The organism is Nocardioides agri (genome assembly GCF_013778305.1).
GTDB classification, from domain to species: Bacteria; Actinomycetota; Actinomycetes; order Propionibacteriales; family Nocardioidaceae; genus Nocardioides; species Nocardioides agri.
Genome location: NZ_JACEIC010000002.1, coordinates 491,051 through 547,037 on the forward strand (window position 1 = coordinate 491,051; position 55,987 = coordinate 547,037).

A 55,987-nucleotide genomic window follows, 5' to 3' on the forward strand; every position below is an offset into this window, starting at 1 on the left:
CGACGCTGCCGGCGCCGGGCGGCCCGCACTGGGGCACGCTCGACAACCTCCGGCTCGGCAAGGACGGGTTCTACCACGAGACGCGGAAGGTGAAGCGGATCGCCTACGCGAACTACTTCGTCGCCCGCACCGGTCTCGACGGCGACCACCGGGTCTGCCTGGTCGACGTCAAGCGCGACCAGACCCTCCGGCTCGACCAGAGGTTCAAGGACGAGAAGTCGGGCAAGACCTGCGTCGACTTCGACCGCACGTCCTGGCCGCACGGCGACTGGGGTCCGGCGAAGCCGCACTCGATGCTGTTCGTCACGGCTGATGGCGACATCAAGTAGCCGCGACACCGGGCTGCGCACCGCGCTCCGCCTGGGGGCCGCCGTCACCATCGGCGGCCTCCTGGTGGGGACGGCGGCGTACGCCGCGGACCTCGGCGGGGACGAGGAGCACCGGACCGGCGACTCGCTCGCCCGCGAGTGGTCGGCGCGCAGCGGCGGCCAGCAGGTGCTCGGCGGGCACCGCACGCCCGGGGTCCCGAGCGTGCAGCGCCTCCGGCACGACGACGTGACGTTCACGGTGACGGTCGCGCCGGCGCGCCCCGGGCCGAACCTGGTCCGGGTCGACAGCACCCACGAGCACCGGGGCGGCCCGCCGGTCCTGGTCGGGACCGGCGAGGACGACCTCGTGCGGGCTCGGCCTCGGCCGGGCACCGACGGGCTCTGGGCGGTCGTCGACCTGCCGGGCGGCAGCGGCACGGTGCTGGTGACCCACGGGCCTGGGCACCGGCTGCCGTTCGCGGTCGAGACCGGCACGGCGCCGGCCGACACCGCGACGTGGACCGGGCCCGACGGGCCGGAGTGCCTGGCGTCCGCGACCGCAGCCGTGCTGGCCGGCGGGGACGCCCCCGCCGGGTGCCCCGCCGACGGCCTGGGTGCCGCCGATGCCGCGTCGCTGCGCGGGATCGTGGCCACGCTGGCCGCCCGCGGGGTCGACGAGATCGCCGTCGACGCCGACGGGTCGGTCCGCAGCGTCGCGGCGTACGACCTCGTGCGGGGGCTGGCGGCGGACTCGGGGGTGCGGCTGGTGCGACCCACCGACCCGCCCGGCGGCCGCAACGCCCTGCTGGTGCTGGGCGGCTGGCAGTCCGCGGCCACCGACCTGGCCCGGGTCTCGGCACGGCCGCTCCACCAGCAGCCGATCCGGTCGGACGGCACCTGGCTGGCGCCCTGGCTGCTGACCCCCGGCGTCGTCGACTCGACGGCGGGCGCGATGCTCGCTCTCGACTTCGACATCCGGGACGAGCGGGCGCAGCAGTTCAGCCAGGTGCTCGGGCGCTACCTCCCCGGCCAGCTGCCCACGGGTCCGGCGTACGCCGCCTGGCGCGCCGCGCTCAACGGCGAGCGCAGCCCGCTGACCCTCTACGCCGCCTCCCGGGCGGCCTACATGCCCGCCACCGGCGGCCATGACCACCACGAGACCACCGTCGCCTGGTTCCCAGGCGGCACGGTCACCCCCGTCGGCACGCCCACCGCGCGCTGACTCTCGGAAAGGCACCGTCATGTCCCTCACCGACCGCTCCACCCAAGCGACCCACCGCGAGCCGCCGGTCGCGGCCACCGAGCCGCCACCGCAAGCGCGGGTCGTCGTCCTCGGCCTCCTCGGCGCACTCGTCCTCGGCGGCGTCATCAACGCCCGGTCCGGGCAGGTGCCCACCATCCTGTTCGCCCTCGGCCTGGCCCTGGGGTTCGTGCTCTTCCACAGCCGCTTCGGCTTCACCTCCGCCTGGCGGCAGCTGGTCGCCGTCCGCCAGGGCAAGGCGCTGCGCGCCCACATGCTGATGCTGGCCGTGGCGTGCACGCTCTTCGCGCCGATCCTCGCCAACGGCGTCGGGTTCCACGACGTGCCGGCGACGCCCACGCTCGCCCCGATCGGCTGGGGCCTGTTCGTCGGGTCCTTCATGTTCGGCGTCGGCATGCAGCTCGGCGGCTCCTGCGCCTCCGGGACGCTGTTCGCGATCGGCAGCGGCCACACCGCGATCCTGCTGACGCTCGCCGGCTTCATCGGCGGCGCCACCCTCGGCGCCTACCAGTTCCCGTGGTGGATGGGGCTCCCGAGCCACGAGCCGGTCTCGCTGACCGACTGGTTCGGCGGGTACGCCGGCGCCTGGGTCGCCTCGCTCGTGATCATGGGCCTCGTCGTCGGCGCGACGTACCTGCTCGCCCGCAAGCGCTCGATCCCGCCGCTCGAGCCGGCACCGATCGCGCGCGGCGTCGCCCGGGCGATCCGCGGCTCGTGGCCGCTCTGGGTCGGCGCGATCCTGCTGGCGGTCCTCAACGCCGCGACGCTCTGGGTGTCGGGTGGCGCGTGGGGCGTGACGTTCGCGTTCGCGCTGTGGGGCTCGAAGATCCTCGACCTCGTCGGCGTCGACGTGCTGTCGTGGGGCTTCTGGCAGGACCCCGCCAACCTCGCCAAGTACGACGCCGGCATCCTCGCCGAGAAGACCTCGGTCATGGACTTCGGCATCATCCTCGGCGCCCTGGTCGCCTCGGCCGCCGCCGGGGCGTTCGTGCTGCACCGGCGGGTGCCGTTCCGGCTCGGCGTCGGCGCGGTCGTCGGCGGCCTGCTGATGGGCTACGGCGCCCGGATCGCGTTCGGCTGCAACATCGGTGCCTACTTCGGTGGCATCGCGTCTTTCAGCCTGCACGGCTGGCTGTGGGGCGTGATGGCGATCGTCGGCACCTACGTCGGGCTGCTCCTCCGGCCGCTGCTCGGGCTGAGGAACCCGAAGCCCAGCGACTCCGTCTGCTGACCCACCCCCGATCCGACGCTCCGCCCGGACGCACCCCCGGGCGGGGCGTCGCCCATTTAATTCGGTTGCTCGCGGCCCGCACGCTGCCCGAGAGTGTCTGCGTCGCCCCGGAGCCGCCGGGTGCCCGAACGAGAGGAGCGTGACATGTCCACGACGGTCCTTGGCCTGTCCGCAGACCACCTCCTCTCACCCGTTCGGAGCACCCGAGTTGAACAACCCCCTCTCTGACCTCGATCCTGACCTCGATCCCGCCTTCGTCTTCGACTTCCAGACCTACGACGACGTCGAGGACGGGCAGCGCTGGTCCACCTGGCTGAGCGTCGAGCCGCTCTGCCGCGGCCCGGAGCCACGACCCGACTGGGTCGTGACGTCCCAGGCCGCGGTCGACACCGAGCTCGGCATCCTCAAGACCGGCAAGGAAGCGGACGCCTTCCTGCTCGAGCGCGCCGTTCCCGGCAGCGACGCGCCGGGCGAGTCGGTCGTCATGGTCGCGAAGCGCTACCGCGGCGAGGACCACCGCGACTTCCACCGGTCCGCCTCCTACACGGCCGGCCGCAAGGTCCGCAACACCCGCGACAACCGGGCGGTGGCCAAGAAGTCCGCCCACGGCCGCGCCGTGGCCGCCGGCCAGTGGGCGCTGGCCGAGTGGGACGCGCTCGTGCGCTGCCACGGGCTCGGCCTCGCGGTCCCCTACCCCGTGCAGATCGACGGCACCGAGCTCCTCATGGAGTGGATCACCGTCGAGTCGGACGACGGCGTCGAGACCGCGCCGCGGCTGGCCCAGACCCGACCGGACCCGCCGCTGCTCGCGTCGTACCTCGCCCAGGTGCGGGAGTTCCTCGCCGAGCTCGCCCGCCACGGGATGGTGCACGGCGACCTCTCGCCGTACAACATCCTCGCCGCGGGCGAGCGCCTCGTGGTCATCGACCTGCCACAGATGGTCGACCTGGTCGGGAACCCCGCGGGGATGGACTTCCTGCTGCGCGACTGCACGAACGTGTGCACGTGGTTCCGGGCGCGGGGTCTCCAGGTCGACGAGCACGAGCTGTTCAGCGAGCTGATGGCTCATGCGTTCTAGGTGGCCGTCCTAGAGTCGTCCGCGTGAAGCGCTCCCGCGGCCGCGTCGTCCACGTCGAGTCCGTCGAGGATCTCGACGCACGGCTGGCCGCGGGGGCGACCTCGCTGCGCGGCTGGCGGCTGCGCGGCGTCGACCTCCGCGAGCGGCACGAGGCGCTCGCGTCGGTGTCGGTCGCGGGCGCCACGTTCCTGGCGTGCGACTTCGCACCCGGCGACGCCGAGCGGGTGGTCGCGGCGGGCGCGCTGGTCCTCCGGGTGCCCGACGACCTGCCGGTCGAGCCGCGCAGCTCGCTCTACTCCCCCGCCGAGCTCTACGACACGCCGGCGTACGCCGACTCGCTCGACGCGGCGGCGTACGCCTGGTCCCAGCGCCCCACCGACCCCGACGCGGCGCTCGGCCGCGCCCTGCACGACCACACGATCGACCTGGCCCTCCAGGAGTGGGTGGCCGGGCGGCGCCTGGTCGGCGTGATGGGCGGCCACCGGGTCGAGCGCGGGCACCCCGGGTACGCCGAGGCGGCCCGGCTCGGCGCGCTGCTGGGCGCGTCGCACGTGGTCGCGACCGGCGGCGGCCCCGGCGCCATGGAGGCGGCCAACCTCGGCGCCTACCTGTCCGGCCGCGCGACCGCCCTCGACGACGCGCTCGAGCGGCTGGCGGCGGTGCCGTCGTTCCGGCCGTCGGTCGACGCCTGGGCGCAGTGCGCCTTCGACGTCCTCGAGCGCCACCCCGCGGGCGCCGCCAACCTCGGCATCCCGACCTGGCACTACGGCCACGAGCCGCCGAACGTGTTCGCCACGGCCATCGCGAAGTACTTCCGCAACTCCACCCGTGAGGCGATCCTGCTCGAGGTCTGCGCCGCCGGCATCGTCTTCCTGCCCGGCAGCGCCGGCACCGTGCAGGAGGTCTTCCAGGACGGCTGCGAGAACTTCTACGCCGACGAGTCGTCGGTCGCCCCGATGGTGCTGGTGGGCGCGACCTACTGGACGGAGACGGTGCCGGTCTGGCCGCTGCTGCGCTCGCTCGCGCGCGGCCTCCCGATGGAGAGGCACGTGCACCTCGTCGACTCCGTGGAGGACGCGGCGAACCTCATTGTTTCGGGGACGTGAACGGGACGGGGAGCCTAGATTGACGCGGGTGCAGATCAATCGTCGCGACCTCCTCCGCTCCTCCGCCGCCGCAGGTGGCGCCGCCGCACTGAGCGCCGGCCTCGCCGACGCCGCCGTCGCCGGCCCGGCCGCGCGCGGCACCACCGTCTCCGCCGTGCTCGGGAAGGGGCCGGCGGGTGCGGGTGGCTGGCGGCCCGTCGTCAAGCAGGCCGGCGAGAAGCACCTCGTCCGCACCGGCCTCGGTGCCTCCGCGCGCAAGGGCCGCCAGAAGCGACGCAAGGCGCTCGCGGCGTTCGCCCAGCTGAGCGACGTCCACATCATCGACTCCCAGTCGCCGATCCGCCTGGAGTTCGGCGAGCCGCAGAGCAGCAGCGCCTACCGCCCCCAGGAGATGCTGTGCGGCCACGTCGCCGACGCGATGGTGCGCGCGATCAACACCACCAGGCGCGGCCCGGTCACCGGTCGCAAGCTCTCCTTCGCGATCCAGACCGGTGACAACTCCGACACCGCCCAGTACAACGAGCTCCGCTGGAACATCGACCTGCTCGACGGCGGCAAGAGCGTGCAGATCGACTCGGGCGACCGCTCCAAGTACGAGGGCGTCATGGACCAGGACCCCGCGTCGTACAACACGGCGTTCTGGCACCCGGACGGCGTGCCCGCCGGCCAAGCCCCCGACATCGCGTCCCAGAACGGCTTCCGGCCGATCCCCGGCCTGCTCGACGCCGCCCGCCAGCCCTTCCGCGCGACCGGCCTGAAGATGCCGTGGTACGCGACGATGGGCAACCACGACGGCCTGGTGCAGGGCAACTTCCCCATCAGCGCCGCCTTCAACGCGAAGGCCACCGGGACGACCAAGAGCCTGTCGCTCGGCGGCACGAGCTCGCGGACGGTCAGCCCCGACCCGGACCGCCGCCTGCTGGACCGCTCGGCGTGGGTCGACGAGCACTTCTCGACCACCGGCGCCCCGAAGGGCCACGGCTTCACCGCGGAGAACCGGGCGAAGAACACGGCGTACTACTTCTTCGACCAGGGTGACGTGCGGATGGTCGTGCTCGACACCGTCGCGCCGATCGGCCAGCACGGCGCCATGGACGACGCGCAGTTCGCCTGGCTCAAGAAGCTGCTCAAGCGCAGCACCGACAAGCTCGTGGTGCTCTTCAGCCACCACCCCCTCGAGTCCTTCAGCGACCACGCGCTCGCCGCGAAGCTGGAGAAGGAGCTGCTGCGCCACCCGACGGTCGTCGCGTGGGTCAACGGGCACACGCACACCAACCAGATCTGGGCGCACCCGCGGAAGAAGGGCGGCAAGGCCGTCGGCGGCTTCTGGGAGATCAACACCGCCTCGCACATCGACTGGCCGCAGCAGGCCCGGCTCATCGAGATCGCCGACAACAAGGACGGCACGCTGTCGATCTTCACGACGATGCTCGACCACGCCGGCCCGGCGACGCCCGGCAGCGACCTCACCGACCCCACCCAGCTCGCCGGCATCTCCCGGCTGCTGTCGGCGAACGACTGGCAGGAGCGCACGTTCGACCGTCGCGGCGACCGCAAGGCACGCAACGTCGAGCTGGTGCTGCCGGCGCCGAAGCTGAAGAAGTAGCTAGCCGCTCACTCGGAGGCGGCCAGCTGGCCGCACGCGCCGTCGATCTCGCGGCCTCGGGTGTCCCGCACCGTCGTGGGGATGCCCTTGGCCTCGAGACGGCGCACGAACTCGCGCTCGTCGGCCGGGTCGGAGGCCGTCCACTTCGACCCCGGCGTCGGGTTGAGCGGGATCAGGTTGACGTGCACCCAGCCCCAGTCGCCCCGCTCGCGGAGCACGTCGCCCAGCAGGTCGGCGCGCCAGGCGTGGTCGTTGATGCCGCGCATCATGGCGTACTCGATCGACACCCGGCGCTTGGTGACCTTGGCGTAGTTCCAGGCCGCGTCGACGGTCTCGGCGACCGAGAAGCGGGTGTTGATCGGCACCAGCTCGTTGCGCAGCTCGTCGTCGGGCGCGTGCAGGCTCAGCGCCAGCGTGACCGGGATGCCCTCCTCGGCCAGCTGGAGCATCCGCGGCACCAGGCCCACCGTGGAGACGGTGACGCCCCGGGCACTCATGCCGAGGCCGTCCGGCGTGGGGTCGGTGAGGCGGCGTACGGCGCCGATGACGGCCTTGTAGTTGGCCAGCGGCTCCCCCATGCCCATGAAGACCACGTTGGAGACCCGGCCGGGGCCGCCCGGCACCTCGCCGCGGGCCAGAGACCGGGCACCGGCGACGACCTGCTCGACGATCTCCGCGGTCGACATGTTGCGCTGCAGCCCGCCCTGGCCGGTCGCGCAGAAGGGGCACGCCATCCCGCAGCCGGCCTGGCTGGAGACGCACATCGTCGCGCGGTCGGGGTAGCGCATCAGCACCGACTCGACGAGAGCGCCGTCGAAGAGCTTCCACAGCGTCTTGCGGGTGGTGCCCCGGTCGGCCTCGAGGGTGCGCAGCGGCGTCATCAGCTCGGGCAGCAGCCCGGCGACGAGCTCGTCGCGCTGACCTGCCGGCAGGTCGGTCATCTCGGCCGGGTCGTCGACGAGCCGGCCGAAGTAGTGGGTCGAGAGCTGCTTGGCCCGGAACCCCGGGAGGCCCAGCTCCTCGAGCCGGGCCTTGCGCTCGGCCGGGTCGAGGTCGGCGAGGTGCTGCGGGGGCTTCTTGCGGCCGCGTGGCTCGTCGAAGACGAGTGGGAGGTTCGTGCGCTCTGACATCGCTGCGATTCTCCCACCCGCGCCGGCCCCGGCGCGATTCGTCAGGACTGGTAGGTGAGCATGAACCAGAGCACCAGGCCGCCGACCCCGAGCACCACGAGCGCGGTCATGACGACACCGATGAGCATGTAGAGCCCGAAACGCCGCGTCTTCGGCGCGATCACCAGGCCGATCGGCACGCCGAGCGTGACCAGCACGAACGGGAAGAGGTCCTCGGCGGTGTCGTCGGCGAACAGCCAGTTCAGCAGGCCGATGAAGAGGCCCGGGACCACGACGACGAAGGCGAGCCCGGTGAAGAAGCCGCTCAGGGCCGTGAACGTCGGGTGGTCGCGGTGCCACCAGTCGGGCTGCCGCCCGTCGTCGGGGACCTGCACGTCGTCCTGGACGTCGCCCTGGACGTCCGCCGACTCCGTCTGGTCGTGCTGCTCGGTGCTCATCACTCTCGATGCTAGATCAGGTAGGTCAGTAGACCAGGTAATAGAGCAGCAGCCATGTCGGCGCGATCGTGGCCAGCAACGAGTCCAGGCGGTCCATGAGGCCGCCGTGTCCGGGGATCACCTGGCTCATGTCCTTGATGCCGAGGTCGCGCTTGATGACCGACTCGCAGAGGTCACCGAGCGTGGCCATCACCACCGCGACGGCACCGAGCAGGAGGCCGACCCACCACGCGCCGTCGAGGAGGTAGACGACGAGGGCCCAGCCGGCGACGAGGCAGAAGACCGCGGAGCCGGCGAAGCCCTCCCAGGACTTCTTGGGCGAGATGACGGGGGCCATCGGGTGCTTGCCGAACAGCACCCCCGCGACGTACCCGCCGGTGTCGGAGGCGACGGTGATCGCGATGAACGTGATGATGCCCTGCACGCCGGGGTCGTCGAGACCACCGCCGTTGGGGCCCTCGCCCTCGGCGAGCAGCAGCGCCACGAACGAGCCGAGGAACGGCACGTAGATCAGGCTGAAGACCGCCGCGGTCGCGTTCTGCACGTAGCCGTCGACGCCTCGCCGAAGCAGCCAGAGCATGGTGATCAGCGCCGTGACGGCGGTGGCGGACACCAGCGCCGGCGTACCCCAGAAGTAGGCGACGACCACCATGACGACGCCGCCGAGCATGAGCGGCTGCTCGGGGATGTCGATGTCCTTGGCCTGGAGGCCGCGGTGGAGCTCCCAGATCGCGACCACCACGGCGATCGCCACGATCACCATGAACGCGGTCTTCCAGAACAGCAGGGACGCCAGGATCGCGCCGACGAGGACGACCGCCGAGGTGATGGCGGCTGGGAGGTCCCGGCCGGCGCGGCCGTGGTCCTTCTGGGGGGTCGGCGTGGTGGCAGTCATGAAGTGTCGAGCGGGGCGAGGTCGGCTCAGACCTCGATCAGCTCGGCCTCCTTGTGCTTGAGCATCTCGTCGATGGCGTCGGTGTGCTTCTTGGTCATCGAGTCGAGCCGCTTCTCGGCGCCGGTGACGTCGTCCTTGCCGACCTCGCCGTCCTTCTCGAGCTTCTCGAGGTGCTGCTTGGCCGTACGGCGCAGGTTGCGGACCGCGACGCGGCCGTCCTCGGCCTTGGCCTTGGCGACCTTGATGTACTCCTTGCGGCGCTCCTCGGTCAGCTCCGGGAACACGCACCGGATGACCTTGCCGTCGTCGGCCGGGTTGACGCCGAGGTCGGAGTCGCGGATCGCCTTCTCGATCGCCTGCATCGCGCCCTGGTCGTAGGGCTGGATGAGGATCACGCGCGCCTCGGGGGCGGTGAACGACGCGAGCTGCTGCAGCGGCGTCGGGGTGCCGTAGTACTCGGCGACGATCTTGCTGAACATGCTGGGGTGCGCCCGACCGGCACGGATCGCAGCGAACTCCTCGCGCGTCGCCTCGACCGACTTGTCCATCTTGCCGTCGGCCTCGTTGAGGATGTCGTTGATCACGGCTGCTCCTTCTGCGATCCAGCTGATTCGTTCGTGGGTCTGCTGGTCAGCCGGCGCTGACGAGCGTGCCAATCTTCTCACCCTGGACGGCGCGCAGGATGTTGCCCTCGGGCTCCATGCCGAACACGAGCATCGGGAGCTTGTTCTCCCCGCACAGGGCGAAGGCCGTCTGGTCCATGATGCGCAGCCCGCGCGACATCGCCTCGTCGTAGGTGAGCTCGTCGAACTTGGTCGCGGTCGGGTCGAGGTGGGGGTCTGCGGAGTAGACGCCGTCGACGCCGCTCTTGGCGACCAGCACGACGTCGCACTTGCTCTCGAGCGCCCGCTGGACGGCGACGGTGTCGGTGGAGAAGAACGGCATGCCCATGCCGGCTCCGAAGATCACGACGCGGCCCTTCTCCATGTGCCGGATCGCCCGCCGGGGGACGTAGGGCTCGGCGACCTGCCCCATCGTGATCGCGGTCTGGACGCGGGTCTCGACGCCCATCTTCTCGAGGAAGTCCTGGAGCGCGAGGCAGTTCATGACGATGCCGAGCATGCCCATGTAGTCGGCCCGGACCCGGTCCATGCCGCGCTGCTGGAGCTCGGCGCCGCGGAAGAAGTTGCCGCCACCGGTCACGACCGCGATCTGCACGCCCGCCTCCACGACGGCCGCGACCTCGCGCGCCACCGCCTGGACGACGTCGGGGTCGACCCCGACCTTGCCTCCCCCGAAGACCTCGCCGGAGAGCTTGAGCAGAACTCGCTTGTAACCGGTCACGGGCGGCTCCTTCGTACGTCGTGGAAAGGGTGGTGACGCGAGAAGGCCGGTGTGATGATCAGGTCTCCTGTCATCACACCGGCCTCCTCGTGGTTCGTCTGGACTGAACCTATCCGCTCAGGCGCCGACCTCGAAACGCGCGAAGCGCGTCACCGAGGTGTTGGCGGCGTCCAGGACCTGCTTGACCGACTTCTTGGCCTCGAAGACCGACTCCTGGTCGAGGAGGACGATCTCCTTGAAGAAGGCGTTGATGCGACCCTCGACGATCTTCGCGACGGCAGCCTCGGGCTTGCCCTCCTCGAGCGTCTTCTTGGTCAGCACGTCCTTCTCCGCGGCGACGACGTCGGCCGGGACCTGGTCGCTGGTGAGGTACTGCGCCTTCAGCGCGGCGGCCTGCTGGGCGGCCTGCTTGGCGGCGGCCTCGTCGCCCTGGTACTCGACGAGCACGCCGAGGGCCGGGGGCAGGTCCGAGGCCTTCTTGTGCAGGTAGACCGTCGTGGTGCCCTCGAAGTAGGCGACCTCGCCGAGCTCGATCTTCTCGCCGATGGTGCGGGCGAGCTCCTCGACGGTCTCACCGACCGTCTTGTCGCCGAGCGAGACGGCCTTGAGCGCCTCGGCGTCGCCGACCTTGTTGGCGTCGGCTGCCGCGGCGATCGCCTGCGCGGCGTTGATGAACGCCTCGTTCTTGGCGACGAAGTCGGTCTCCGCCTTGAGGCTGATCAGGGCGTTGCCGGAGGCAGCGACCAGACCGGCCGAGGCCTCGCGCTCCGCGGCCCGGGCGGCCGCCTTGGCGGCACCCTTGACGCGGAGCAGCTCGACAGCCTTGTCGAAGTCGCCGTCGGTCTCGTCGAGCGCCTTCTTGCAGTCCATCATGCCGGCCTGCGTCAGCTCACGGAGCTTCTTGACGTCGGCTGCGGTGTAAGCCATGTGTCTTCCTCTTCAGTACGTCGGAGTGGAGTCGGTCAGGCCTGGGCGTCGCTGGCCTCAGCGGCCTCGACCTCGACGGCCTCGGTCGCCTCGACGGGCTCGGTCGCCTCGACAGCCTCGACAGCCTCGGCGGCCTCCGACGCAGCACCGGTCGCCTCCGCGGCGGGGGTCTCGGCGTTCGCGTCGCCGGTCGCCTCGGCGGCGGCCTGCTCGGCGTCGCCACCCAGCAGCTCGCGCTCCCACTCGGCCAGCGGCTCCTCGGCACCCACGGCCTCGGTGCCCTCGGCGGCCTTCGAGCCGGAGCGGGCGATCAGGCCCTCGGCGACGGCGTCGGCGACCACGCGGGTCAGCAGGCCCACGGCGCGGATGGCGTCGTCGTTGCCCGGGATCGGGAAGTCGACCTGGTCGGGGTCGCAGTTGGAGTCCAGGATGCCGATGATCGGGATGCGCAGCTTGCGCGCCTCCTCGACGGCGAGGTGCTCCTTGTTGGTGTCGACGATCCACACCGCGGCGGGGGTCCGGCTCATCTCGCGGATGCCGCCGAGCGACTTGTTCAGCTTGTCGCGCTCGCGGCGCATCTGCAGCAGCTCCTTCTTGGTGCGGCTGCTGCCGGCCACGTCGTCGAAGTCGATCTCGTCGAGCTCCTTGAGACGGTTGATCCGCTGGTGCACGGTCTGGAAGTTGGTGAGCATGCCGCCCAGCCAGCGCTGGTTGACGTAGGGCATGCCGACGCGGGTCGCCTGCTCGGCGATCGCCTCCTGCGCCTGCTTCTTGGTGCCGACGAAGAGGATGGTGCCGCCCTTGGCGACGGTCTCCTTGACGAAGGCGTACGACCGGTCGATGTAGGACAGCGACTGCTGCAGGTCGATGATGTAGATGCCGTTGCGCTCGGTCATGATGAAGCGCTTCATCTTCGGGTTCCAGCGACGGGTCTGGTGCCCGAAGTGGACGCCGCTCTCGAGAAGCTGGCGCATGGTCACGACTGCCATGTGGATCTCCTTGTGTGGAGCCCGCACCCGTTGTGTCCGCCCTTGACGCAGGGCGGACCGGGACGTGCTCGCGTTGGTTTTCAGTTCCTGCCTCGGGCGGGTGCCCTCGGCCCTGACGTCTGCGCGCGACCCGACCAGCCGTGCGGCTGGACTGAGGGTCACGCCCGCGGGTGGTCGGGTCCTCGGAGTGCCAGGTCCCGTCGCGGTCTGCGGACGTGCGAAGTCAACCCATACGGGTTGCACGGACCAGGGTAGTCCCCCGCGACCGATGGACGCCAATCGTGCACAGGCGCCGCTCGGACACCGTTGTCCCCAGGCCCCGCCGCGCGGCGAGGCGGGCGTCCGCGGGTCCCGGCAGCCTGCACGCATGACCCTACGCCGCCACGTCCCGCTGCCCCTCGTCGCCGCTGTCGTCGCCGCTCTGGTCGCCGCAATGCCGTGGTCGACGCCGGCGGCCCGCGCCGAGGCCGACCCGGTCGGCGTCTGGCCCCTGGTCCCGGAGCCCCCGGTCGTGGCGGGCTTCGACCCGCCCGCCGACCCGTGGGGCGCCGGCCACCGCGGGGTGGACCTGGCCGGGGCGGTCGGGCAGCGGGTCCGAGCCGCCCTGCCCGGCCGGGTCTCGTGGGCGGGGGTGCTGGCCGGCCGGGGCGTCGTCGTGGTCGACCACGGCGCGACGCGCACCACCTACGAGCCGGTCGACGCCGCGGTCGCCGCCGGGGATGTCGTGGCCGCCGGGGACCCGATCGGGGTCCTCGCGCTCGCCGGGTCGCACTGCGTCCCCCGTGCCTGCCTCCACTGGGGCTGGATCGAGAGCGCGGACACCTACCTCGACCCGTTGCGGCTGGTCGGCGCCGGCACGGTCCGCCTGCTGCCGCTGTGGCGCGACTCGCCCCTCGGCGTCACGTCGTCCGCCCCGCTCGGCCGGGTCACGACGCCCTACGCCCGCGTCCTCGACATGATGGGCGCGTGGACACGGTCATCGTCAACATCGCCGGCTGGGTCGGCATGGCGCTCCTGCTCGGTGCCTACGCCCTGGTCACCGCCGGTCGGCTGCCGGGCACCGGACTGACCTTCCAGGTCATGAACCTGGTCGGTGGCGCGCTGCTGATGGTCAACTCCGCCTGGTACGGAGCGTGGCCCTCGGCCGTGCTCAACCTGGTGTGGGTGGTGATCGGCACGGTCGGTCTCGTCCGCTGGCGGCTGCGGTCCGTCAGGCCCGCGGGTGCGCCTGCTGGTACGCGCGGCGGAGCCGGTCCGTCGTGACGTGCGTGTAGAGCTGCGTCGTCGCCAGGGAGGCGTGGCCCAGCAGCTCCTGCACCGAGCGCAGGTCGGCCCCACCTTCGAGCAGGTGGGTGGCCGCGGTGTGCCGTAGGCCGTGCGGCCCGATGTCCGGGGCGCCGGGCACGTCGGCGATCCGCCGGTGCACCATCGTCCGGACGGCTCGCTGGTCGATCCGCCTCCCCCGGGCGCCGAGGAAGAGCGCGGCGCCCGAGCCCTCGACCGCCAGCAGCGGCCGGCCCTGGCGGACCCAGAAGTCCACGGCCCGCGCCGCCGGCCGACCGAAGGGCACGGTGCGCTCCTTGCGGCCCTTGCCGAACACCCGGACCACGTTGCGCTCCCGGTCGAGATCGTCGACGTCGAGGCCGACCAGCTCGCCGACGCGGATCCCGGTGGCGTAGAGCAGCTCGAGCATTGCCACGTCGCGCAGGCCGGTCGGGCTGCCGTCGTCGGCGCGCTCGGTCGCGGCGCGCACCAGCTCGGCGGCCTCGTCGGCGCGCAGCACCGGCGGCAGCGACTTGTGGGCCTTCGGCGAGCCGAGGCTGGCGCCGACGTCCGTCGGGATCCGGCCGGTGCGCGCGAGCCATGCGGTGAACACCCGCGCCGCGGTGGCCCGCCGGGCGATCGTGGTGCGGGAGCGGCCCATCGTCTGCTGCTTGGCGAGCCAGCTGCGCAGGGTGCGCAGGTCCAGGTCGGTCACGTCGGTGCCGCCGAGGCGGGCCGCGTGGTCGAGCAGGCCGGCGACGTCGGCGACGTAGGCACGGACGGTGTGCGGGGTCAGGTCGCGCTCGACGGTGAGGTGACGCTCGTAGTCACCGAGCACGGCCGCCATCGGTTCGGGCAGCCCGCCCTCCGCCTCCACGACCTCCTCGCTCACCCTGCCACTGTAGGAACGTCCCGGCGTCCCACCGGTCAGCCCACGCCGGAAGCCGGGAGCACGCAGAACTCGTTGCCGGACGGGTCCGCGTAGGAGCGCCACGGCAGGTCACCCCAGTCGGTCACCAAGGCGCGACCGCCTCGCTCGGCGATCCGGGCCGCGACCTCGTCGGCGTCCTCGTGCGCCTCGAGCCGGACGTCGAGGTGGAGCCGGTTCTTGGCGGCTCCCTTGGGAGCGGACTCCGGCACCAGCTCGAGCAGCGGTCCGCGCCCGGACTCGTGACGCAGCGACCTGGGTGCGAGCCCGTCCACGTCGGTCCACCCGGTCAGCCAGGACCAGAACCCGGCGTCGCGGTCGGGGTCGGCGGAGTCGAGCGGCAGCGCGGCGATCGGGCCCGTGTCGGCGTACGACGCGCGCTCCTCCATGACGCAGCACGGGTAGCCCTCGGGGTCGGCGAGCACCACCCACGGCACGTCACCCTGGCCGATGTCGAGGTGTCGGGCACCGAGACCCAGGAGACGCTCGACCTCGGCGGCCTGGCGCTCCCCACCTCGGAGGTCCACGTGCAGCCGGGGCGGCTCGCTCGGCGGCTCGGCGACGTGCTGGAAGCACAGGTCGAGGAAGGGGCCGCCACCGAACTCGACCCGGGTCTCGAAGATGCCGGGCTCGTCGGTGAGCGGCTCGCTGTCGAGCACTGCCTGCCAGAAGCGGCCCAGGCGCTGCGGGTCGGCTGCGTCGATGACGAGGTTCTCGAGGCGCATGCGCCCACCGTAGGCGGCTCACGGTCAGTCGTGGGCCAGCGACGCGAGCCGCCAGCCGTCCTCGGCGCACTCGACCATCGCGCGCACCTCCAGCTCGAGCAGCGTGACGTGCGCTCGGTCGGGGCTGAGGCCGACCAGGCGCGCGATCGAGGAGGACGTCGCGCCGCGGGCGACCGGGACCGCGTCGAGCACCAGGCGCTGGCGCTCGGTCAGGGCGTCGCGCGGGCGGTCCCGGCCGCGCGGCCTGGTGAGCAGGTGCTCGCCCGCGGCACCGAGCACCTCCAGGACCTCGGCGCCCGAGGTGACCAGGGTCGCCGCGCCGGTGCGGATCAGCTGGTGCACGCCGGAGGAGGCCGCGCTGGTCACCGGTCCTGGGACGCCCATCAGGTGCCGGTTGAGCCGCCCGGCCCAGTTGGCCGTGTTGAGCGCCCCGCTGCGCAGGGCTGCCTCGACCACGACGGTGCCGCCGGTCAGCGCGGCGATCAGCCGGTTGCGGGACAGGAACCGCACCCGCATCGGCGCGCCGCCCGGCACCGTCTCCGAGACCACCGCCCCGGTCGCCGCGATGTGCTCGATGAGGTCGCGGTGCGCGTCGGGGTAGATGCGGTCGGCGCCGCACGCCAGCACGGCCACGGTCGGCGACCCGGCCGCGATCGCGCCGCGGTGCGCGGCCTGGTCGATGCCGAAGGCAGCTCCCGACACGATGACCCGCCCGGCGCCGGCGACGTCGGCGGCGACCTCTCGGGCGAGGTCGGCGCCGTAGGTGGTGGCCGTGCGCGATCCCACCACCGCGGCCGAGCGGTCGAGGTCGCCCAGACGGAGGGGCCCGCGCACCCACAGCCCCAGGGGTGTGCCGCCGCGCTCCTGGACCGCGCCCGCGCCGGCGAGGTCGGCGAGTCCCGCGGGCCACTCCTCGTCGCCGGGCACGACGAAGCGCAACCCGGCTCTCGCGGCGAGCTCGATCTCGCGCACCCCGTCGATCGCAGCGATCCGCGGGCCGACCACGGGGTCCTCGAGCAGCCGGTCGCGGACCGTCACCGCGCCGAGGTCGGTCACCGCGTCGAGCAGCGACACCTTCCCGGGCTCGGCGATCGCGCCGAGGGCGACGCGGGCGAGGCGCTCGTCGTCGGGCGCCGTCATGACACACGCTCCAGCATCCGGAGCAGGAGCGGCTCGCCGACGCGCAGCCGCAGCGCGGTCTCGACCTCGTCGAGCCCGGGGCGGTCGAGGCGCCGCAGGTCCGCGACCGTCCACGAGAGCCGATGCACCCGGGTGGCGCCGCGGCGACTGAGCCCGCCGTCGTAGAGCAGCTCGTCGACCGCGGCCTGGCCGGCCTTCGTCAGCGGCCAGCGCTCCCGCAGCACCGGGCCCGGGGCGTGCCCGTTGAGCCGCCAGCTCTCGCCCGCGTAGCGCTCCGCCTGCCGGGTGCGGGCCGCCGCGACCCGCCGGCCCACCTCGGCGGAGGTCTCCGCCCGCTCCAGGTCGGCGACCGCGTCGCGCTTCCGAAGCGGGGGCAGGTGGCGCACGATGTCGACCCGGTCGGCCACCGGTCCGGTCACCTTGTTGCGGTAGTCACGGCGCTGGACCTCACGGCACGTGCACGTGTTGAGCCGCACGTCACCGCTGAAGTCGCCGCACGGGCACGGGTTGCAGGCGAGCACGACCATGCCGCGGGCGGGGAGGGTCACCGACTCGTCACGCCGGGCCACGGTGACGTCGCCGCTCTCCAGCGGCTGCCGCAGCGCCTCGATCACGTCGGAGCGGAACAGCGGGAACTCGTCGAGGAACAGCACGCCCGCGTGCGCCCGGCTCACCTCGCCCGGCTGGACGGCTCCCGACCCGCCGCCGATGATGCTCGCCTTGCTGGCGTCGTGGTGCGGCGCCGAGAACGGTGGCCGGGTCAGCATGCCTGCGGCCGGGTCGAGGGTGCCGGCCAGGGAGCAGATCGCGCTGAGCTCGAGCGACTCGTCCGGGGAGAGGTCGGGCAGGATGCCCGGGATGCGTTCGGCCAGGCTGGTCTTGCCGGAGCCCTTCGGGCCGGACAGCAGCAGGTGGTGGCCGCCCGCGGCGGCGACCTCGACGGCGTAGCGCGCGTCGTCGACGCCCAGCAGGTCGGCGAGGTCGAGCTCCTCGAGCCGCTCCTGCCCCCGCCAGGCGAGCAACCGGGCGCCCGAGAGCGGCGCCACGGGGTCGGCGTCCGGCACCTCCTCACCACGGAGGACCGCGACCACCTGGGCCAGGGAGCGCACCCCGATCACGCTCATGTCGGGGACCATCGCGGCCTCGTCGGCCTGCGGCTCGGGCACGAACACCGCACGGACGCCGCGCTCGGCCGCGGCGAGCACCATCGGTAGCACGCCGGTCACCGACCGCAGGTTGCCGTCGAGCGTGAGCTCGCCGATGAACGCCGTCGCCGTCAGCGACTCGATCGGCAGGGTGCCCGCAGCCGCCAGGACGGAGATCGCGATGGCGAGGTCGAAAGTGCGTCTATGACATTCTTAGTCTGTGAGAGCACTGATCTACGCTCGTATCAGCAAGGACCGCGTCGGCGCGGGGATCAAGGTGGCGACCCAAGAGGCCGATTGCCGCACACTCGCCGACCGGCTTGGCGCGACGGTCGTGGGCGTCTACGTCGACAACGACCTGTCTGCCTACTCGGGGAAGCAACGGCCCCAATACCTCGCGCTACTAGAACGGGTTGCCGCCGGGGACGCCGACGTCGTGATCGCGTGGCACACCGACCGCTTGCACCGGAACCCAACCGAGTTGGAGGCATACATCGACGCGTGCGAAAGGGGCGGGGTCGATACCCACACAGTGAGGGCCGGACGGATCGACCTGACGACGCCCTCCGGCAAGCTGTTTGCAAGGAACCTCGGGTCGTACGCCCGGTTCGAGATCGAACACGCAATCGACCGGCAACGACGCGCGAAGCGTCGTGCGGCGACCGAGGGGACGTGGAAGGGCGGTCGCCGTCCGTTCGGGTACAACGCCGACGGCGTAACAGTGCGGGACTCCGAGGCAGACGCGATCCGCGAGGCCGCCGACCGGGTGCTCGCGGGCGACTCCCTCGCGGCAATCGCGCGCGAGTGGAACCGGCGGGGTATCACGACCACGACGGGGAAAGAGTGGCGTCCCGACGGACCGAGGCGGATCCTCCTCCGGCCCCGCAACGCGGGCTTCATGGAGCACCAAGGCGAGATCATCGGCGAGGCCGAATGGCCGCCTGTGATCGAACCGGAAAAGTGGCGCGCCGTCACCCGCCTCCTGACAAACCCGGCGAGGCGGACGGCACCTTCGTCGTCGGGGGTCCGGTGGTTGGGTTCCGGGTTGTATCGCTGTTGGGCGTGCGACGGCCCGGTCCGAGTCGGTGCGTCGAAAGGAATCAGCACCTACCGGTGCCGCGAGCGGTCACACGTCGCACGCGCGCAAGAACCACTCGACGACTTCGTCACCAAGGCGATCGTGCGTTGGCTTCGGGAGTCCGATCGCGCCGACCTTCTTTGGACTCCGCCCGGAACCGACGTGGGCGCGTTGGAGACCGAGGCCGCGACCCTGACCGGGCGCAAGCAAGCATTGGCCTCCATGTTCGCGCGTGGCGAGATCGACGGTCCCCAACTCGCGACGGCGACGTCCGAGCTAGAGGCGCGCCTAGAACAGATACGCGACGCGGTGACCTCCGCCTACTCCGGGACCGCGCTCGAGGGCGTGGCGTCCGCCCCGGATCCGGGACAGGCGTGGTTGGACCTACCACTCGATCGTCAACGCGCCGTCCTTGACGCGGTGGTTGTCGTAACCCTGCTTGCGTCGCCCCGCGGCCGACCCGCCGGGTGGGTCGAGGGACTCCCCTACTTCCGACCGGACACTGTGAGGCTTGATTGGCGATCCGGGGACTAGCGCCTACGGATCGCCTCGCCACCATGACGCGATCAGTGACCCGCCGATTGCGAACCCGGCGGCGATGAGGACGAGCTGAACCCACGCGGGCATGATCAGGCCGTCTTGAACCGAAGGGCGAACGCTCGCGCCGCCGCATACCGCTCGACGTCGGCGCGCCTGAACCACCAACGCCGCCCATGCCGGATCCCCGGCAGACGATCGTGGTCGGCGAGGCGGGCGACGTACGTCGGCGTCCACCCGAGGAGGGCCGCCGTCGTCGGGCTATCTAGCCACACGTCGTCGGTCGGCGGCGGGCCGGTCGGTTCCGGGTCCCGCGCCGGACGCGCGGCCCGCCGTTCTGCCCGGCGAGCTTGTTCGGCCTGCCATGTCTTCGCGAACGCCTCGACGGACGCGCGGTCGAGGCTAGGCCGGGGACCGCGCCGGGGTCGGTGCGCGATCCTCCCGACGGCGACGGCGTGTTCGATCGTCGTCGCGTTGCACCCGACGATCTCGGCCGCGGCGGCCTGCGAGATCCACGTCGTCACGGGCTGATGGTTCCCCTACTAGGACGCGACCGAAACGCGTCGTCGTTCGAGGTCGGGGACGCGCTATTCGCAGACGATCCCGTCGTGGTCGCGATCTTCGTACCACCAATACTCCGGGTCGCGGCCACGGTAGTAAGGACCGTATCCGTGGTCGATCGCGTCGGTGCAGGTAGAGAACCGCGGGTCAAGGCCACCGCCGCCACCGCCGCCACCGCCACCGCCGCCGCCGCCGCCACCGCCGCCGGTGCCACCCCCGCCGCCGCCGGTACCGCCGCCGGACGACCCACCGACCATCTTCACCTTGGCACGGTGGGTCGTGAACTTCTTGTTCTCGCAGTACTGCGCGGTCAGCAACAGCGATTCCTTCTCGAACTGATCGACCGAGAGGCCCCACCGGACCTTCACGACGGTCCACTGAAGGATGTACTTGCACGGGTACTTGATCGGCATCCACTCGCCCGGGTCACGGTCGCCCTTGGACCGATTCGCCGCTTGGGTAACCGCAATCAACGCCCGGCCGTCCGCGAGATCGTTGGCGTAGGCCTCACGGTGCGCCGGGTTCCAATTGCGTGCGCCGGAGTCCCACGCCTCGGCCAACGGCACCATGTGGTCTATGTCCAAGGCCTTTGCCTTGGTCTTCGTGACGCCGTCGTACTGACTGACCCACCTGCCCGACTTCACCGTGCAGTTGCCGGTGACCTTCTTCTTGGACTCTTGGCGCAGTACCTCGGCGCGAGTGTCCTGACAGTCCCGATCCGGGTCGTCCCACAGCTTGAACTTCTCGCGGGCATAGCCGTTCCTGTGCTCGTTGCGAACGGGTAGTCCGTTGATCGCAGCACGGAGCTTCTTGGTGATCTTCTTGCCGTTGACCGCCTTGGGCACCGCCCCCGCCCGAGGTGCCGCCGACGTCACGGCGATTGTTCCGTGTTCCGGGGCGGCAACGACCGGCGCGATCGAACTTGGCACCGTGAGCGTCACCGCCGCGAAAGCAACGACGCTCGCCTGACGAACGGACATGAATGACACGATCTTGCCTCCGAGAATGCGTCCGACCGGGATCTGCCCAAGAGGATGCACGTGATTACGGTCAACGTCGACACTCGAGCGCTCGTTCTCCCAAATCTGAGGCACGTTTTCGAGTAGCTGCGCCGCGTCCCCGTCGACGATCCTCGTACAGCGGCAGTCCGTAGGATTCCGCTTTTCGGCGACGGAATGCTCGTACAGTTCGGCCCATGACTCCGACGAACGCTCTCCGGGGGGCCGTCGCAACACTCGCCCTTGCGGCGCCCCTCTTCTTGGTTGCGACACCCGCCGACGCAGCGGCGCCGTACTTTTCCTCCTGCGACAGGTTGACTCGCGCATGGCCCAACGGCGTCGCGAAGGGCCGGGTTGCCGCGAATATGGCCGTACGCGACGGCTACTCGCGGCCGGCAACGACCCCGCGTGCCGTGGCCGTCTATTGGGAGAACTACCGCCGCCTCGACCGCGACCGAGACGGGACGGCCTGCGAGAACTGAGGGGCCGCGCGGCCGCCGCCAGCATGGCGACCGAGTTCGGTCCGCGTCCGACTCCCGCGGTGCCGTAGCGTTCTGCCGTGCCCGAATCGACCAGCAGGGTTGAGCGATGGGAGAAACAGAGCGAGGTTCCGCTGCTGTTGCTCGCGACCGCCTTTCTCATCGCGTACGCGTGGCCGGTCCTCGATCCTCGCCTCGATCCTGACGTCGAGAGCGTCCTCACGGTCGCGTCGTGGACGATTTGGGGCGCGTTCGCAATCGACTTTGTGATCCGGCTGTACCTTGCCGACCGTCGCCGCCACTACGCGCTACACCATTGGTATGACGTGGTTTTGATCGCGGCCCCGATGCTGCGGCCGCTGAGGCTGCTGCGGCTACTCGCGTTCGCGCGGATCCTGAACCGGTCCGCGGTCGGCGGCCTCGCCGGTCGGGTCTCGGTCTACGTCGCCGGGGTCGCGGTCATGGCGCTTGGTCTCGGCGCGCTTGCGATCCTCGACGCCGAACGCGATGCACCCGGCGCGAACATCACTACGGCCGGGGACGCCCTGTGGTGGGCCGCCACGACCGTCACGACCGTCGGCTATGGCGACCGGTACCCGGTGACCACGACCGGCCGTTTCGTGGCGGCAGCGTTGATGGTGGTGGGCATCGCGGTCGTCAGCTCGCTTACTGCGGTGATCGCGACTTGGCTTATCGAGAACGTCCAACAAACCAAGCCGGAGGACGATCAACCGTAATCACCGTCACCGACACGGGCCGTCGGCGGTCAGAGGAGTTCCTCGAGTAGCCGCGCGACGTCCCCGTCTTGGAACCTGAGGCGCGGGTCCGACAGATATCGGAACCGGGCCGAGTCGGCCGCCTCCCGAATCTGGTCGGGCGGCGCCCCGATGCTGCGCAGGTCGTCGAGGGCCGCCTCGCGCGGCGTGTTGTTGGTCAGGTGGTACCGGGCGCGGCCGTCGAGCTGCGCGAGCTGAATGCCCGGCGTGATGTTGGATCGGGAGGCCATGTTCCGGACGCTATGCCCGACCGCCGACACCCGTGGGCCACACGGCTAGGTGTCACAACGCCGACGCGGGCGTCCCGTCTGGGTTGTCGAGGAACCTAAGCGCGATCCGTCGATTGCGCCTATCGACCTTCTTGACGCCCGTCCTTCGCGTGAAGCCAACGGCGTCGAGTTCCTTCTGGATTCGCTCACGTAGTCGATCTACCTGCAGTTCGAAGTGCATCACGGCGAAGTAGGCGGCGCCAGATTCCGTAGTGTCGCGCGGAGCTGACGCGAATCGCGCGTTCGCCTCGGCGACCTTGGCTTGTGCGTCGCGCAATTCGTCGCGAAGCTCGCCCACCCGATCGCGCCAGTGTTCGATTCGCCGGATTCGAGTTAATCGGATGCGCACCGCGTAGCCCGCCGTGGACGCGAAAACCGCGAACGTCAGGACCATCAGGACAACCGTGATCGTCGTGTTTTCGCCCTCCCGACGCCGACCGAGGAACAGTCCGGCAGCGGCGGCGGCGCCTGCGGCGACCAGGAGAACGGCACTGATCCATTGCCAGGTCTTCGCGACCATGATGAATGAGTTGCGTACCTTCGGCGCGTTGCGGCTGAACGGTGTCAGAAAGCGGGCGCGCGCAAGCGCACCGATCGACTCCAAATCGCAGAACAGCGAGAGAATCGACAACACGATCGTTGCGCCCGCCGCGGCGACCTCCGAGGGGTTTTGCGTGGCGTCCATGAGGATCGCGGCCACGAAGAGGCCCGCATACACAAACACGATCGCAGTGAGTAGGTACCGCCGGGGCGGTACCTCGATGTGTGCCGCAAGGCGGAAGGTCCGCCGGTTGATAGACCTTGCAAGCACCCCGCGCGCAGCGGCGTCGGTCGCCGCCAGACAGACGCGATGGTCACGTTCGATTGCGGATCGCAACCGCCCCGCCACGCTGAGGGAGGCCAACGCGGCAAACACACCAGCAAGCGCCGCCGCCGCTGTTGCAACCTGCCCAACAGACTTCGGATCAAGCCAATCCACTTTGCGACCCCTTCCTCGCGCTGCAAGTTATCGCCCCGCGATAGCGGCGTGCCGGGGAAAGCTCAGAAAGGTTGCCGCCGACCGGCGCGACGCGTTAACCGACCTGCCACGCGGCACCTGTGATCCTCGGCCGCCAAACGACGGAGACCTCGGGCACGGATGCGACCAGGCCGCGACCCCATGCGCCGGTGGGCGCATACATCCGGTCGTCGTCCCGGACGATCACGCGCGGCGATAGGCCGCGCATGGTGCCGGACCGGATGAGTCGTTCGGCGGCCCGTGCCCGCGGGTAGGTGTCGTTGAGGTCGCCGTAGATCAGTAGCCGATGGTGTTTGGTCTTAACGGCCGTCAGCCACCCGACGGGGTCGGCGGGGTCGTGGTCGAACAGGATCGGTGTCGTGCCGCGGGTGCCGGGGTCGAGGAAGTCCTCGAGGGTTTCGGGGACGAGTTCGAGGAGGCGACCGCCGCGGAGTTCGACGTGTCCGCCGAACGGGATCGTGCCTAGCAGCATCGGACTCACCTACTCCCGGTCCCGGTGTCGAGGGCGACCGGGTGGGCGCCGTGGTTGGCAAGGTCCGCGAACTGTCGACCACTGTCGGGCAGGGCCTTGAGGACCGTGGCCTCGGCGCCGTCGGGCCACACGACTCCGGTCGGTAGGTGCAACCACACCGAGTCGGGTTCGAGGGCCAGTTCGAGGGCAAGCCAGGTTCCGCGGGCCGACGGGCCGGGCGGGAGGCCGTCGACGTCGGGGACACGGACCGGTCGGGTGGCCTCCGGTGCGCGTCCGCCGGTGCCGGTCGCCCACGACCACACGGCGAGGGCGGCCCAATAGGTGCCGAGGGCGTCCTCGCCGTCGCGTCGGTGTTCCCACGCGGCGAGCTTGTCGGCGCGGCCGAACCATCCGGCCGTCGCGGCGTTCGCCCATTCGGCGGCGGCCTTGTCGACGACCTTCCGGACCGCGGTCGCGATCGCCGGGCGGTCGAGCTTCGCGGCCGCGGTGCGGGTGATCTCGGCGGCCGCCTGACAGGCGATCGTGGCCGCGACCCAACGACGCCGGTCGCCGTCGAGGAGCTTGTCGAGGCGGACCGCCTTCGGGGTCCGGTCCGCGACCCGGTCGGCGACGTCGGCGGCGAGATCGTCGGTGTAGCGGCGGCCGCCGGGGCGGGCGGCTTCAAGGTCGGCGACCGCGGCGTCGGCGGCCGCGATCGCGTCGTCGATCCGGGCCAACGGTGCGGCGAGGTCGCCCGCGTACGCGGCGACCGTAGCGGTGTCGGGCAGGGTCCGGGGCCGGGTCGGCACCGCGGGTCCGGGCAGGAACCCGGCCGGGTCCGGTAGTCCGTTGCGCTTCGGCATGAGGGGTCTCCTTCGTTGGGTGCGTCCGGCGTCAAAAGATCGCCGGGGGTTCGGTGGCGGCGAGGGCACGACGGGCCGCCCACGTCGCGGCCTTGACCGCGGACACGACGGCGCCGGGCCGTAGCCGCGGGCCGGTGGTCGAGTCGACGACGGTCAGGCCGGAGACCTGATCAGTGAGAACCGCGGATCCGTCGTGCCGGACCCGGTTCTCGTCGACAAGGCGGCGTAGCTCGGTGACGACGCCCAACGTCGAGTCCCCGACCGGTTCGACCGTCACCGCCGAGGCGAGGGCGGTCAGGGCCGCGTCGGCGGCGAGGGACTTCCCGACCAGCACGACCGGCGGCCCGGCGGACCGCACCCGGTCGACGGCGTCGGAGAGAGTAGGCGCCGACTCGGCCGACACGACCGCCCGGCCGTGGTCGTCGATCCACGCGAACGCGACCGAGATCCCGGCCGCGAACCAACCCTCGATCGCGGCGGCCACCGGGCGACCGGTCGGAGTGCCGTCGGCCGACAACGCAGACGACCACAGGTCCGCGGGGATCGCCGGGGCCTCGCGGCGCCCGGCCGCCGCGTCGACCGGCGGCCACAGGTTCAGGTATTGAGCTTTGAACCCTTCGAGGGGGTCGAGGTCGTCGGCCTGTGGGTCTGCCTCGCCGCGTTGCACCCGGCCCCACCGGTCGGCGATCAACCGGGCCTGTTGGTCCGTCCAATGCGGGGACGCGGCCCGCCAAGTCGCCGGGTCGCCGATCGCGGCACCGCCCGGGGCCGCCCACCAGAGAACCAACGTCGACCAGTCGTCGCCGTAGCCCGCGACCGCGGCCGCGAGGCGCCGGCGCATGAGACTCGTCGCTCGTCGGTGCGCGGTCGAGGTCAACACGATCTGAGGACAGGTCCGGTGGATCGTCGCCGGTTCGAGACCGTCGTCGACGACCTCGGCGTCCACCGACCATGCTTCGTCGACGACGCCGAGACCGACCTCCAAGCCGTAGACCGCCTTGTCGCTCTTGAGTAGCCACCTACTCCCATCCGGCAACTCGATCGACTCAAGGCCGGACGCCTTCCGCACGGTGAATCCGTTGCCGATTGCCCATGGCCACGAGAGGCGCAAAACCTCCATCACGCTCGACCGATCCAACGACACGTGCACGACGGTCTGCGGGATCTCGCCGAGGGCGTCGCCATGGGCGATTCGCCACGCCGCCAACGCCAGCAACAGCCGGGACTTACCGGCCCGACGCGGCGTCGAGCTGATCGCCGTCGCCCACACGAGGCGCCCGTCCGCGTCGTGTTCGAGGAGGCGGGTCAGGGCGAGGGCCTGCCACCAACGGAGGACGATTCCGAGTTCGGCGCGGACCCACGCCTCGGCGGCCTCGCCGTAGGACCCGGTCGCGTCAGGGTGCGGCGGCGACATGGCCCGCGGCGGCGACGCGTCGAACGGGATCGTCGCGAATCGGCGCAGCCACGGACCGTTCGTCAAGTCGTCCCACGGGATCGCGGGGACCTCGAGGTCCCGGGGACACAAAAGCGAAGGGTCGGGGCTTCCCGACGAGGTGGGTGGCCTCCAAGAACCGCCTGCGGGCCGGTGTGCCGGACCGACGACACGGGGCCGGACACCGGCGCCATTGGCCGTGTGTTCGGGCGGCAGACCGGCGTCCCGCCGTGCGTCGGCGCGGGCTTTCGCGATCACCGCCGCCTGTGAGGACCGGTCCGAACACGTTCGGTGTTCAACCCGCATGTTCGACAGATCCCATGTCCGTTCGGGTGCGACGACACGGTCGACGACATGCCCGACCACCCACCGGTCTCCGGTCGTGACGGGTCGTCCGCACCGACCGCACGGCGCCGGGAGGGTGGCGCGGAAGTAGTCGCGGATCTCGGCGACCCGTTCGCCGCCCCACCGAGTCGACCGGTTCACCGCGACCGCCTTCCACGCTTCGGCCGTCGACGCATGGCTTTGTAGCGCGGACACCAGTCGTCGTGACTGACCTTGACGACGTAGATCCCGTCGACCTCAGCGACTGTTTGGTAGGCGTTGCAGGAGTCGCACCCACCGGCGATCCGGTGGCCTGCGAGGCGTTCGGTGAGGGCGTCGAGTCCTTTCCGGTCGGGCTGGTCCGGAGCGTTCATCGCGGCCTCTTTGGTGCGCTTTTGGCGGGGAACCGCTTCGCCGTGTTTTCGCTGCTACCAACAGGCTGTGAAGGCTGCACCCGGTTCCCCCTATAGAGGGGGAACCGGGGAACCGGGTGCGCAGGGACCGTCACCGGTTCCCGGGAACCGGTGGGAACCACTTGGGAACCGCGCATGTCAGGACTCCCCACCCGGGTAGGGCCGGAGAAGCTCGCGCGGCGTCGAGTCGGACACGTACCCGTCGAGGGCGAGATACGCGAGGGCCGAGGTTACGGTTTCGCTTCGGCCGCCGATCGCGGCCCGGATCGTCCGTTGCGACTGTGGTCCCTTCTCGGCGAGAAGGTCGCAGATTCGGCGCATGAGTTCGGTCGGACGGAAGTCGTCGTCGCGTTCCCGGGGGGCCTCGACTTCGGCCTCGGCGAACTCGGCGGCGTGCGAGATCAACACGAAGTCGCCGAACCACGACAGACCACCGGTGCCCGGCAGACTCTTCGCCCGCAGGTAGCCGGGCCGGTCCTTGGCGATCCGGACACGGGTCCGGCCGGTGCGGCCGATCACGAACGGCGCCACGTTCTCAAGCAGGTAGGCGGCGCCGTCGACGGCGTTGAGCTTGTGCACGGCGCCGATCGCGTACCGGCCGCGTCCGTCGGACGCCTTGGTGACGTGGTCGACGCATACGACGGCCGGACCGGTCTCGGCGATCCACCGTGGGAGTCGGCGCCCGAACGCGGCTACCTCGGCGTTGTCGAGGGGGTTGTAGCCGTGCACAGACATGGCTTCGGTGACGCCCTCGATCACGACGAGTGTCGGACCGTACGCGTTCAGCGTGCCCTCTAGGTCCTCGCGGCTTTCGCCCTGCATGATCGCGACCTCGGGCCGGATGTAGTGGAACCGCGCTCGAATCAGATCCGGGACCACTTGCAGGGCGAGTAGCCGGTGAACGATCGGACCGGCGTCGTCCTCGAAGTCGATGTAGACGACGTGGTTTCCGTCACGGATCTCGTCTGCGACCGCGTGGACGACGAACCATGTCTTTCCGGCCTCTGACTCGCTCGCGACCGTGTGCACCTTGCCCGGGTAGAACAGTCCGACGCCGTCTGCGCGGCGCCCGATCGTCGGTTGCGGCGGCGCCCAACCGCCGTCGAGTACGTCGGCGAGGTCGACGGGTAGCCACGTGCACACCCGCGGCTTGGTCTCCGCCTCGGCGGTCACGTCGAGGCCCTCCGTGCTGCCTCAGCGCGGGCTTCGGCGCGACGTAGGCGCCGGATCTCGGGGTCCGCGGACCGGATAGGCGCGGCGGCAACGTAGAGGCGGTCAAGGCGTCCTCGAGCTTGCGTTAGCTCTGTCGCGCGAACGTCCTCGGCGATAAGGGCGCGGACCACGACGGCGACCTCGAGACCGACCGGCCGCGGTCCCGGGTCGTCGCCGACCCCGGGCCCGAGGTCGTCGAGTGCCGCGACGATCTCGGCCCGGATATCGGTGGCGAGACGCTGCGCTTGGGTGCGTACCTCGGCGACTCGGGCCGCGTAGACCCGTCGACGGCGGGTGTAGTCCTCCGACGACGTCATGACCGCGGTGCACGGAGAAGAACGCGCAGACGCCTGCGTTGGGTTTCCGTTAGCGGCGGAGCCGAAGCCACGGCGCGACAGATCGCGAGTTCGACCTGCAGCGTCGCGTACTCACGACGGGCTTCGCGGTTACCGTCGGGATCGCGACCGGTCGTATGTGCGATTCGTGCCCGCGCGATACGCAGGCGGCGTTCGAGGTCGGCGACCTCTGATTCGGAAGAACCATCGTTGACGGGCACGGGTGACTCCGGGCGTGACAGGAGTGCCGCACGCGGCGGCTACTCGACCATCACGGGGCCGGTCCGACCTGCGAGGGGAGCCAACCGGTCGCTTCGTCACGCGGGCGACCAACCCGTCGGTCACCGGTGGTACGGCGCCGCGTCGGGCGCCGTGGTCTCTCGTGGTTTCGGATACAGGAAGCCGAGGTTCTACCCGGCCCGCCTTCACTCCGTGCACTCTTCAGTTGCCCGACTCTTTGGGCGACGACTGTTGTGGTCTCCGTGGCCTCGGGGGGCGAACCTGTTCGTTGGTAGTTCGCGGTGGTCGCGGTCGTGGGCCGCCGGGCGCCTGCGTGATCGCCGGGCCACCTGTTACCCGTGACCTTACGTGTCACCCGACCGTCGGTCTACGGGCGCAGGAAGACAAATCCCGCCCGATCGGAGCGAGTCTAGATATGACTTTAGTGCGACATTGCTAGGTCGAAGTGGGTGCCGCGCTTGAGCAGGTCTGCGGGAGAGAGCAGGATCGTGATCCGTCGGGTCGCCGGCCAGTCGAGGTGGCTGTTGACGATCGCCATCCGGCAGCGGTCCCTGGCCTCGTTGATCATGGTGTCGGCCCGGCCGACCATCGTCACGCCGACCTGGCCGGGCGACACGTCGCTCTGCACGTCGATGAGGTGGCCGACCGCCCCGTGCAGGGAGACGGTGTGGGCCGTGGCGAACGGCATCAGGCCACCCCCCGCACGTGCTCGACCGACGAGGGGCCGCGCCGCGGCCGCAGCACCGCGACGAGGTCGACGCGGACGTCGGGCACCGCGAGGCCGTGCTCGGCCTGCCAGCAGGTCGCCAGACGGAGCAGCCGGTCGAGCTTGGCCGGCCCGACCGCCTCGTGCGGCGTGCCGTAGTCGACCGAGGTGCGGGTCTTGACCTCGCACGCGACGAGCACGTCGCCGTCGCGCAGCACCAGGTCGAGCTCGCCCGCGGCGCACCGCCAGTTGCGGTCGAGCACGACCATCCCCAGCGCCACGAGGTGCCGCTCCGCGAGGCGCTCGCCGTAGTCCCCCAGCGCCCGCCGCCGCGCCGCCGTCACCGATCCAGTCATGTCCGACCTCCTGCACGCCAGGGTGGCGGCGGGCGGGGACGGCAGGACCGCGGTCGCGCTCAGCCTGGGGAGAAGCCGGTCCGGGACGAGGCTGTGGACGGAAAGTGGCTCAGGTCTTCGGCAGGTCGATCTCGGAGGGGCTGAGCTCTTCCACGTTGACGTCCTTGAAGGTCAGCACCTTGACGTTCTTGGCGAAGCGGGCCGGGCGGTACATGTCCCACACCCAGGCGTCGCTCATCGAGACCTCGAAGAAGACGTCGCCGGCCTCGGTGCGCGCCTTCACGTCGACCTGGTTGCACAGGTAGAAGCGGCGGTCGGTCTCGACGACGTACTTGAAGATCCCGACGACGTCGCGGTACTCCCGGTAGAGCGTCAGCTCCATCTCGGTCTCGTACTTCTCGAGGTCCTCCGCGCTCACGAGGACGACTCTATCCCGGTCTCCAGGGCCTCCGGGGGCAGCACCACGAGAGCGTCGGTGAGCGGGTCGGAGCCGGGGAGCCCCGGCAGCCGCCAGGACACGCGGTGGTACGGCGAGGGCCCGTGCTCGACGAGGGCCGCGAGGTGCTCGGGGGCGGAGTAGCCCTTGTTGTCGGCCCAGCCGTACTCCGGGTGGTCCGCCGCCAGGTCGACCATGATCTGGTCGCGGGCGGTCTTGGCCAGGATGCTCGCCGCAGCGACCGCGGCGCACCGCAGGTCGGCCTTGATCATGGTGACGACGGGCGGCACCCGCTCGACCACCAGCGGCGGCCCGAAGAGCGCCGCCTGCTCCGGGACGGTGAGGTAGTCGTGGTTGCCGTCGAGGAGCACCGAGTCGGGCTCGACGGTCAGCTGGGCCATCGCCCGGTGGCCGGCGAGCCGCATCGCCGCGATGATCCCGAACTCGTCGATCTCGAGCGAGCTCGCGTGCCCGACGCCGTACGACGCGGCCCAGCGCTGGATCTTCGGCACCAGCCGGCGCCGGGCCTCGGGGGTGAGCAGCTTGCTGTCGCGCACGCCCTGGGGCGCGGTCCGCGTCGTCTCGGTGACCAGCACCATCGCGACGGTCACCGGACCGCTGAGCGCGCCGCGGCCGACCTCGTCGCTGCAGGCGAGCGTCGTCAGCCCCTCGCGGAGCAGCCGCCGCTCGGTCCGCAGCGACGGCGGCGGGAGCGGGGTCATCCGGTCACCTCGCTACTCGGCGTCCGGCACGTCCGCGAAGGTGTCGGGACGGTGCAGCACGTGGAAGCGGTCGCTCGGCCACAGCAGCACGAACACCTTGCCGACGACGTCGTCGACGTCGACGTAGGGGTTGCGGGTGCAGTCCGTCGCCTTGGGCGGGCACATGTGGTACGACGAGTCCGCGGAGTTGTTGCGGTTGTCGCCCATCACGAAGATCTGGCCCTTCGGGACCGGCCCGACCTCCCAGTCGCAGTTGCCGACCATCGGCCCGTAGCACTCGGCGCCGCCGAGGCGGGCGTAGTCCTTCTCGTCGAGGGGCTGGCCGTTGACCAGAAGCCGACCCTTCTCGTCGCAGCACTTGATGACGTCGCCCTCGACGCCGATCACGCGCTTCACCAGGTGGCCGCCGGTCGGGTAGAGACCGACCTTGGAGAGGGTCTTGGCGACGAACCCGCTCGGGCCGGCCGCCTCGGCGCCGTTGAGCCAGCCCCCGGGGTCCTTGAAGACCACGACGTCGCCCCGCTCGGGCGCGCCCCCGAGCCAGTACGACGGCTTCTCGACCAGGATCCGGTCGTTCTGGACCAGGCCCGGCTCCATCGACTCGGACGGGATGTAGAAGGCCTGCACGAACAGCGCCTTGATCACGATCGCCAGCACCAGCGCGATGCCGAGCAGCAGGATCGTCTCCTGCCACACCGGGAGGTGCTTGCGCTTCGCCGGGGCCGGAGTGACGGGGTCCTCCTGCGGGGGACGCCCGTCCGTGGTGGGTTCGTCGGTGGTGCTCATCGCCTCGCCATCGCGTTCGTCTGCGGCCACGCCCCAGGGTAGACGGTGCCTGCAGGGCTCACGACGCGCCGGGGTCGGCCGGAGCGTCCGGCACGTCGGCGAACGTGTCCGGCCGGTGCAGCACGTCGAAGCGGTCGGCCGGCCACAGCAGCACGAACACCTTGCCGACGACACCGTCGACGTCGACGTACGGGTCGTCGCTGCACTCCTTGTCGTCGAAGCAGGCGTGGAAGCTGGAGTCGGCGGAGTGGCTGCGGTTGTCGCCGAGCACGAAGACCTTGCCGGCCGGGACCGGGCCGATCTCCCAGTCGCAGTGCCGCTTGCCCGTGGGCATCGGCCCGTAGCAGTCGGCCCCGTCGAGCTGGGCGTAGGAGTCCTCGTCCAGCGGCTGGCCGTTGACCAGGATCCGGCCCTGCTCGTCGCAGCACGTGATGACGTCGCCCTCGACGCCGATGACCCGCTTCACCAGGTGACCGCCGGTCGGGTAGAGGCCGACCCGCTCCAGCAGCCGCTGGAACCGCGCGGGGTCGTCCACGTCGTCGGGCAGCCAGTCGCCGGGGTCCTCGAACACGATCACGTCACCGCGCTCAGGCGTGCCGCCGCCCCAGTACGACGGCTTCTCGACCAGGATCCGGTCGTTCTCGACCAGGCCGGGCTCCATCGACTCCGAGGGGATGTAGAAGGCCTGGATGAAGAACGCCTTGATCACGATCGCCAGCACCAGCGCGAGCGCGAGCAGCAGCAGCGTCTCCTGCCACAGCGGCCGGTGCTTCTTCTTGGCCGGGACGCGCGAAGACCGCGACTCCGGATCGACTGGGTCGACCGGGTCGCGGCCTTCGGTGCTCACTGGGCGAGCGTAGCGAGGAGCCCGAGGGCTCAGAACTCGCGGCGCTCCTTGATCTTGGCCTTCTTGCCGCGGAGGTTGCGCAGGTAGTAGAGCTTCGCGCGGCGGACGTCACCGCGGGTGACGACCTCGATCTGCTCGAAGATCGGGGAGTTCAGCGGAAAGGTGCGCTCGACACCGACACCGAAGGAGACCTTGCGGACGGTGAAGCTGCGGCCGACGCCGGAGCCCTGGACGCGGATGACGACGCCCTGGAAGATCTGGACGCGGGACCGGTTGCCCTCGACGACCTTGACGTGCACCTTGACGGTGTCGCCGGCCCGGAACTCCGGGAGGTCGGTGCGCTTGATCGCGTTGCCGAGCTCGGCAATGACGTTGCTCATTGTTCTCCTCACGAGTGCCACAGGTCAGCCGCGGTGATGGGGACTTCGGTGCAGTTGTGGTCCCAGCCAGGTGGCCGGCGGCGCCATGCTCCCCCTGTGGCAGGAGCTGGTGCGGATCCCCCTCGGACGCGTCCGCGGGGCGATCCCTGTTTGGCCGGCAGGACCGAGGGTCAAGTCTGCCACAGCGCGCTCAGGCGCGACCAATCCGGACCGGCTTGGTCATCCGGACCACCCCGGGGGCGATCTCGCCGCGGAGCCGGTAGCCGGCCTTCTTGTAGATCCGCTGGTTGCGCAGGCTGCCGGCACCGGTGAAGAGGGCGTACGTCGTGGCGCCGGTCGGCACGAGCGCCTCGATGCGCTCGAGCAGGGTGCGCCCCAGGCCGCGGCCGGCGAGGTCGGGGGCGACCATCAGCCGTCCCACCTCCCAGGACTCCCCGTCCAGCGACGCGCGGACGGCGCCGACCAGCCGACCGCCCGAGCGGGCGACCAGCACGGTGTCGCGCGCGATCCAGGCCCGCAGCTCGTCGAGCGACTCGTGCAGCGCGGGCACCCGCACGCCCGGGTTGTCGTGCTGCTCCTGCACCCAGCAGGCGCGCTGGAGCACGTAGAGCTCCCCGGCGTCGGCGGGCACGACCGGCCGGATCTCGACGTCGTCGAGGAGGACCGACGCCGGCACGAGGTCCGGTCGCCGCTCCGCCGTACGCCGGACCGCCTGGTCGCGCCGCCACGCCGCGATCGCGCCGTGGTCGCCCGAGAGCAGCACCTCCGGCACCGCGCGGTCCCGCCAGGCGGCAGGCTTGGTGTACACGGGGTACTCCAGCAGCCCGTCCTCGTGGGACTCCTCCTCCAGGGACGCGGCGTTGCCCATAAAGCCCGGCACCAGCCGAACGACGGCCTCGGTGATCGCCAGCGCGGCCACCTCGCCCCCGTTGAGCACGTAGTCGCCGAGCGAGATCTCGCGGACCTCGGCCCGGGTCGCCACCTCGTCGACGACGCGTTGGTCGATCCCCTCGTAGCGACCGCACGCGAAGACGAGCCGCTCCCGGGTCGCCAGGTCGCGGGCCACCGTCTGGGTGAAGGGCTGACCCGACGGCGTCGTGAACACCACGGTCGCCGGGCCGTCCGCGAGCAGCGCGTCGAACGCCTCGCCCCACGGCTCCGGCTTCATCACCATGCCGGCGCCGCCGCCGTAGGGAGTGTCGTCCACCGTGCGGTGCCGGTCGTGGGCCCACTGGCGCAGGTCGTGCACCCGGACGTCGATCAGCCCCTTCTCCCGCGCCTTGCCCGCGAGCGAGAGCTCGAGCGGGGCCAGGTAGTCGGGGAAGATCGTGACGACGTCGACCTGCATCAGTCGTCCTCGGGCAGCGGCGTCACCAGGCCGGGCCGGTCCGCGATCACGACCCGACCGCCGGCCACGTCGACCTCGGGCACGAGCTCCTTCACGAACGGCACCAGCGTGTCGCGCCCGTCCGGCGTCCGCACGGTCAGCAGGTCCTGCGCGCCACCGTGGACGAGGCCGGTGACCTCACCGAGCGCCGCACCCGAGACGTCGTACGCCGCGAGCCCGATCAGCTGGTGGTCGTAGTACTCGTCGGGGTCCTCGGGGCTCTCGTCGGCCGCGATCGTGGCGTGCAAGAGGATGCCCCGGGCCGCCTCGGCCGCCGTGCGGTCGGGCACCTCCTCGAAGCGCACCAGCAGCACCGACTGGTGCCACTTGGCGCTCGCGACCGTGAGCGAGCGGAGCGTGCTCGCCGACCCCTTCGGCGGCTCGACGGCGAACACCGACCCGGGCGCGAAGCGCCGGTCGGGCTCGTCGGTGCGCACGTCGATCGTGACGTCGCCCCGGATGCCGTGCGGCTTGCCGATCCGGCCCACCAGCACGTCGATGGTCTCCACAGGTACCTCTCCAGAAAGCAGAACGGGTGCCGCCCCCGGAGGGGCGACACCCATTCAAGCGGTCGAACGGCGTCTCAGCGACGCCGGTCCACGTCGACGAAGTCGATCCGGGCCCCACCGCGCCCCGCGAGCGCGGAGATGACGGTGCGGAACGCCGTGGCGGTGCGCCCGCCGCGGCCGATCACCTTGCCCAGGTCCTCGGGGTGCACCCGCACCTCGAGGAGCGACCCGCGACGCAGCTGCTTGTCCCGCACGCTCACGTCGTCGGGGTGGTCGACGACGCCGCGCACCAGGTGCTCGAGCGCTTCGGCGAGCATGGCGGTCAGGACTCGGTCTTCTCGGCGTCGGCCTCGGTGACCTCAGCCTCGGCAGCAGGAGCCTCGGTGGCCTCCTCGGCCGGGGCCTCCGCAGCCGGAGCCTCCTCGGCGACCGGCGCCTCGGCGGCCGGGGCCTCCTCGGCGGGCTTCTCCTCGGCCTTCTTCTTCGAGGGCGACTTCTTGGTCACGGCGTCGCCCTTGGGCTCGCTCGCGGCCTCCTTGAGCGCCTCGTTGAAGATCGCCAGCTTGTCCGGCTTGGGCTCGGCGGACTTGAGGGTGCCCTCGGTGCCGGTGTAGCCCTTGAACTTCTGCCAGTCGCCGGTGATGGTCAGGATCTTGACGACGGCGTCGGACGGCTGCGCGCCGACACCGAGCCAGTACGCCGCCCGGTCGGAGACGACGTCGATGTACGACGGGCTCTCCTTGGGGTGGTACTTGCCGATCTCCTCGATCACCTTGCCGTCGCGCTTCTTGCGCGAGTCGACGATGACGATGCGGTACTGCGGCACCCGGACCTTGCCCAGGCGCTTCAAACGGATCTTGACGGCCACGTTTGTGGTGTCTCCTCGGAAGTTGTGTGTGGTGAGGGGCCGAAGGCCGGGTGGGGAACACCAGGTTCGGACCATCGATGGGCACTGCGTCGTCCGGGTGAGAGGGTCCGGACGCGCAGGACTCAGCCAACAAGTCTGCCAGACGGCGCGCGGACGGCGGAAATCGGGCAGAGTCGGGCCATGAGCCAGCCGCCGCCGTCGTACCCGGTGCCGTCCGGCTATCCGCCCGGGCAGCCCCCGCGTCCCCAGAAGTATCGCCCCAGCTGGGTGTGGTTCCTGGCCGGGGGTGCGCTCATCGTGCTCGCCGGGCTGATCGGGGTCGCGCTGTTCGTCTGGGCGCTGTGGCCCTTCTTCAGCACCGACGCTCGCGTGCCGGCCGACGGCCGCCCGCACGTGGTGAGCGTCGACACCGACGGCGACCGGATGCTGTGGCGTGACGACGACGTGTTCGACCCGGGCTGCCGGGTCGTGGACACCGCGACCGGCGAGGAGATCCCGCTGCGGCCGGTCACGAGCCAGATGACCCGGGACCTCGGCGACGGCGAGTTCGTCGCGTCCTACCGCTTCTCCCCCGGCTCCGGCGAGCTCGAGGTGACCTGCGCTGCCGGCGTCGAGGCGGACCCCGACGACGCCACCGACCCCGACTGGCGGATGGGGTGGGGCGAGGAGGTCGTCATCGGCCCGGCGCCCAACGTGGGCGGCATGGTGGCCGCGATGGCGACCGGGGTCATCGTCCCCGGGCTGCTGGGCCTGGCCGGACTCGCGATGCTCGTCGTCACGGGCGTCCTGTGGGCGAGCCGGCCCGCGCGACCGCGGACGTGACGCACCTCCGAGGGTTCGGGGACCCGCCTGACAACAATCCGGGCGCCGGCCACGTCCGACCGGTGTGCACCTCTCCCGGCGACTCCCCTGGCTGCGCCCGCTCGCCGTCCTCGCGCACCGCGCCCGGCGCCGGGTCCGGTGGCTGACCTGCGGCGCCCGGTGGGCGACCACCCGCGGTCCCGACCTGCCGGTCCGCGCGATGCGGCACCGGTCTCCGCTGCTGCGCGAGCTCGAGGGCGTGCCGATGCGGCTCCAGCACAACAAGGTCGTCAACCTGCGCCTCGCGACGGCTCGCACCGACCGACTGCTGATCCGGCCCGGCGAGACCTTCTCCTTCAACAAGGTGGTCGGCAGCTGCACCCGGCGCAAGGGCTACCTGGCGGGCCTGCGCCTCTCCGACGGGGCCGCGACAGCCGGGGTCGGCGGTGGCATCTGCCAGCTCGCGAACCTGCTGCACTGGATGGTCCTGCACTCCCCGCTGACCGTGCTCGAGCGTTCGGAGCACAGCTTCGACCCGTTCCCGGACAACGGTCGGGTGGTCCCGTGGGGCGTCGGGTGCACGATCGCCTACAACTACGTCGACCTGGTCGTGCGCAACGACACCGACCACACGTTCCAGCTCCGTACCGGGGTCGGCGGGCACCACCTCCTCGGTGAGCTCCGGGCGGACCGCCCGCTCGCCGTCACCTACGCGGTGGAGGCCCGCGCGGAGCGCTTCGAGCGAGGGGGCGACGGGCGCCTGCGGCGCAGCAACGAGATCTGGCGGACGACGACCGACCGGCGTACCGGCGAGGCCCTCGCCACCGAGCTCGTGCGTCGCAACCGCGCGCTCGTCACGTACGCCGTGTCGGACGGGGGAATTCCGGACACACCGTCCGGCTCCTGTGATACTTCCTTGCGTGTCTCATGACTCGGGGAAGAACGGGCGTCCGGTCGCACTCATCATCGAGGACGACCAGGACACCGTCGACCTGCTCGAGGTCGTCCTGACCCAGGTCGGCTTCTCCGTGCTCAGCGCCGACAACGCCGCCGACGGCGTCGCGCTCGCGCAGCAGCACGCGCCGGTGCTGATGACCGTCGACGTCAACATGCCGGGGATGAGCGGTCTCGAGGCCACGCAGCGGATCCGCGAGTTCAGCTCGGCCTACATCGTCATCATCAGCAGCCGGTCGCACGAGTCGGACATCCTCGCCGGGTTCGACGCCGGTGCCGACGACTACGTCCCGAAGCCCATCCGCCCGCTCGAGCTGCGCGCCCGGCTCGCGGCGGTCGCGCGCCGCCCGGTCACCGAGATCGTCGGAGCCCAGGGCTCGGCCGAGCAGGGCTGGACCCCGGCGGCGGAGGACGCCATCCGCTCCGAGCTGCTGCGCCAGGTCGCGGCCGGCGCACCCGTCGGGGTCGCCCTCGAGGACGAGGACGAGGTGGAGGCCGGCCAGGACGGCCGCGAGGGCATGCTCGACATCGGGATGCGGTTCGTGGGCGGCTGGGTGGAGTTCCGCGGCCTCCGGATCAACCCGGCGCGCGGCATCGTCGTCGTCGACGACCGGCTCGTCGACCTGCCGCAGGAGCAGGTCGACCTGCTCGAGGTGCTGATGTACATCGGCACGCGCTCGGTCAACGCCCGCCACCTCGCACTGCGGCTGCGCGGCCTCACCGAGGACACCGCGACGACGACCCACCGTCAGGACGAGCGGTGGATCGAGGCACTGATGACGGGCCTGCGGGTCCAGATCAAGGACGACGGGCCGCAGCCGCGGTGGATCCAGGTGCTCCCCCAGAACCGCTATCGCCTGGTCCGGCCGACCGAGGACGTCGCGGTCTCAGACGACACGTCCGCGTAGCACCACGCAGGCCGGACGCAGCAGCACCGAGACGTCGGCGAACGGGTCGGCGTCGTAGACCACGAAGTCGGCCGGCGCCCCCTCCGCCAGGTCGGCGTTCCACCCGAGCCACTCGCGCGCCCGCCACGAGGCCGCGCCGAGCGCGTACTCGCGCGGCAGCCCCATCGCCGCCAGGGCGATCACCTCGCCGGCCAGGTTGCCGTGCCGGCTCACGCCCCCGCCGTCGGAGCCCGCGTAGAGCGGCACGCCCGCCTCGTAGGCGGCCATCAGCGTCGCCCGGCGGCGCACGAACAGGTCGGTCATCGTGCGCGAGTACGTCGGGAAGCGGCCGCGCGCCCCCCACGCGTACTCGGGGAACCTCTCGGTCTGCATCACCGTCGGCACCAGGGCGACCTGCCGATCGGCCATCAGCGCCAGGTGGCTCTCGTCGAGGCCGGTGCCGTGCTCGATGCAGTCGATGCCGGCCTCGAGCAGCCCGGTGAGCACGTCGTGGCCGAAGCAGTGTGCGGTCACCTGGGCGCCGTGGTCGTGCGCCACCCGGATCGCGTCGGCGAAGGCGTCCTCGGGGAAGGACGGCATCAGGTCGCCGTCCTCGCGTGAGATCCAGTCGCCGACGAGCTTGACCCAGCCGTCTCCGCGCTGCGCCTCCTGGGCGACGTACGCCGTGAGCTCGGCGGGCTCGACCTCGTGGGCGTAGCCGCGCAGGTAGCGCTTGGTGCGGGCCAGGTGCCGGCCGGCCCGGATCAGCCGCGGCAGGTCCTCGCGCTCCTGGATCCACCGCGTGTCGACCGGCGAGCCGCAGTCGCGGATCAGCAGGGTGCCGGCGTCGCGGTCCTCGATCGCCTGCTGCTCGGTCTCCTCGTCGCAGATCGCGCCGTCCTCGCCGAGCCCGAGGTGGCAGTGGGCGTCGACGAGGCCCGGCACGATCCAGCCGTCGACCGCGCGCTCGGCGCCGGCCACCGGCTCGTAGGTGACGGTGTCCCCGACGACGAACAGCTCACGCCGCTCGCCGTCGGGGAGCACCGGACCGGAGAACTTCAGCGCGGGAGCGGTCATGCTCCCGGACGTTACCGGTGGCCGTGACCCCCGTGGCCATCTCCGTGGTGGTGGCCGTGGTGGTGGCCGTGGTGGTGGCCGTGGTGGTGGCCGTGGTGGTGCCCGGTGCGCAACCCGAACCCGTAGGGGTAGAGCGGGTCGTAGTCGGCGTCCCCGACGTTGATCGGCTCCTGGGCCACGGTCCGCGGCCAGGTCACCGGCAGCTTCCCGGTGAAGGGCCGCTTGCCGAAGACCACGTCAGCGACACCATCGCCCTCGCTGCCCGGCAGCCAGGAGGCGACCAGGGCGTCGGTCTGCGCGAGCAGGTCCGCGGGGATCTCCAGCGGCCGCCCCGAGACCACGAGCACGGTGCACGACGCGGCTGCGGCACAGACCTTCTGGACCGCCTGGGTGTCTGCGGCACTGAGCTTCATGGTCTGCTGCTGCCGCGGGGTCCCGCCGTCGGCGGGGTCCCAGGCCCACTCCGGCCCGCGCACGTCGCCGAAGCCCTCGGCGTACGGCGTCTCACCGACGACCACGATGCCCTCGGCGCCGGCCGGGACGGGGGCGCTCGCGTCCTGGCTGAACGTGACGTCGCCGCTGGTCGCGTCCTCGATGCCGTCGAGGATCGTGTCGCCCGGGACGACGTTGGTCGAGCCGCCCTGCCACGTCAGCGTCCAGCCGCCGGCCTGGTTGCCGATGTTGTCGGCGTTGGAGCCGGCGACGTACACGTCGTCGCGCTTGCTGAGCGGCAGCGTGTGGCTCTGGTTGCGCAGCAGGACCTGGCTCTCGGCGACCGCCTCGCGGGCCACCGACCGGTGCTCCGCGCTGCCGATCTCGTCGATGTTGCGACGGTCGGTGAACGGGTGCTCGAAGAGGCCGAGCTCGAACTTCGCCCGCAGGATCCGGGCGACCGCGTCGTCGATGCGGCTCTGCGGGACCTCACCGCTCGTGACCAACTCGGTCAGGGTCGGGATGAAGAGGTCCCAGCCGTTCGGGTTGTTGGGCGCCTGGATCGGCTCCATGAACATGTCGACGCCCGCGAGCACAGAGGCCTTCACCTGGTCGCGGTAGGTGCCCGGCAGCTGCCGGATCGCGCGCCAGTCGGAGATGACGAAGCCCTGGAAGTGCTGCTGCTCCTTGAGCCAGCCGGTGATGAGCTCCTTGCTGGCGTGCATCTTCACCGGGTTGCCGAGACCGTCCTCGGTCCAGTCGACGCTGGAGAAGGACGGCATGACCGAGCCGACGTCGTGCTGGCGGATCGCGGGGACGTACGGCGCGAGCGCGAGCTCGGCGAACTCCGCGCGGGAGACCTCCGTGATGCCCTGGTCGATGGGGTACGCCGTGTTCGGGGAGACCACGTCGCTGGCCCTCGACTCGTCGTAGGTCGTGAGCCCGTCGCCAGCGAAGTGCTTCGCGGTCGCGAGCACCCGGTCGGCGTCGTCCAGCTGACCGCGGCGACCCTGCAGGCCGTCGATCGCGGCACCGCCGAGCCACGCGGCGAGATCGGGGCTCTCGCCGAAGCTCTCGTAGGTGCGGCCCCAGCGGTCGTCGCGGGCGACGCAGACGCACGGCGCGAACGCCCACTGCGGGCCGGACGCCCGCGTCTCCTCGGCCGTGATGTGTCCGATCCGCTCCACGAGCCGCGCATCGCGCGTGGCGCCGAGCCCGATGTTGTGCGGGAAGACCGTGGCGCCGAGCAGGTTGCCGTGACCGTGCACGGAGTCGACGCCGTAGATGAGGGGGATGCCGAGGCGGGTGTCGAGCGCCGCCTGCTGGTAGCGGTCGATGGCGTCGGCCCAGGCCTCGGGCGTGTTGGGTGTCGGCACGGAGCCGCCGCCCGACAGCACGCTGCCGAGGAGGTTGGTGGTGATGAGGGCCGGGTTGGCGTCGACGTCGGCGCGCTCGGCCTGGGCCATCTGGCCGATCTTCTCCGCGAGCGTCATCCGGCCGAGCAGGTCCGCGACCCGCTTGCTGGTGGGCGCGTGGGAGTTCCGGTAGGTGGGCCGGTCAGCGCCGTGCCGACTCGAGTGGTCGGTCGTGGCGGTGGCCGGTGCCTGGAGCGTCGTGGCCGCGAGGGTGACGGCCGCGAGGACAGCGAGCGCCGACGCCCACCGCCGGGACGGGTGGGCGGACGTGCGTGGGTTGGGCATGGTCTCTCCTTGCCGAGTTCAAGGTGGTGACGGAGGTCACGCTAAGAACGCCCAATCCTCCCGGTCAATGCGGAAAGATCCCGATCTCCTCGGTTGTTTGTTCGCTTCCCGGACCAATCCGACTAGGCTCGCCGCCATGGTCACCGCCGGAGCGCTGGAGCGGCTGCGAGACGCCAACCGGCGCTCGATCACCGCCCTCCTGGCCAGCGACGGCCCCATGAGCCGGGCCGACCTGGCGCGCGGCACCGGCCTGTCGCGCACGACGATCTCGAGCCTCGTGGCGGACCTGATCGGGTCGGGTCACGTCGTCGAGACCGCCGACCGCGGGCGCCCGCACAAGGGCGGCAGCGGGCGGCCACCTCAGCTGATCGCCCTCAGCGCGCCGCGCGGAGCCGTGGCCGGGGTCGACATCGGCCACGGCCACGTCCGCGTCGTGGTCGCCGACCGCAGCGGCGCCGTCCACACCGACGAGTCGGACACGCTGGACGTCGACGACCACGGTGCAGACGCCCTCGACCGGGCGGCCCGCATGGTCCGGGCCGGCCTGACTCAGGCCGGGGTGGACCGCGCCGAACTGCGCGCCGTCGGGATGTGCGTGCCGGCGCCGCTGGACCGCCGCTCCGCGCGGATCCGCACCGGGATCATGCCGGGCTGGCGGCACCTCTCCCCCGGCGACGAGCTGCAGCGGCGGCTCGACGTACCGGTGTTCGCCGACAACGACGCCAACCTCGGCGCGCTGGCCGAGCTCAGCCGCGGCGTCGCTCGCGGGCTCGCCGACGTGGTCTACGTGAAGGTCGCCAGCGGGCTGGGCGCCGGGCTCGTGGTCGGCGGGCGGCTGCACCGAGGCGCGACCGGCATCGCCGGGGAGATCGGCCACGTGCAGGTCGGCGAGGACGGCCAGGTCTGCCGCTGCGGCAACCGCGGCTGCCTCGAGACGCTCGTCTCCGCGCCGCGACTGGTGGAGGTCCTTCAGCGGGCGTACGACGAGCCGCTCACCGTGGAGTCGATGCTGAGGCTGGACGTCGAGGGCGACGCCGCCGTACGCCGGGTGCTCAGCGACGCCGGCCGGGCGATCGGTCGCGCGCTCGCGGACCTGTGCAACAGCCTCAACCCCGAGGCGATCGTCCTCGGCGGCTCGCTGGGCACCTCGCCGTCGCTCGCCGAGGGCGTCCGCGCCGCGGTCGACCGCTACGCCCAGCCGGACACCGCGGCCGCCGTCCGGGTGCTCGCCGGCGAGCTGGGCGGCCGCGCCGAGGTCACCGGTGCAGTGTCACTGGCGATCGCTCGGGTGGCGGCGGGGTGAGGACCGGCGGCGCGGCGAGCGCCGCCCGGAGCATCCGCTGGGCGCCCGCCACCAGGACCAGCGCCAGCAGCATCGCCGAGACCGTCACCCCGAACGCCGCGGTGTAGCCGTGCTCGTCGGCCAGCCGGCCGGCGATCGTCGAGCCGGCGGCGTACCCGAGCCCGGTGGCGCTGGCGAGCACGGTCATCGCGGTCGCCACCCGGGCCGGCGCGACCACCCGCTCGGCGAGCGTGAAGACGCCGATCATGAACGGCGCGACCGCGCAGCCGAGCACGGCGACGACGGGCACCAGCGCGGCGATGCCGTCGACGAGCAGCAGGGGCAGCGACAGCACCAGGAGCGCGCTCACGGCGACGAGGATCCGCCGCTCGGGTCCGATGCGCTCGGGGATGAACGCGGTGGCGATGCCGGCCAGCGCGCTGCCCAGGCCGAGCGCCGCGTGCACGAGGCCGGCGACGCCGGGTTGCCCGGCCGCGGTCGCGAGCGCGGTCGTGCCGGTCTGGGTGGCGCCGAACAGCATGCCGATCAGCAGCTGCGCGCCGACGAGCACGAGCAGCACCGGCGTCCACAGCCGGCCCGTCGCCAGCGCGGCGCCGCCGCCGCGGGTGCGGGCGGTGCGGTGCAGGGCGAACGCGGTGCCGAAGACGGCCAGCATGCCTGCCGCCAGCAGCAGCGCGCCGCTCGGCGAGACGAGCACGACGCCGAGGCCCACCAGCGCCGGCCCGATCGCGAACGACGCCTCGTCGGCGGCGCCCTCGTAGGAGAACGCCACGTCGACCAGGCGGCGCTGGTCGGCGCCGGTGCGCGCGGTGATCGGGCGCCAGCGGACCCGGGCGAGCGGCCCGACCTGCGGCATCGCCAGGCCGGCGAGCGCGGCGGCAGCGACGACGGCGGCGTCCGCCGCGTCCGCGTGCACGAGCGCGACCAGGGCGGCCAGGGCCGCGGCGCCGGCCAGCGACTGCGCGAGCACCACGTGGCGCTGACCGAACCGGTCGCTGAGCGACCCGGCGAACGGTGCGCTGACCGCGTTGGCGACGGCGAGCGCGCCGGCCGAGAGACCGCCGAGCCCGTAGCTGCCGGAGGCCGTGGAGACGAGCAGCAGGGTGCCGAGCTGGGCCATCGCCAGCGGCAGCCGGGCGAGGAACGCGATCACGACGTACGTCGTGCCCGAGAGCTGGAAGAGCCGTCGGTAGGAGGCAAGGGGCGACACGGGGGGCGCCTTTCGGGTGCGTCGGAACGACGCGCCGAACCCACCTCCAAGACGCGTGAAACCCTGAACAACCGCCCATCCTAGGGCTGCCCCGGCTACCGCCGAGAATCGTCGAGAGACGCCGATCGGCCCCTTTTCGACTGTGGAGAAGGGCCGATTCACGTCTCTCGACGGGAGAGGGGGCCGGGTCAGAGCTGGTCGAGCAGCCAGGACGGGCCGAGCGTCTGCGCACCGACGCCACCGACCCGCGCCTGCAGCATCCGGTCGGCGGTCACGACCACCACCCGGCCCCGCGCGGCGGCGGCCCGGGCCTCGGCGAGGATCGTGTCGTCGCCGGGCCCCTTCGCGTGCACGGTGCGGACGTGGCCGTCGCGGCCCGCCCTCACGCCGCCCTTGGCCTGGCCCTCGAGCACCAGCACGATCTCGTCGTACGACGTGTCCGCGACGAGCAGCGCCTCGTGGAGACGTCGCGCGGCCCCGGCCCGGTCCTTCCACCAGCCGTCGGGACGACTGCCGACGACGTTGGCCGCGTCGACGACCAGGGTCTGGGTCACGCCGCCTCCCCCGGGCGTCCCGTCACTTCAGGTACTTGGAGAAGTCCTTGGGCAGGTCGAGCGCGGCGGCCGCCTGCTCGTAGTCGATGCCCTCGCCGCCGGCGGGCGTGCCGAACGGGTTGGTGGGTGCCGCGGCGGCCTTCTCCTTGGCCGCAGCCGCCTCCTGGGCGGCCTTGGCGGGGTTGCCGGACCGCTTCGCGCCCTTGCCCTTCTTGGGCTGGGCCTTGGACTTGCCTCGCTTGCCGCCGCCCATGCCCGGCATCCCGGGCATCCCCGGCATGCCGGGGATCCCGCCGCCACGGGCCATCGACTGCATCATCTTCCGGGCCTCGAAGAACCGGTCGACCAGCTGGTTGACGTCGGAGACCTGGCGGCCCGAGCCCTTGGCGATGCGCGCCCGGCGGGAGCCGTCGATCAGCTTCGGGTTCGCCCGCTCGGTCGGCGTCATCGACTGGATGATCGCCTGGATCCGGTCGATCTCGCGCTCGTCGAAGTTCTCGAGCTGCTCGCGGAACTGCCCCATCCCGGGCAGCATCCCCATGATCTTCGACATCGAGCCGAGCTTGCGCACCTGCTGCATCTGCTCGAGGAAGTCGTCGAGGGTGAAGTCGCCGGTCTGCAGCTTGCCCGCGGCCTTGGCGGCCTGCTCGGCGTCGAAGGTCTTCTCGGCCTGCTCGATCAGGGTGAGCATGTCGCCCATGTCGAGGATGCGAGAGGCCATCCGGTCGGGGTGGAAGAGGTCGAAGTCGGTCATCTTCTCGCCGTTGGAGGCGAACATGACCGGCTTGCCGGTGATCGAGGCGATCGACAGCGCGGCACCACCGCGGGCGTCGCCGTCGAGCTTGGTGAGCACGACGCCGTCGTAGCCGACACCGTCGAGGAACGCCTGGGCGGTGCTGACCGCGTCCTGGCCGATCATGGCGTCCACGACGAAGAGCACCTCGTCGGGGTCGACGGCGTCGCGGATGTCAGCGGCCTGCTTCATCATCTCCGCGTCCACGCCGAGACGGCCGGCCGTGTCGACGATGACGGTGTCGTGCAGCGTGCGCTTGGCCTCCTCGATCGCCCCACGGGCGACGGCCACCGGGTCGCCGACGCCGTTGCCCGGCTCGGGGGCGAAGACGGTGACGCCGACGCGCTCGCCGTTGACCTGGAGCTGGTTGACGGCGTTGGGCCGCTGCAGGTCGGCGGCGACGAGCATCGGCGAGCGGCCCTGCTCCTTGAGCCACAGCGCGAGCTTGGCGGCGAGCGTCGTCTTGCCGGCGCCCTGGAGGCCGGCGAGCATGATGACGGTCGGGCCGGACTTGGCGTAGCGCAGCCGGCGGGTCTCGCCGCCGAGGATCGCGACGAGCTCCTCGTGCACGATCTTGATGACCTGCTGGGCGGGGTTCAGCGCCTGGCTGACCTCCTCGCCGCGGGCCCGGTCCTTGACCGCGGCGACGAACTCCTTGACGACGGGCAGCGCCACGTCGGCCTCGAGCAGGGCGATCCGGATCTCGCGCGCGGTCGCGTCGATGTCGGCCTCGGAGAGCCGGCCCTTCCCCCGGAGGTTCTTGAAGGTGTCGGCGAGCCGGTCGGAAAGAGTGGCGAACAAGTCGTGGCCCTCGGTGCAGAGACGGTCAGGTGGAGGTGCCAAGACTAACCGGGCGACCGCGGTACGCCGTACGCGGCGACGTCACTCAGGCGGTCCCCGCGCTCAGCGCGGCCCGAACGGCGTGCGCCGCCTTCGCCGCCCGCTGGTCGCCGAGCACGCCCGCGTGCGCCTCCTGGAGGTAGAACACGTCCACCGCCTGAGGCCCCAGCGTGTCGACGTGGGCGGAGCGGACCGCGATGTCGAGCTCGGCGAGCGCGGCGCAGACGACGTAGACGACGCCCGGCCGGTCGGCGGTCCGGACCTCGAGGACCGTGGACTGGGTCGACGCCTCCGGGCGTACGACGACCGCCGGGTCGAGCGCGTCCGGGTCGGCGCGCCGCAGCCGCGCCGCGACCCCGGCCCGGTCCTGCACGACCGACTCGAAGCGCTGGCGCAGCACGGAGGGGTCCAGGCCCTCCTCCGCGAGCTCCCAGACCGAGACGGCGTACGCGCCCTGCGACCACGCGCGGGCCGCGCGGACGGCGACCCGTTGGAGCGCGAACGTCGCAGCGAGGTCGGCGAGCAGGCCGACCCGGTCCGGCGCGACGACGGTGACCCGGGTCCCATCCGTGACGACCTCGACCTGGAGGGCGAGGCCGCCCGCGCCCGCCTCGGCCGGGATGTCGACCTCGTCGGCCACCGGCGCCGGCGTCGGACCGGAGTCGAGGGACGTGCGTGCCCGGCGGGCCAGGTCGCGCACCAGGCCCGCGCGCCAGGTGGACCACGCCTTCGCCGAGGTGGCCTTGGCGTCCGCCTCGGTCAGCGCGAGGAGCAGGTCGAGGGCCTCGGCGCCGGCCAACCGGGAGGCGACGAGGTCGACGGTCGCGGGGTCGTCGGGGTCACGCGTGGTCGCCGTCTCGGCGAGCAGCAGGTGCCAGCGGACCAGCCGCGCGACGAGCTCGACGGCCTCGGGCTCGAAGCCCATCCGGGTCGCGATGTCCCGGGCGATCGGCTCCCCCGCCACGCTGTGCTCGGTCAGCCCGCCCTTCCCGATGTCGTGCAGCAGCGCGGCCACCATGAGCACGTCCGGGCGGGCCACCTGCCGGATCAGCGCGCTCGCCTCCACGCAGGTCTCCACCACGTGCCGGTCGACGGTGAACCGGTGGATCGCCGACGCGTGCGGCAGCAGCCGGACCCGCTCCCACTCGGGCAGCACCGCGGCCAGCGCCCCGGTCTCCTCGAGCGTCTCCCAGACGGCCAGCAGCCCCCGCCCCGCTGCCAGCAGCCGCACCATCGCCTGCCGCGCCTCCGCCGGCCACGGATCCGGGAGCGGCGCGGCCTCACGGGCCAGCCGGGCCGCCGTGGCGGGGGCGAGCACGACGTCGCGCTCGGCGGCCTCGGCCGCCGCTCGGAGCAGCAGGACGGGGTCGTCGGCCGGCCGGGCGCCCCGGTCGAGCACGACCTCGCCGTTCGAGAGCGCGACCCCCGGCGCGAGCCGGGTCAGCTCGGGACGACGGACCCGCTCGTTGGCGGCCGGGCGGGCGAGGGCCGCGTCGACCCGGCGCCACGTGAGGTGCGAGAGGTGCGCCGTACGCCGCCCGAGCTCGCGCACGTGCACCTGGGCCGCGCGGGCGTCGGCGAGCCCGAGCCCGCGCGCGAGGTCGCCCCACTGCTCGGGGCCGATCCGGTCGCTCGCGCGGCCGGCGGTCCCGTGCAGGACGTCGCGGACGTCGAGCATCGCGCGCCGGGTGCGCTCCAGCTCGACGTGCGGCACGTCGACGAGCCAGGTCGCGACGAGCGCCTTGAGCACGGTGGCGTCGCGGATCCCGCCCTCGGCCTCCTTCACGTCGGGCACCGAGAGGTGCGCGACCTCGCCGACCAGCTCGTGCCGCGCGCGGACCAACTCCTGGAGCTCCGGGAGCCGGTCGCGGGCGTGGCGGCGCCACTGGGCGAGCATGGTCGTGCGCAGGCGCATCGTCAGACCGGGGTCGCCGGCCAGGTGCCGCACGTCCAGCAGCCCGAGGGCGACCCGGAGGTCGGCGTCGGCCGCCGCGATCATCTCCGGCATCGTGCGCACCGAGTGGTCGAGCTTCGCGGCCGAGTCCCACAGCGGGTACCAGACCCGCGCCGCGACCTCCTGCACGTCGACGCCGGGATCGGAGACCAGCACCACGTCGAGGTCGGAGTACGGCGCCAGCTCGCCCCGGCCGTAGCCACCCACCGCGACCAGCGCCGCGCCGGCGTCCGGACCGCCGCTGTCGCGGTAGGCGCCGGCGCAGAGCGCGTCGGCCGCGGCCGTGCGCGTGGCGCGCTCGGTGGTGGTCAGAGTGCGGCCTCTCCTCGGTCGCCGGTGCGGACCCGCACGGCCGTCTCGACCGGCGACACCCAGACCTTGCCGTCGCCGATCTTGCCCGTGCGGGAGGCCGTGGCGATCACGTCGACCAGCGCCGCGGCGTCCTCGTCGGCCACGAGGATCTCGATGCGGACCTTGGGCACCAGCGCCACGTCGTACTCGGCGCCCCGGTAGACCTCGGTGTGGCCCTTCTGGCGGCCGTAGCCGCTCACCTCGCTGATCGTCATGCCCAGCACCCCGGCGGCCTCGATGGCGGCCCGGGTCGCCTCCCACTTGTGCGGCTTGATCACGGCGGTCACGAGCTTCATGGGAGCCTCCTGCGGGCTGGGTCGATGGGTCCGATCATGCCGGACCGGGTACGCCCCGGCCCGGCCCCCGAGCGGGAGCCGGGCCGGGGCTGGGCGGTCAGATCGCGGCCGAGTCGCGGTCGCCGGTGCGCACCCGCACCACGGTGTCGATCGAGCTCACCCACACCTTGCCGTCGCCGATGCGGCCGGTCTGCGCGGTCTTCACCACGATCCCGACCACGTCCTCGGCGTCGCTGTCGTCGACGACGATCTCGATCCGGATCTTCGGCACCAGAGCGATGTCGTACTCGGCACCCCGGTAGACCTCGGTGTGGCCCTTCTGGCGGCCGTAGCCGCTGACCTCGCTGACGGTCATGCCGGTGACGCCGAAGGTCTCGAGCGCCTCGCGGACGTCCTCCCACTTGTGCGGCTTGATCACCGCGGTCACGAGCTTCATGCGTTCACCCCTTCGGAGACGGTGCTCTTGGCCAGGACCGACGCCGCAGGAGTGCTGCTGCCGGCACCCAGGCCGCTGTGCAGGTCGTACGCCGACTCGCCGTGCTGGTCGCTGTCGATGCCGTCGACCTCGGCCTCCTCGGCGACGCGCCAGCCGATCGTGAACCTGATGGCGAAGGCGATGACGGTCGTCAGGACACCGGTCCACACCAGCGTGAAGAGCGCGGCGAGGAACTGGTCCCCGAGCGAGGCCCAGCCGCCCCCGTAGAACAGGCCGTTGATGCCGCCCGTGCCCTCGGAGGTCGAGAGGAAGCCGATGAGCAGCGTGCCGACGAGACCGCCGACCAGGTGCACGCCGACGACGTCGAGCGAGTCGTCCATGCCGATCTTGTACTTCAGGCCCACCGCCCAGGCACAGGCCAGGCCGGCGATCGCACCGACGGCGAGCGCGCCGACGAGGTCGACGGCACCGGCCGCGGGGGTGATGGCCACCAGGCCGGCGACGATGCCGGAGGCGGCGCCCAGCGACGTCGCCTTGCCGTGCAGGACGCGCTCCATCAGCAGCCAGGCGAGCATCGCGGCACAGGTGGCGAGCGTGGTGTTGAGGAAGGTCCAGCCGGTCTCACCCTGGAACTGGGCGGAGAACGCGGCCGGGTCGGCGAGCGAGTCGGGGGAGAACACGATCGAGCCGACGTTGAAGCCGTACCAGCCGAACCACAGGAGACCGGCGCCGATCATGGTGAGCGTCAGGTTGTGCGGCCGCATCGGCTCCTTGCCGAAGCCGACGCGCTTGCCGATCACCAGCGCCAGCACCAGGCCCGCGATACCGGCGTTGATGTGCACGACCGTGCCGCCGGCGTAGTCCTGCGGGAAGGACGAGCCGGTGGACAGCTTCTCCGCGAGCCAGCCGCCGCCCCACACGTTGTGCGCGACCGGGAAGTAGCACGCGGTGAGCCACAGCGGCACGAACACGATCCACGACGACAGCTTCACGCGGTCGGCGATGGCGCCGGAGATCAGCGCCACCGTGATCGCCGCGAACGTGAGCTGGAAGAGGACGTAGATCAGGTTGGCGTTCGAGACCCCGTCGAGGCCGAACATGGTGAACGGGTTGGCGATCAGCTTGCCGTTCAGGTTGCCGGCGCCGTCCCCGCCCCATCCCATCGACCAGCCCCACAGCACGAAGACGATGGCCGCGACCGCGAACGCGACGTAGGACATCATCATCATGTTCAGCACGGACTTCGAGCGGCTCATGCCGCCGTAGAAGAGCGCCAGTGCCGGCACGGTCATCATCAGGACGAGGGCTGTCGCCACGAGCATGAAGGCGTAGTAGCCGTCCACGGAACCTCCAGGGATCACATCTCGGGAGGGCGGTCACCCGTCGACTGCGCTGTCGGCCGCTGAGCCCGCCCCATTGCGGATCACCTTCGACGCCCGACGTTTCCCCCCGCGCCGCCGCATGTTGCGGTCAGGAAACGAGTGCCGCCGCTGTGTTACGACCACGTTTCTCGACGGTGGTCGTCCGCAGACGTCGACGGTCGGGCCCGGGCCGGGCGGCAGATATGATGCGCGGGCACTGACGCCGGTTACGAGGGATCTCCGTGGTTCACCATCAGTACGACGACGTGTGGATCGTGATCCCCGTCTACAACGAGGCACCCGTCGTCCGGGCGGTCATCGAGCACGTGCTCACCGTCTTCCCGAACGTGGTCTGCGTCGACGACGGCAGCTCGGACGGCTCGATCGAGGAGATCGCCGTCACCCGCGCGCACCTCGTGCGGCACCCGGTCAACCTCGGCCAGGGCGCCTCGCTCGAGACCGGCCTCGCCTACGCCCGCTCGCAGCCCGGAGCGGCGTACTTCGTGACGTTCGACGCCGACGGGCAGCACCGCACGTCGGACGCCGAGGCGATGATCGCCGTGGCTCGCAGCGGGGAGGCCGACGTCGTGCTCGGGACGCGGTTCGGCAGCGGCGCGGGCGAGCAGCAGGTGCCGCGCCTCAAGCGGGTCGTGCTCCGGGCCGCGGCGCTCACCAGCCCGTCGAGCCGGCGGCTGAAGCTGACCGATGCGCACAACGGCCTCCGCGTGCTGACCCGGCCGGTGGCCGACGATCTGCGGATCACGATGAACGGCATGGCCCACGCCTCCGAGATCGTGCAGCACCTGAGCCACTCCGCCTGGCGGGTCCGGGAGGTCCCGGTGACGATCGACTACACCGACTACTCCCGCAGCAAGGGCCAGTCGCTGATCAACGGCGTCAACATCCTGTTCGACCTCTCCCTGCGGCAACGGAAGGGCTGAGCCCATGCCGATCCAAGTACTCCTCATCGCGTCGGTGCTGCTGGTCGTCTTCATCGGCGTCCGCCGCTCACCGACCATCCACGTCCAGGCCGGCAAGCGGATCGCGATCGTGCTGTTCGCGATCGCCAACGTCTACGCCGTCCTGCGACCCGAGCAGGTCAACGAGCTCGCCGTCGCCCTGGGGGTGGGTCGCGGCACCGACCTGGTGCTCTACGCCACCGTGGTCGCGTTCATGGCGGTCACGTTCAACGTCTTCCAGCGCTTCCAGCAGGTCGACCGTCGCTACACCGACCTCGCGCGCACCGTCGCGCTGCGCGAGGCGGAGACCATCAACCGCGAGCGCGGCCTCACCCGTGAGTCCCAGCCGCCGGTCCTGCACCCGGACGAGCACCGCGCGCCCTGACGGGCGCTACCCCAGCAGCGCGTCGACGAACGCCGCGGGCTCGAACGGCGCCAGGTCGTCGGCACCCTCGCCGAGCCCGACCAGCTTGACGGGTACGCCGAGCTCGCGCTGCACCTGGACGACGATGCCGCCCTTGGCGGAGCCGTCCAGCTTGGTGAGCACGATGCCGGTGACGTCGACGACCTCGCTGAAGACCCGCGCCTGGATCAGCCCGTTCTGACCGGTCGTCGCGTCGAGCACGAGCAGCACCTCGGTGACCGGCGCCTGCTTCTCGATCACCCGCTTGACCTTGCCGAGCTCGTCCATGAGGCCGGCCTTGTTCTGGAGCCGTCCAGCGGTGTCGACGATGACGGTGTCGGCGCCGGTGTCGATCCCCTCCTTGACCGCCTCGAACGCGACGCTGGCGGGGTCGGTGCCCTCGGGGCCGCGCACGACGTCGACGCCGACCCGCTCCCCCCAGGTGGCGAGCTGCTCGACGGCGGCGGCGCGGAACGTGTCGGCGGCGCCGAGGACGACGCTGTGCTCCTCGGCGACGAGGATCCGCGAGATCTTGCCGACCGTGGTGGTCTTGCCGGCGCCGTTGACGCCGACCACCAGGACCACGCCCGGCTTGCCGTCGTCGCCGCTCACCTGGAGGCGACGGTCCATCCCGGCGTCGACCAGGGTGAGCAGCTCCTCGCGCAGCACGGCCCGTGGGTCCTCCGTGGAGCCCTCGACCCGCAGGCGGGTGCGCAGCCGCCCGACGAGCTCCTGCGTGGGCGCGACGCCGACGTCAGCGGTCAGCAGGGTGTCCTCGATCGCCTCCCAGGTGTCCTCGTCGAGGCGATCGCGGGAGAGCAGGGCGAGCAGGCCGCGGCCCAGGCCGCTCTGAGAGCCGGCGAGCCGCTGGCGCAGGCGCACCAGGCGCGACGCGGTGCCCTCGGGCCTCTCCAGCGTCGGCGCGGACGGCAGGTCCGGCGCCTCGGCCTCGACCGGGGTCTCCGCGATCGGCGGCGGCACGGTGGCCTCCGGGGCCGGCGCCGCGGGCGGCGCCGACCTGCGCCGGCTGGAGACCGTCAGCCCGACGACGAGCGCGATGAGTGCGACCGCCACCAGGGCGATCACTACGACCAGGAACACCGTCGAGTTCATGGCTCAATCCAATCAGAGCCGGCCGACGCTCCGGTCAGCGGAGGTGCTGTGACTCCTCGGCACCCTGGAGCCGGAACTCGACCTCGTCGTCGTCGTCCAGCACCGGCATCGCGTCGGCCGCCTTCGCCATGGCGTCGCCGACCCAAGGCACGGCGGGCACGTCCTCGCCCCGGTGCGGATAGGCGACGTAGACCGCCACCACACCGGCCACGAGCAGGATCAGGACCATCACGACAACGACTGCGACCACGGCGTACCTCCCGAGAATGCGGACGCCAGACGCGTACCCGCTCCCTCACCGTGCCACACGGCCGGTGAGCAGACGACTCAGGCGCGCAGGAGCGGCTCGACTGCGGCGCGGATCACGTCGGGCATCGGCGTGGCCGGCCGCGCCGGGTCGGTGTTGTCGACGTAGACGTGCACGAACCGTCCCTCCGCCGCCGCCTCGTCGCCCTCCCCCTGGAAGAGACCGATCCGGTAGACGATGCTCGACGTGCCCACCTTGTCGACGACCAGCCCGGTCTCGATGGGCGCGGGGAAGCCGAGCTCGCGGAAGTAGCGGCACCCGGTCTCGGCGACCACGCCGATCTGCGGCAACGCCCGGATGTCGACGCCCGTGGCCTCGTAGAGGTGTGCGTTGACCGCGGTGTCGAACAGCTCGTAGTAGGTCGCGTTGTTGAGGTGGCCGTAGGCGTCGTCGTCGCGCCAGCGGGTGGTGACGGTCCGCCAGGCGACGTAGTCGGCCCGCGTGGGACGGTCGGCCACTACGCCGACTCGGCGTCGCGCAGCCGCTGGCTGATCACCGCGGAGACCCCGTCGCCCCGCATCGTCACGCCGTAGAGGGCGTCACCGACCTCCATGGTCCGCTTCTGGTGGGTGATGACGAGCAGCTGGGAGTTCTCCCGCAGCTCCTCGTAGATCTCCAGCAGGCGACCCAGGTTGGTGTCGTCGAGCGCGGCCTCGACCTCGTCGAGGATGTAGAACGGCGAGGGGCGGGCCTTGAAGAGCGCGACCAGGAACGCGACCGCGACCAGCGACCGCTCGCCGCCGGAGAGCAGCGAGAGTCGCTTCACCTTCTTGCCCGGCGGGCGGGCCTCGACCTCGACGCCGGTGTTGAGCATGTCGTCGGGAGCCGTCAGCACCAGCCGGCCCTCGCCACCCGGGAAGAGCCGCGCGAAGGTCTGGTCGAAGGCCTTGCTGACGTCGGCGTACGCCTCGGTGAAGACCTGCTCGACACGCTGGTCGACCTCGCGGACGATGTCGAGGAGGTCCTTGCGGGTCTTCTTGAGGTCCTCGAGCTGCTCGGTGAGGAACTTGTGCCGCTCCTCCATCGCCGAGAACTCCTCGAGCGCGAGCGGGTTGACCCGGCCGAGCTCGCGCAGCGCGCGCTCGGCGATCTTGAGCCGCTTCTGCTGCTCCTCGCGCACGTAGGGCACCGGCTCGGGCGTCACCGTGCCCTCGCCGTCCTCGGCCTCGACCGGGTGCTGGGGCACGAGCTGCTCGGGCCCGTAGTCGGCGACGAGGCCGTCGGCGTCGAGGCCGAGCTCCTCGAGCGCGCGCTCCTCGAGCTGCTCGATGCGCATCTTCTGCTGGGAGCGGGCGAGCTCGTCACGGTGGACGGAGTTGACCAGCTCGTCGTGCTCCTTGCCGAGCTCGCGCAGCGTGGCGCGGACCTCGCGGAGCTGCTGCTCCCGCCCGATGCGGGACTGCTCGACGGCGGCGCGGGCCTCCGCCGCGCGGTGGACGGAGACCTCGAGCCGCTGCAGCACGAAGCCGACGGCGACGCTGACCGCCTCGGCGGCCCGGCCCTCCCGAGCCAGCCGCTCACGGCGCTCCGCTGCCAGCGTGCGGGCCTCGCGCTCCTTCGCGGCGGCGCGCAGCAGGGCGTCGGCGCGGCCGTGGACGGCCCGGGCGCGCTCCTCGGACGTGCGCAGCGCCAGCCGGGCGTCCATCTCGCCCTGGCGGGCGGTGCGCGCCGCCTCGACGAGCTCCTCGCGGGCGGTGGTGTCGGGCTCGGTCTCCGGCGCCGCCTCGGCGGAGGCGAGCCGGGCCTCGAGGTCGGCGAGGCCGGCGACGGCCTGGGTGCGCGCCTCCTCGGCCTTCTCGATGGCCTGGGCGAGCCGCTCGGCCTCGCCGCGGGCGGCGCGGGCCTGGGAGCCGTACTGGCCGAGCTCCTCGGCGACCGCGGCGAGCGTGGCGTCGGACTCGTGCAGCTTCGCCAGGGCGACGTCGACGCGCTGCTGCGCGGCGAGCCGGTCGCTCTCGAGGCGCGACATCTCGAAGCCGAGCCGCTCGGAGGCGGCGACCGCCTCGGAGAGCTGCTGGGCGGCCTCGTCGACGGCGGCCTGGATCTCGATGAGGCTCGGCTGGCTGCTGGAGCCGCCGGACGCGAAGTGGCTGCCGATCAGGTCGCCGTCGCGGGTCACCGCGACGGCCTCCGGCAGGGCGGCGACCAGCGACCGGGCGGCGTCGAGGTCGTCGACGACCGCGACCCGGGCGAGCAGCCGGGTCAGCGCGGGGCGCACGTCGGCGGGGCACTCGACCGCGTCGACGGCGTACGTCGCTCCGGCGGGGAGGGCGGGCCAGTCGCGGTCGGGCTCCGGCGCGCCGCCGAGCAGCAGCCCGGCACGGCCGAGGTCGGCGCTCCTGAGGTGGCCGATGGCCTCGATCGCGGCGTCGCCGTCGCGGACGGCGACGGCGTCGGCGGCCGTGCCGAGCGCCTGGGCGACCGCGGTCTCGAAGCCGCTCCGGACAGTCAGGAGGGCGGCGACCGAGCCGAGCAGGCCGGAGACCTCGTCGCTGGCGGCCAGCAGGGCGCCGGCGCCGTCCTTGCGGTTGAGGCCGAGCTCGAGGGCGTCCTTGCGGGCCGCGAGCGCGCCGCGGTCGCGGTCGGCCTGCTGGGCCTCGTCGCGGGCCTTGGCGAGCCGCTCCTCGATGTCGTCGAGCGCGTGGGTGGCGGCCTCGTGCTCGGCGTCGAGGCCCTCCTCGCCGGCGTCGAGGCCGGCGACCTTCGTCTCCAGCGCGGTGAAGTCGCGCTGGGCGCGGTCGGCGCGGGCGACGGCCTCCT

60 protein-coding genes and 2 pseudogenes (2 of these 62 cut by a window edge) are annotated in these 55,987 nt (G+C 71.9%); 17 read left to right on the top strand and 45 right to left on the bottom strand.

Going from position 1 to position 55,987, the window contains the following annotated elements:
- The 6 genes from HZF07_RS06820 to HZF07_RS06845 form a co-directional block, all read left to right on the top strand.
- Positions 1-329 carry the 3' end of a hypothetical protein gene (locus HZF07_RS06820; RefSeq protein ID WP_198346344.1) on the top strand. The gene continues 1,636 nt to the left of window position 1, outside the view, so 329 of the gene's 1,965 nt are visible here — the last part of the coding sequence; its start codon lies off the left edge, out of view; its stop codon occupies positions 327-329.
- Positions 313-1,530 carry a hypothetical protein gene (locus tag HZF07_RS06825; RefSeq protein WP_157340413.1) on the top strand — a complete coding sequence of 406 codons (1,218 nt, stop codon included), beginning with the start codon at positions 313-315 and terminating at the stop codon, positions 1,528-1,530. Before HZF07_RS06820 ends, HZF07_RS06825 begins: the two co-directional genes overlap by 17 nt.
- A gap of 19 nt (positions 1,531-1,549) precedes the next feature.
- Positions 1,550-2,800 (top strand): YeeE/YedE family protein, encoded by a 1,251-nt coding sequence (locus HZF07_RS06830; protein ID WP_157340416.1) that lies wholly within the window; start codon positions 1,550-1,552, stop codon positions 2,798-2,800.
- A gap of 208 nt (positions 2,801-3,008) precedes the next feature.
- A complete protein-coding gene (locus HZF07_RS06835; protein ID WP_232523022.1) occupies positions 3,009-3,878 on the top strand; it encodes a serine protein kinase RIO in 870 nt (289 codons plus the stop codon).
- Between the two features lie 23 nt (positions 3,879-3,901).
- Positions 3,902-4,984 carry an LOG family protein gene (locus tag HZF07_RS06840; RefSeq protein ID WP_181644885.1) on the top strand — a complete coding sequence of 361 codons (1,083 nt, stop codon included), beginning with the start codon at positions 3,902-3,904 and terminating at the stop codon, positions 4,982-4,984.
- 28 nt (positions 4,985-5,012) lie between these two features.
- Complete coding sequence (locus HZF07_RS06845) at positions 5,013-6,590, top strand: TIGR03767 family metallophosphoesterase (RefSeq protein ID WP_181644886.1); 1,578 nt, start codon at positions 5,013-5,015, stop codon at positions 6,588-6,590.
- An 8-nt stretch (positions 6,591-6,598) separates the two neighbouring features.
- Here HZF07_RS06845 and rlmN read toward each other — a convergent pair whose 3' ends face one another.
- The 7 genes from rlmN to rpsB all read right to left on the bottom strand — a co-directional run bounded on the left by rlmN (position 6,599) and on the right by rpsB (position 12,312).
- Positions 6,599-7,720, bottom strand: a complete 1,122-nt coding sequence (gene rlmN, locus HZF07_RS06850; RefSeq protein ID WP_157340419.1) for a 23S rRNA (adenine(2503)-C(2))-methyltransferase RlmN — start codon at positions 7,718-7,720, stop codon at positions 6,599-6,601.
- A gap of 41 nt (positions 7,721-7,761) precedes the next feature.
- Positions 7,762-8,157, bottom strand: a complete 396-nt coding sequence (locus tag HZF07_RS06855) for a hypothetical protein (RefSeq protein WP_198346345.1) — start codon at positions 8,155-8,157, stop codon at positions 7,762-7,764.
- A 25-nt stretch (positions 8,158-8,182) separates the two neighbouring features.
- Positions 8,183-9,052, bottom strand: a complete 870-nt coding sequence (locus HZF07_RS06860; protein ID WP_157340421.1) for a phosphatidate cytidylyltransferase — start codon at positions 9,050-9,052, stop codon at positions 8,183-8,185.
- A gap of 26 nt (positions 9,053-9,078) precedes the next feature.
- Positions 9,079-9,633, bottom strand: coding sequence for a ribosome recycling factor (gene frr, locus HZF07_RS06865; RefSeq protein WP_309504895.1), 555 nt, complete (start codon positions 9,631-9,633; stop codon positions 9,079-9,081).
- A gap of 49 nt (positions 9,634-9,682) precedes the next feature.
- The gene (gene pyrH / locus HZF07_RS06870) at positions 9,683-10,396 is read right to left on the bottom strand and encodes a UMP kinase (RefSeq protein ID WP_181644888.1); all 714 of its coding nucleotides are present in this window, start codon (positions 10,394-10,396) and stop codon (positions 9,683-9,685) included.
- 117 nt (positions 10,397-10,513) lie between these two features.
- Positions 10,514-11,323: a translation elongation factor Ts gene (gene tsf, locus HZF07_RS06875; RefSeq protein ID WP_157340423.1), complete on the bottom strand. Its 810-nt coding sequence runs from the start codon at positions 11,321-11,323 to the stop codon at positions 10,514-10,516.
- 35 nt (positions 11,324-11,358) lie between these two features.
- Positions 11,359-12,312, bottom strand: coding sequence for a 30S ribosomal protein S2 (gene rpsB / locus HZF07_RS06880; protein ID WP_157340425.1), 954 nt, complete (start codon positions 12,310-12,312; stop codon positions 11,359-11,361).
- 367 nt (positions 12,313-12,679) lie between these two features.
- On the opposite strand from rpsB, the gene HZF07_RS06885 reads away from it, so the two are divergent.
- Entirely contained in the window at positions 12,680-13,381 is a 702-nt protein-coding gene (locus HZF07_RS06885; protein WP_157340427.1) for a M23 family metallopeptidase, read from the top strand.
- Positions 13,279-13,575 (top strand): CBU_0592 family membrane protein, encoded by a 297-nt coding sequence (locus HZF07_RS06890; protein WP_198346346.1) that lies wholly within the window; start codon positions 13,279-13,281, stop codon positions 13,573-13,575. Before HZF07_RS06885 ends, HZF07_RS06890 begins: the two co-directional genes overlap by 103 nt.
- Here HZF07_RS06890 and HZF07_RS06895 read toward each other — a convergent pair.
- The 5 genes and pseudogenes from HZF07_RS06895 to HZF07_RS24680 all read right to left on the bottom strand — a co-directional run.
- Positions 13,523-14,422: a tyrosine recombinase XerC gene (locus tag HZF07_RS06895; RefSeq protein WP_157344691.1), complete on the bottom strand. Its 900-nt coding sequence runs from the start codon at positions 14,420-14,422 to the stop codon at positions 13,523-13,525. The two genes, HZF07_RS06890 and HZF07_RS06895, sit on opposite strands and share 53 nt — an antisense overlap.
- Positions 14,423-14,502: 80 nt before the next feature.
- A complete protein-coding gene (locus HZF07_RS06900) occupies positions 14,503-15,228 on the bottom strand; it encodes a VOC family protein (RefSeq protein ID WP_157340429.1) in 726 nt (241 codons plus the stop codon).
- A 24-nt stretch (positions 15,229-15,252) separates the two neighbouring features.
- Complete coding sequence (gene dprA / locus HZF07_RS06905) at positions 15,253-16,368, bottom strand: DNA-processing protein DprA (protein ID WP_157340431.1); 1,116 nt, start codon at positions 16,366-16,368, stop codon at positions 15,253-15,255.
- The gene (locus HZF07_RS06910) at positions 16,365-17,504 is read right to left on the bottom strand and encodes a YifB family Mg chelatase-like AAA ATPase (protein WP_396954821.1); all 1,140 of its coding nucleotides are present in this window, start codon (positions 17,502-17,504) and stop codon (positions 16,365-16,367) included. The genes dprA and HZF07_RS06910 overlap by 4 nt, the downstream gene beginning before the upstream one ends.
- Positions 17,502-17,699 (bottom strand): annotated as a pseudogene (locus HZF07_RS24680) (magnesium chelatase domain-containing protein); the annotation flags it as partial. The pseudogene HZF07_RS24680 and the gene HZF07_RS06910, both read right to left, overlap by 3 nt.
- A gap of 34 nt (positions 17,700-17,733) precedes the next feature.
- Between HZF07_RS24680 and HZF07_RS06915 the strand changes: the two are divergent.
- Positions 17,734-19,125: a recombinase family protein gene (locus HZF07_RS06915; protein ID WP_157340433.1), complete on the top strand. Its 1,392-nt coding sequence runs from the start codon at positions 17,734-17,736 to the stop codon at positions 19,123-19,125.
- Positions 19,126-19,220: 95 nt separating this feature from the next.
- On the opposite strand, the gene HZF07_RS24335 is transcribed toward HZF07_RS06915, so the two are convergent.
- On the bottom strand, positions 19,221-19,652 hold the full coding sequence (locus HZF07_RS24335; RefSeq protein ID WP_157340435.1) for a helix-turn-helix domain-containing protein: 432 nt from the start codon (positions 19,650-19,652) through the stop codon (positions 19,221-19,223).
- Between the two features lie 63 nt (positions 19,653-19,715).
- Positions 19,716-20,729, bottom strand: coding sequence for an excalibur calcium-binding domain-containing protein (locus HZF07_RS06925; protein ID WP_157340437.1), 1,014 nt, complete (start codon positions 20,727-20,729; stop codon positions 19,716-19,718).
- 155 nt (positions 20,730-20,884) lie between these two features.
- Here HZF07_RS06925 and HZF07_RS24685 point away from each other — a divergent pair, with 155 nt between their 5' ends.
- Both HZF07_RS24685 and HZF07_RS06935 read left to right on the top strand, forming a co-directional pair.
- A complete protein-coding gene (locus HZF07_RS24685; protein WP_157340439.1) occupies positions 20,885-21,169 on the top strand; it encodes an excalibur calcium-binding domain-containing protein in 285 nt (94 codons plus the stop codon).
- A gap of 77 nt (positions 21,170-21,246) precedes the next feature.
- The gene (locus tag HZF07_RS06935; RefSeq protein ID WP_198346347.1) at positions 21,247-21,903 is read left to right on the top strand and encodes a potassium channel family protein; all 657 of its coding nucleotides are present in this window, start codon (positions 21,247-21,249) and stop codon (positions 21,901-21,903) included.
- Between the two features lie 29 nt (positions 21,904-21,932).
- Here the strand turns inward: HZF07_RS06935 and HZF07_RS06940 are convergent, their stop codons facing one another.
- The 18 genes and pseudogenes from HZF07_RS06940 to rpsP form a co-directional block, all read right to left on the bottom strand.
- Positions 21,933-22,172 carry a hypothetical protein gene (locus HZF07_RS06940; protein WP_157340441.1) on the bottom strand — a complete coding sequence of 80 codons (240 nt, stop codon included), beginning with the start codon at positions 22,170-22,172 and terminating at the stop codon, positions 21,933-21,935.
- A gap of 52 nt (positions 22,173-22,224) precedes the next feature.
- On the bottom strand, positions 22,225-23,190 hold the full coding sequence (locus HZF07_RS06945; protein WP_157340443.1) for a hypothetical protein: 966 nt from the start codon (positions 23,188-23,190) through the stop codon (positions 22,225-22,227).
- 94 nt (positions 23,191-23,284) lie between these two features.
- Entirely contained in the window at positions 23,285-23,701 is a 417-nt protein-coding gene (locus HZF07_RS06950) for an HK97 family phage prohead protease (RefSeq protein ID WP_157340445.1), read from the bottom strand.
- Positions 23,702-23,706: 5 nt separating this feature from the next.
- On the bottom strand, positions 23,707-24,543 hold the full coding sequence (locus HZF07_RS06955) for a hypothetical protein (protein ID WP_157340447.1): 837 nt from the start codon (positions 24,541-24,543) through the stop codon (positions 23,707-23,709).
- Positions 24,544-24,574: 31 nt separating this feature from the next.
- On the bottom strand, positions 24,575-26,461 hold the full coding sequence (locus HZF07_RS06960) for an HNH endonuclease (protein ID WP_157340449.1): 1,887 nt from the start codon (positions 26,459-26,461) through the stop codon (positions 24,575-24,577).
- Between the two features lie 389 nt (positions 26,462-26,850).
- Positions 26,851-27,885 (bottom strand): AAA family ATPase, encoded by a 1,035-nt coding sequence (locus tag HZF07_RS06965; protein WP_198346348.1) that lies wholly within the window; start codon positions 27,883-27,885, stop codon positions 26,851-26,853.
- A gap of 1,035 nt (positions 27,886-28,920) precedes the next feature.
- The gene (locus tag HZF07_RS06970) at positions 28,921-29,187 is read right to left on the bottom strand and encodes a magnesium chelatase domain-containing protein (RefSeq protein ID WP_232523023.1); all 267 of its coding nucleotides are present in this window, start codon (positions 29,185-29,187) and stop codon (positions 28,921-28,923) included.
- Positions 29,187-29,561, bottom strand: a complete 375-nt coding sequence (locus tag HZF07_RS06975; protein WP_157340451.1) for a YraN family protein — start codon at positions 29,559-29,561, stop codon at positions 29,187-29,189. Before HZF07_RS06975 ends, HZF07_RS06970 begins: the two co-directional genes overlap by 1 nt.
- Positions 29,562-29,670: 109 nt before the next feature.
- On the bottom strand, positions 29,671-29,979 hold the full coding sequence (locus tag HZF07_RS06980; protein ID WP_181644889.1) for a DUF2469 domain-containing protein: 309 nt from the start codon (positions 29,977-29,979) through the stop codon (positions 29,671-29,673).
- Entirely contained in the window at positions 29,976-30,719 is a 744-nt protein-coding gene (locus HZF07_RS06985; protein ID WP_157340453.1) for a ribonuclease HII, read from the bottom strand. Before HZF07_RS06985 ends, HZF07_RS06980 begins: the two co-directional genes overlap by 4 nt.
- Positions 30,720-30,731: 12 nt before the next feature.
- Entirely contained in the window at positions 30,732-31,505 is a 774-nt protein-coding gene (lepB, locus tag HZF07_RS06990; RefSeq protein WP_157340456.1) for a signal peptidase I, read from the bottom strand.
- 58 nt (positions 31,506-31,563) lie between these two features.
- Positions 31,564-32,352: a signal peptidase I gene (gene lepB / locus HZF07_RS06995; RefSeq protein ID WP_181644890.1), complete on the bottom strand. Its 789-nt coding sequence runs from the start codon at positions 32,350-32,352 to the stop codon at positions 31,564-31,566.
- A gap of 29 nt (positions 32,353-32,381) precedes the next feature.
- A complete protein-coding gene (gene rplS, locus HZF07_RS07000; protein ID WP_157340458.1) occupies positions 32,382-32,732 on the bottom strand; it encodes a 50S ribosomal protein L19 in 351 nt (116 codons plus the stop codon).
- 190 nt (positions 32,733-32,922) lie between these two features.
- On the bottom strand, positions 32,923-33,408 hold the full coding sequence (locus tag HZF07_RS23700; RefSeq protein ID WP_309504898.1) for a GNAT family N-acetyltransferase: 486 nt from the start codon (positions 33,406-33,408) through the stop codon (positions 32,923-32,925).
- Positions 33,409-34,080, bottom strand: a pseudogene (gene trmD, locus HZF07_RS23705) (tRNA (guanosine(37)-N1)-methyltransferase TrmD); the annotation flags it as partial.
- A complete protein-coding gene (gene rimM / locus HZF07_RS07010) occupies positions 34,080-34,628 on the bottom strand; it encodes a ribosome maturation factor RimM (RefSeq protein WP_309504623.1) in 549 nt (182 codons plus the stop codon). The pseudogene trmD and the gene rimM, both read right to left, overlap by 1 nt.
- Positions 34,629-34,702: 74 nt before the next feature.
- Entirely contained in the window at positions 34,703-34,945 is a 243-nt protein-coding gene (locus HZF07_RS07015) for an RNA-binding protein (RefSeq protein ID WP_157340464.1), read from the bottom strand.
- 5 nt (positions 34,946-34,950) lie between these two features.
- The gene (gene rpsP, locus HZF07_RS07020) at positions 34,951-35,496 is read right to left on the bottom strand and encodes a 30S ribosomal protein S16 (RefSeq protein WP_181644891.1); all 546 of its coding nucleotides are present in this window, start codon (positions 35,494-35,496) and stop codon (positions 34,951-34,953) included.
- A 180-nt stretch (positions 35,497-35,676) separates the two neighbouring features.
- Between rpsP and HZF07_RS07025 the strand changes: the two genes are divergently transcribed.
- The 3 genes from HZF07_RS07025 (at position 35,677) to HZF07_RS07035 (ending at position 38,159) form a co-directional block, all read left to right on the top strand.
- Positions 35,677-36,318 (top strand): hypothetical protein, encoded by a 642-nt coding sequence (locus tag HZF07_RS07025; RefSeq protein ID WP_157340468.1) that lies wholly within the window; start codon positions 35,677-35,679, stop codon positions 36,316-36,318.
- Positions 36,319-36,382: 64 nt separating this feature from the next.
- Complete coding sequence (locus HZF07_RS07030) at positions 36,383-37,228, top strand: VanW family protein (protein ID WP_181644892.1); 846 nt, start codon at positions 36,383-36,385, stop codon at positions 37,226-37,228.
- Positions 37,218-38,159 (top strand): response regulator, encoded by a 942-nt coding sequence (locus tag HZF07_RS07035; RefSeq protein ID WP_157340470.1) that lies wholly within the window; start codon positions 37,218-37,220, stop codon positions 38,157-38,159. The genes HZF07_RS07030 and HZF07_RS07035 overlap by 11 nt, the downstream gene beginning before the upstream one ends.
- Here HZF07_RS07035 and HZF07_RS07040 read toward each other — a convergent pair.
- Together HZF07_RS07040 and HZF07_RS07045 are read right to left on the bottom strand one after the other, a co-directional pair.
- Positions 38,139-39,215, bottom strand: coding sequence for an amidohydrolase family protein (locus HZF07_RS07040; RefSeq protein WP_157340472.1), 1,077 nt, complete (start codon positions 39,213-39,215; stop codon positions 38,139-38,141). The genes HZF07_RS07035 and HZF07_RS07040 overlap by 21 nt on opposite strands.
- Positions 39,216-39,226: 11 nt before the next feature.
- Positions 39,227-41,347: a glycoside hydrolase family 3 protein gene (locus tag HZF07_RS07045; protein WP_157340474.1), complete on the bottom strand. Its 2,121-nt coding sequence runs from the start codon at positions 41,345-41,347 to the stop codon at positions 39,227-39,229.
- A 136-nt stretch (positions 41,348-41,483) separates the two neighbouring features.
- Between HZF07_RS07045 and HZF07_RS07050 the strand changes: the two genes are divergently transcribed.
- Positions 41,484-42,650, top strand: a complete 1,167-nt coding sequence (locus HZF07_RS07050) for an ROK family transcriptional regulator (protein ID WP_157340476.1) — start codon at positions 41,484-41,486, stop codon at positions 42,648-42,650.
- On the opposite strand, the gene HZF07_RS24340 is transcribed toward HZF07_RS07050, so the two are convergent.
- The 7 genes from HZF07_RS24340 to HZF07_RS07085 form a co-directional block, all read right to left on the bottom strand.
- Positions 42,604-43,860 carry an MFS transporter gene (locus HZF07_RS24340; RefSeq protein WP_181644893.1) on the bottom strand — a complete coding sequence of 419 codons (1,257 nt, stop codon included), beginning with the start codon at positions 43,858-43,860 and terminating at the stop codon, positions 42,604-42,606. The two genes, HZF07_RS07050 and HZF07_RS24340, sit on opposite strands and share 47 nt — an antisense overlap.
- A gap of 188 nt (positions 43,861-44,048) precedes the next feature.
- Positions 44,049-44,414 carry a hypothetical protein gene (locus HZF07_RS07060; protein WP_181644894.1) on the bottom strand — a complete coding sequence of 122 codons (366 nt, stop codon included), beginning with the start codon at positions 44,412-44,414 and terminating at the stop codon, positions 44,049-44,051.
- A 22-nt stretch (positions 44,415-44,436) separates the two neighbouring features.
- On the bottom strand, positions 44,437-46,008 hold the full coding sequence (ffh, locus tag HZF07_RS07065; protein WP_157340478.1) for a signal recognition particle protein: 1,572 nt from the start codon (positions 46,006-46,008) through the stop codon (positions 44,437-44,439).
- An 85-nt stretch (positions 46,009-46,093) separates the two neighbouring features.
- A complete protein-coding gene (locus tag HZF07_RS07070) occupies positions 46,094-48,313 on the bottom strand; it encodes a [protein-PII] uridylyltransferase (protein ID WP_232523153.1) in 2,220 nt (739 codons plus the stop codon).
- Positions 48,310-48,648: a P-II family nitrogen regulator gene (locus tag HZF07_RS07075; RefSeq protein WP_157340480.1), complete on the bottom strand. Its 339-nt coding sequence runs from the start codon at positions 48,646-48,648 to the stop codon at positions 48,310-48,312. Before HZF07_RS07075 ends, HZF07_RS07070 begins: the two co-directional genes overlap by 4 nt.
- A gap of 97 nt (positions 48,649-48,745) precedes the next feature.
- A complete protein-coding gene (locus tag HZF07_RS07080) occupies positions 48,746-49,084 on the bottom strand; it encodes a P-II family nitrogen regulator (protein WP_157340482.1) in 339 nt (112 codons plus the stop codon).
- Positions 49,081-50,427, bottom strand: coding sequence for an ammonium transporter (locus HZF07_RS07085; protein WP_309504629.1), 1,347 nt, complete (start codon positions 50,425-50,427; stop codon positions 49,081-49,083). Before HZF07_RS07085 ends, HZF07_RS07080 begins: the two co-directional genes overlap by 4 nt.
- A 260-nt stretch (positions 50,428-50,687) precedes the next feature.
- On the opposite strand from HZF07_RS07085, the gene HZF07_RS07090 reads away from it, so the two are divergent.
- A complete protein-coding gene (locus tag HZF07_RS07090; RefSeq protein WP_181644895.1) occupies positions 50,688-51,386 on the top strand; it encodes a glycosyltransferase family 2 protein in 699 nt (232 codons plus the stop codon).
- Positions 51,387-51,390: 4 nt separating this feature from the next.
- Positions 51,391-51,789, top strand: a complete 399-nt coding sequence (locus HZF07_RS07095; RefSeq protein ID WP_157340484.1) for a DUF2304 domain-containing protein — start codon at positions 51,391-51,393, stop codon at positions 51,787-51,789.
- A 6-nt stretch (positions 51,790-51,795) separates the two neighbouring features.
- Here HZF07_RS07095 and ftsY read toward each other — a convergent pair whose 3' ends face one another.
- The 4 genes from ftsY to smc all read right to left on the bottom strand — a co-directional run.
- The gene (gene ftsY / locus HZF07_RS07100) at positions 51,796-52,920 is read right to left on the bottom strand and encodes a signal recognition particle-docking protein FtsY (protein WP_157340486.1); all 1,125 of its coding nucleotides are present in this window, start codon (positions 52,918-52,920) and stop codon (positions 51,796-51,798) included.
- A 34-nt stretch (positions 52,921-52,954) separates the two neighbouring features.
- Positions 52,955-53,170, bottom strand: a complete 216-nt coding sequence (locus tag HZF07_RS07105; protein WP_157340488.1) for a hypothetical protein — start codon at positions 53,168-53,170, stop codon at positions 52,955-52,957.
- Between the two features lie 77 nt (positions 53,171-53,247).
- Positions 53,248-53,685, bottom strand: a complete 438-nt coding sequence (locus HZF07_RS07110) for an acyl-CoA thioesterase (protein WP_181644896.1) — start codon at positions 53,683-53,685, stop codon at positions 53,248-53,250.
- Positions 53,685-55,987: the 3' portion of a chromosome segregation protein SMC gene (gene smc / locus HZF07_RS07115; RefSeq protein ID WP_157340490.1), read on the bottom strand. Its footprint extends 1,258 nt past the window's final position; only the last 2,303 of its 3,561 coding nucleotides appear in the window; its start codon lies off the right edge, out of view — the gene reads right to left on this strand; its stop codon occupies positions 53,685-53,687. The genes HZF07_RS07110 and smc overlap by 1 nt, the downstream gene beginning before the upstream one ends.

Bases quoted from the DNA above. Each gene is read 5' to 3' on its own strand.
- HZF07_RS06825 (WP_157340413.1), top strand. From the start codon at position 313: ATGGCGACATCAAGTAGCCGCGACACCGGGCTGCGCACCGCGCTCCGC.
- HZF07_RS06830 (WP_157340416.1), top strand. From the start codon at position 1,550: ATGTCCCTCACCGACCGCTCCACCCAAGCGACCCACCGCGAGCCGCCG.
- rlmN (WP_157340419.1), bottom strand. From the start codon at position 7,720: ATGTCAGAGCGCACGAACCTCCCACTCGTCTTCGACGAGCCACGCGGC.
- HZF07_RS06855 (WP_198346345.1), bottom strand. From the start codon at position 8,157: ATGAGCACCGAGCAGCACGACCAGACGGAGTCGGCGGACGTCCAGGGC.
- HZF07_RS06860 (WP_157340421.1), bottom strand. From the start codon at position 9,052: ATGACTGCCACCACGCCGACCCCCCAGAAGGACCACGGCCGCGCCGGC.
- tsf (WP_157340423.1), bottom strand. From the start codon at position 11,323: ATGGCTTACACCGCAGCCGACGTCAAGAAGCTCCGTGAGCTGACGCAG.
- rpsB (WP_157340425.1), bottom strand. From the start codon at position 12,312: ATGGCAGTCGTGACCATGCGCCAGCTTCTCGAGAGCGGCGTCCACTTC.
- HZF07_RS06885 (WP_157340427.1), top strand. From the start codon at position 12,680: ATGACCCTACGCCGCCACGTCCCGCTGCCCCTCGTCGCCGCTGTCGTC.
- HZF07_RS06895 (WP_157344691.1), bottom strand. From the start codon at position 14,422: ATGGCGGCCGTGCTCGGTGACTACGAGCGTCACCTCACCGTCGAGCGC.
- HZF07_RS06900 (WP_157340429.1), bottom strand. From the start codon at position 15,228: ATGCGCCTCGAGAACCTCGTCATCGACGCAGCCGACCCGCAGCGCCTG.
- dprA (WP_157340431.1), bottom strand. From the start codon at position 16,368: ATGACGGCGCCCGACGACGAGCGCCTCGCCCGCGTCGCCCTCGGCGCG.
- HZF07_RS06910 (WP_396954821.1), bottom strand. From the start codon at position 17,504: ATGGTCCCCGACATGAGCGTGATCGGGGTGCGCTCCCTGGCCCAGGTG.
- HZF07_RS24685 (WP_157340439.1), top strand. From the start codon at position 20,885: ATGACTCCGACGAACGCTCTCCGGGGGGCCGTCGCAACACTCGCCCTT.
- HZF07_RS06940 (WP_157340441.1), bottom strand. From the start codon at position 22,172: ATGGCCTCCCGATCCAACATCACGCCGGGCATTCAGCTCGCGCAGCTC.
- HZF07_RS06950 (WP_157340445.1), bottom strand. From the start codon at position 23,701: ATGCTGCTAGGCACGATCCCGTTCGGCGGACACGTCGAACTCCGCGGC.
- HZF07_RS06955 (WP_157340447.1), bottom strand. From the start codon at position 24,543: ATGCCGAAGCGCAACGGACTACCGGACCCGGCCGGGTTCCTGCCCGGA.
- HZF07_RS06970 (WP_232523023.1), bottom strand. From the start codon at position 29,187: ATGCCGTTCGCCACGGCCCACACCGTCTCCCTGCACGGGGCGGTCGGC.
- HZF07_RS06975 (WP_157340451.1), bottom strand. From the start codon at position 29,561: ATGACTGGATCGGTGACGGCGGCGCGGCGGCGGGCGCTGGGGGACTAC.
- HZF07_RS06985 (WP_157340453.1), bottom strand. From the start codon at position 30,719: ATGACCCCGCTCCCGCCGCCGTCGCTGCGGACCGAGCGGCGGCTGCTC.
- lepB (WP_157340456.1), bottom strand. From the start codon at position 31,505: ATGAGCACCACCGACGAACCCACCACGGACGGGCGTCCCCCGCAGGAG.
- rplS (WP_157340458.1), bottom strand. From the start codon at position 32,732: ATGAGCAACGTCATTGCCGAGCTCGGCAACGCGATCAAGCGCACCGAC.
- HZF07_RS07015 (WP_157340464.1), bottom strand. From the start codon at position 34,945: ATGCTCGCCGAAGCGCTCGAGCACCTGGTGCGCGGCGTCGTCGACCAC.
- HZF07_RS07025 (WP_157340468.1), top strand. From the start codon at position 35,677: ATGAGCCAGCCGCCGCCGTCGTACCCGGTGCCGTCCGGCTATCCGCCC.
- HZF07_RS07040 (WP_157340472.1), bottom strand. From the start codon at position 39,215: ATGACCGCTCCCGCGCTGAAGTTCTCCGGTCCGGTGCTCCCCGACGGC.
- HZF07_RS07045 (WP_157340474.1), bottom strand. From the start codon at position 41,347: ATGCCCAACCCACGCACGTCCGCCCACCCGTCCCGGCGGTGGGCGTCG.
- HZF07_RS07050 (WP_157340476.1), top strand. From the start codon at position 41,484: ATGGTCACCGCCGGAGCGCTGGAGCGGCTGCGAGACGCCAACCGGCGC.
- HZF07_RS07075 (WP_157340480.1), bottom strand. From the start codon at position 48,648: ATGAAGCTCGTGACCGCCGTGATCAAGCCGCACAAGTGGGAGGCGACC.
- HZF07_RS07080 (WP_157340482.1), bottom strand. From the start codon at position 49,084: ATGAAGCTCGTGACCGCGGTGATCAAGCCGCACAAGTGGGAGGACGTC.
- HZF07_RS07095 (WP_157340484.1), top strand. From the start codon at position 51,391: ATGCCGATCCAAGTACTCCTCATCGCGTCGGTGCTGCTGGTCGTCTTC.
- ftsY (WP_157340486.1), bottom strand. From the start codon at position 52,920: ATGAACTCGACGGTGTTCCTGGTCGTAGTGATCGCCCTGGTGGCGGTC.